The 57,671-nt window shown below is 59.9% G+C and carries 50 protein-coding genes and 1 tRNA gene (2 of these 51 running past the window's edge); 30 read left to right on the top strand and 21 right to left on the bottom strand.

All coding sequences use genetic code 11. From position 1 onward, the window contains the following. The 10 genes from trpE to BLU01_RS15805 form a co-directional block, all read right to left on the bottom strand. Positions 1-961, bottom strand: partial view of an anthranilate synthase component I gene (trpE, locus tag BLU01_RS15850; protein ID WP_092277331.1) — the 5' portion only. It extends 521 nt beyond the left edge of the window; only the first 961 of its 1,482 coding nucleotides appear in the window; it begins with the start codon at positions 959-961; its stop codon lies off the left edge, out of view. 71 nt (positions 962-1,032) lie between these two features. After that, positions 1,033-1,851, bottom strand: a complete 819-nt coding sequence (locus tag BLU01_RS15845) for a phosphoglycolate phosphatase (RefSeq protein WP_092277327.1) — start codon at positions 1,849-1,851, stop codon at positions 1,033-1,035. Then, the gene (gene rpe / locus BLU01_RS15840) at positions 1,848-2,522 is read right to left on the bottom strand and encodes a ribulose-phosphate 3-epimerase (protein WP_092277324.1); all 675 of its coding nucleotides are present in this window, start codon (positions 2,520-2,522) and stop codon (positions 1,848-1,850) included. Before rpe ends, BLU01_RS15845 begins: the two co-directional genes overlap by 4 nt. 90 nt (positions 2,523-2,612) lie before the next feature. After that, on the bottom strand, positions 2,613-3,761 hold the full coding sequence (locus BLU01_RS15835; RefSeq protein ID WP_092277321.1) for an iron-containing alcohol dehydrogenase: 1,149 nt from the start codon (positions 3,759-3,761) through the stop codon (positions 2,613-2,615). A 227-nt stretch (positions 3,762-3,988) separates the two neighbouring features. Then, positions 3,989-4,813 (bottom strand): ABC transporter permease, encoded by an 825-nt coding sequence (locus BLU01_RS15830; RefSeq protein WP_008084123.1) that lies wholly within the window; start codon positions 4,811-4,813, stop codon positions 3,989-3,991. A gap of 12 nt (positions 4,814-4,825) precedes the next feature. Continuing rightward, positions 4,826-6,073 (bottom strand): ABC transporter permease, encoded by a 1,248-nt coding sequence (locus BLU01_RS15825; protein ID WP_092277318.1) that lies wholly within the window; start codon positions 6,071-6,073, stop codon positions 4,826-4,828. 206 nt (positions 6,074-6,279) lie between these two features. Then, the gene (locus BLU01_RS15820) at positions 6,280-7,323 is read right to left on the bottom strand and encodes an ABC transporter substrate-binding protein (protein WP_092277315.1); all 1,044 of its coding nucleotides are present in this window, start codon (positions 7,321-7,323) and stop codon (positions 6,280-6,282) included. A gap of 43 nt (positions 7,324-7,366) precedes the next feature. Continuing rightward, a complete protein-coding gene (locus BLU01_RS15815; protein ID WP_092277312.1) occupies positions 7,367-8,491 on the bottom strand; it encodes an ABC transporter ATP-binding protein in 1,125 nt (374 codons plus the stop codon). A gap of 327 nt (positions 8,492-8,818) precedes the next feature. Next, positions 8,819-9,448, bottom strand: a complete 630-nt coding sequence (locus BLU01_RS15810; protein ID WP_003210977.1) for a response regulator — start codon at positions 9,446-9,448, stop codon at positions 8,819-8,821. A gap of 142 nt (positions 9,449-9,590) precedes the next feature. After that, positions 9,591-11,987, bottom strand: a complete 2,397-nt coding sequence (locus BLU01_RS15805; RefSeq protein ID WP_092277309.1) for a PAS domain-containing sensor histidine kinase — start codon at positions 11,985-11,987, stop codon at positions 9,591-9,593. Between the two features lie 73 nt (positions 11,988-12,060). Between BLU01_RS15805 and BLU01_RS15800 the strand changes: the two genes are divergently transcribed. Next, positions 12,061-13,074 (top strand): alpha/beta hydrolase family protein, encoded by a 1,014-nt coding sequence (locus BLU01_RS15800; protein WP_092277306.1) that lies wholly within the window; start codon positions 12,061-12,063, stop codon positions 13,072-13,074. Between the two features lie 145 nt (positions 13,075-13,219). Here BLU01_RS15800 and BLU01_RS15795 read toward each other — a convergent pair whose 3' ends face one another. The 3 genes from BLU01_RS15795 to BLU01_RS15785 are packed head-to-tail and all read right to left on the bottom strand — an operon-like array spanning position 13,220 to position 15,676. Next, positions 13,220-13,987, bottom strand: a complete 768-nt coding sequence (locus tag BLU01_RS15795; protein WP_092277303.1) for a DnaJ domain-containing protein — start codon at positions 13,985-13,987, stop codon at positions 13,220-13,222. A 1-nt stretch (position 13,988) separates the two neighbouring features. Continuing rightward, positions 13,989-14,660, bottom strand: a complete 672-nt coding sequence (gene murU, locus BLU01_RS15790) for an N-acetylmuramate alpha-1-phosphate uridylyltransferase MurU (RefSeq protein ID WP_092277300.1) — start codon at positions 14,658-14,660, stop codon at positions 13,989-13,991. Continuing rightward, entirely contained in the window at positions 14,657-15,676 is a 1,020-nt protein-coding gene (locus tag BLU01_RS15785; RefSeq protein ID WP_092277297.1) for an aminoglycoside phosphotransferase family protein, read from the bottom strand. The genes murU and BLU01_RS15785 overlap by 4 nt, the downstream gene beginning before the upstream one ends. 130 nt (positions 15,677-15,806) lie before the next feature. Here BLU01_RS15785 and BLU01_RS15780 point away from each other — a divergent pair, with 130 nt between their 5' ends. The 11 genes from BLU01_RS15780 (at position 15,807) to BLU01_RS15730 (ending at position 29,891) form a co-directional block, all read left to right on the top strand. Continuing rightward, complete coding sequence (locus BLU01_RS15780; RefSeq protein ID WP_092277294.1) at positions 15,807-18,584, top strand: LPS-assembly protein LptD; 2,778 nt, start codon at positions 15,807-15,809, stop codon at positions 18,582-18,584. Next, on the top strand, positions 18,565-19,881 hold the full coding sequence (gene surA / locus BLU01_RS15775) for a peptidylprolyl isomerase SurA (protein ID WP_145253366.1): 1,317 nt from the start codon (positions 18,565-18,567) through the stop codon (positions 19,879-19,881). Before BLU01_RS15780 ends, surA begins: the two co-directional genes overlap by 20 nt. Further along, positions 19,878-20,867 carry a 4-hydroxythreonine-4-phosphate dehydrogenase PdxA gene (pdxA, locus tag BLU01_RS15770; protein ID WP_092277288.1) on the top strand — a complete coding sequence of 330 codons (990 nt, stop codon included), beginning with the start codon at positions 19,878-19,880 and terminating at the stop codon, positions 20,865-20,867. Before surA ends, pdxA begins: the two co-directional genes overlap by 4 nt. Beyond that, a complete protein-coding gene (gene rsmA, locus BLU01_RS15765) occupies positions 20,864-21,682 on the top strand; it encodes a 16S rRNA (adenine(1518)-N(6)/adenine(1519)-N(6))-dimethyltransferase RsmA (protein ID WP_092277285.1) in 819 nt (272 codons plus the stop codon). The genes pdxA and rsmA overlap by 4 nt, the downstream gene beginning before the upstream one ends. 122 nt (positions 21,683-21,804) lie before the next feature. Further along, on the top strand, positions 21,805-22,185 hold the full coding sequence (gene apaG / locus BLU01_RS15760; protein WP_092277282.1) for a Co2+/Mg2+ efflux protein ApaG: 381 nt from the start codon (positions 21,805-21,807) through the stop codon (positions 22,183-22,185). Further along, positions 22,185-23,066, top strand: a complete 882-nt coding sequence (locus BLU01_RS15755) for a symmetrical bis(5'-nucleosyl)-tetraphosphatase (protein ID WP_092277279.1) — start codon at positions 22,185-22,187, stop codon at positions 23,064-23,066. Before apaG ends, BLU01_RS15755 begins: the two co-directional genes overlap by 1 nt. A 34-nt stretch (positions 23,067-23,100) precedes the next feature. Then, positions 23,101-23,430 carry a thiosulfate sulfurtransferase GlpE gene (gene glpE, locus BLU01_RS15750; protein ID WP_092277275.1) on the top strand — a complete coding sequence of 110 codons (330 nt, stop codon included), beginning with the start codon at positions 23,101-23,103 and terminating at the stop codon, positions 23,428-23,430. Between the two features lie 296 nt (positions 23,431-23,726). Beyond that, the gene (locus tag BLU01_RS15745; RefSeq protein WP_092277272.1) at positions 23,727-25,649 is read left to right on the top strand and encodes a PrkA family serine protein kinase; all 1,923 of its coding nucleotides are present in this window, start codon (positions 23,727-23,729) and stop codon (positions 25,647-25,649) included. Between the two features lie 118 nt (positions 25,650-25,767). Continuing rightward, entirely contained in the window at positions 25,768-27,039 is a 1,272-nt protein-coding gene (locus tag BLU01_RS15740; protein ID WP_092277269.1) for a YeaH/YhbH family protein, read from the top strand. Beyond that, the gene (locus BLU01_RS15735; RefSeq protein ID WP_092277266.1) at positions 27,036-28,598 is read left to right on the top strand and encodes a SpoVR family protein; all 1,563 of its coding nucleotides are present in this window, start codon (positions 27,036-27,038) and stop codon (positions 28,596-28,598) included. Before BLU01_RS15740 ends, BLU01_RS15735 begins: the two co-directional genes overlap by 4 nt. Positions 28,599-28,661: 63 nt before the next feature. Then, positions 28,662-29,891 carry a multifunctional CCA addition/repair protein gene (locus BLU01_RS15730; protein WP_092277264.1) on the top strand — a complete coding sequence of 410 codons (1,230 nt, stop codon included), beginning with the start codon at positions 28,662-28,664 and terminating at the stop codon, positions 29,889-29,891. 85 nt (positions 29,892-29,976) lie between these two features. On the opposite strand, the gene folK is transcribed toward BLU01_RS15730, so the two are convergent. Both folK and folB read right to left on the bottom strand, forming a co-directional pair. Further along, on the bottom strand, positions 29,977-30,495 hold the full coding sequence (gene folK / locus BLU01_RS15725; protein ID WP_092277261.1) for a 2-amino-4-hydroxy-6-hydroxymethyldihydropteridine diphosphokinase: 519 nt from the start codon (positions 30,493-30,495) through the stop codon (positions 29,977-29,979). Next, positions 30,486-30,842 (bottom strand): dihydroneopterin aldolase, encoded by a 357-nt coding sequence (folB, locus tag BLU01_RS15720; protein ID WP_092277258.1) that lies wholly within the window; start codon positions 30,840-30,842, stop codon positions 30,486-30,488. The genes folK and folB overlap by 10 nt, the downstream gene beginning before the upstream one ends. Positions 30,843-30,916: 74 nt before the next feature. On the opposite strand from folB, the gene plsY reads away from it, so the two are divergent. Then, complete coding sequence (plsY, locus tag BLU01_RS15715) at positions 30,917-31,486, top strand: glycerol-3-phosphate 1-O-acyltransferase PlsY (protein WP_092277255.1); 570 nt, start codon at positions 30,917-30,919, stop codon at positions 31,484-31,486. A 35-nt stretch (positions 31,487-31,521) separates the two neighbouring features. Here plsY and tsaD read toward each other — a convergent pair whose 3' ends face one another. Further along, complete coding sequence (gene tsaD / locus BLU01_RS15710) at positions 31,522-32,547, bottom strand: tRNA (adenosine(37)-N6)-threonylcarbamoyltransferase complex transferase subunit TsaD (protein ID WP_092277252.1); 1,026 nt, start codon at positions 32,545-32,547, stop codon at positions 31,522-31,524. A gap of 199 nt (positions 32,548-32,746) precedes the next feature. Between tsaD and rpsU the strand changes: the two genes are divergently transcribed. The 7 genes from rpsU (at position 32,747) to BLU01_RS15675 (ending at position 42,222) form a co-directional block, all read left to right on the top strand. Continuing rightward, a complete protein-coding gene (gene rpsU / locus BLU01_RS15705; RefSeq protein ID WP_002551877.1) occupies positions 32,747-32,962 on the top strand; it encodes a 30S ribosomal protein S21 in 216 nt (71 codons plus the stop codon). Between the two features lie 482 nt (positions 32,963-33,444). Next, positions 33,445-35,421 carry a DNA primase gene (gene dnaG, locus BLU01_RS15700; protein WP_092277249.1) on the top strand — a complete coding sequence of 659 codons (1,977 nt, stop codon included), beginning with the start codon at positions 33,445-33,447 and terminating at the stop codon, positions 35,419-35,421. A 67-nt stretch (positions 35,422-35,488) separates the two neighbouring features. Beyond that, on the top strand, positions 35,489-37,339 hold the full coding sequence (gene rpoD, locus BLU01_RS15695; protein WP_092277246.1) for an RNA polymerase sigma factor RpoD: 1,851 nt from the start codon (positions 35,489-35,491) through the stop codon (positions 37,337-37,339). Between the two features lie 122 nt (positions 37,340-37,461). Further along, positions 37,462-41,208 carry a bifunctional diguanylate cyclase/phosphodiesterase gene (locus tag BLU01_RS15690; RefSeq protein ID WP_092277243.1) on the top strand — a complete coding sequence of 1,249 codons (3,747 nt, stop codon included), beginning with the start codon at positions 37,462-37,464 and terminating at the stop codon, positions 41,206-41,208. A 15-nt stretch (positions 41,209-41,223) separates the two neighbouring features. Continuing rightward, positions 41,224-41,300 (top strand) — tRNA-Ile (locus BLU01_RS15685). A 153-nt stretch (positions 41,301-41,453) separates the two neighbouring features. Continuing rightward, on the top strand, positions 41,454-41,777 hold the full coding sequence (locus BLU01_RS15680) for a DUF4258 domain-containing protein (protein WP_092277240.1): 324 nt from the start codon (positions 41,454-41,456) through the stop codon (positions 41,775-41,777). Between the two features lie 4 nt (positions 41,778-41,781). Beyond that, complete coding sequence (locus BLU01_RS15675; protein WP_092277237.1) at positions 41,782-42,222, top strand: helix-turn-helix domain-containing protein; 441 nt, start codon at positions 41,782-41,784, stop codon at positions 42,220-42,222. Positions 42,223-42,376: 154 nt separating this feature from the next. On the opposite strand, the gene BLU01_RS15670 is transcribed toward BLU01_RS15675, so the two are convergent. Then, entirely contained in the window at positions 42,377-44,743 is a 2,367-nt protein-coding gene (locus tag BLU01_RS15670) for a glucose/quinate/shikimate family membrane-bound PQQ-dependent dehydrogenase (RefSeq protein ID WP_092277234.1), read from the bottom strand. Between the two features lie 183 nt (positions 44,744-44,926). Between BLU01_RS15670 and BLU01_RS15665 the strand changes: the two genes are divergently transcribed. The 10 genes from BLU01_RS15665 to BLU01_RS15620 all read left to right on the top strand — a co-directional run bounded on the left by BLU01_RS15665 (position 44,927) and on the right by BLU01_RS15620 (position 56,069). Then, positions 44,927-45,388, top strand: a complete 462-nt coding sequence (locus BLU01_RS15665; protein ID WP_008067391.1) for an Lrp/AsnC family transcriptional regulator — start codon at positions 44,927-44,929, stop codon at positions 45,386-45,388. 399 nt (positions 45,389-45,787) lie between these two features. Then, positions 45,788-47,470, top strand: a complete 1,683-nt coding sequence (locus BLU01_RS15660) for a flavin monoamine oxidase family protein (RefSeq protein WP_092277231.1) — start codon at positions 45,788-45,790, stop codon at positions 47,468-47,470. A gap of 12 nt (positions 47,471-47,482) precedes the next feature. Then, positions 47,483-48,277, top strand: coding sequence for a carbon-nitrogen hydrolase family protein (locus BLU01_RS15655; protein WP_092277228.1), 795 nt, complete (start codon positions 47,483-47,485; stop codon positions 48,275-48,277). A gap of 48 nt (positions 48,278-48,325) precedes the next feature. After that, positions 48,326-50,761: a pyrroloquinoline quinone biosynthesis protein PqqF gene (gene pqqF / locus BLU01_RS15650; protein WP_092277225.1), complete on the top strand. Its 2,436-nt coding sequence runs from the start codon at positions 48,326-48,328 to the stop codon at positions 50,759-50,761. 157 nt (positions 50,762-50,918) lie between these two features. Next, on the top strand, positions 50,919-50,993 hold the full coding sequence (pqqA, locus tag BLU01_RS15645; RefSeq protein ID WP_009045898.1) for a pyrroloquinoline quinone precursor peptide PqqA: 75 nt from the start codon (positions 50,919-50,921) through the stop codon (positions 50,991-50,993). 72 nt (positions 50,994-51,065) lie between these two features. Beyond that, on the top strand, positions 51,066-51,977 hold the full coding sequence (pqqB, locus tag BLU01_RS15640; RefSeq protein ID WP_092277222.1) for a pyrroloquinoline quinone biosynthesis protein PqqB: 912 nt from the start codon (positions 51,066-51,068) through the stop codon (positions 51,975-51,977). Positions 51,978-52,105: 128 nt separating this feature from the next. Continuing rightward, positions 52,106-52,858 (top strand): pyrroloquinoline-quinone synthase PqqC, encoded by a 753-nt coding sequence (gene pqqC, locus BLU01_RS15635; RefSeq protein WP_092277219.1) that lies wholly within the window; start codon positions 52,106-52,108, stop codon positions 52,856-52,858. Then, entirely contained in the window at positions 52,855-53,130 is a 276-nt protein-coding gene (gene pqqD / locus BLU01_RS15630) for a pyrroloquinoline quinone biosynthesis peptide chaperone PqqD (RefSeq protein ID WP_092277216.1), read from the top strand. Before pqqC ends, pqqD begins: the two co-directional genes overlap by 4 nt. 4 nt (positions 53,131-53,134) lie before the next feature. Beyond that, positions 53,135-54,277: a pyrroloquinoline quinone biosynthesis protein PqqE gene (gene pqqE, locus BLU01_RS15625; RefSeq protein WP_167370475.1), complete on the top strand. Its 1,143-nt coding sequence runs from the start codon at positions 53,135-53,137 to the stop codon at positions 54,275-54,277. After that, positions 54,243-56,069 carry a S9 family peptidase gene (locus tag BLU01_RS15620; RefSeq protein ID WP_092277210.1) on the top strand — a complete coding sequence of 609 codons (1,827 nt, stop codon included), beginning with the start codon at positions 54,243-54,245 and terminating at the stop codon, positions 56,067-56,069. Before pqqE ends, BLU01_RS15620 begins: the two co-directional genes overlap by 35 nt. A gap of 107 nt (positions 56,070-56,176) precedes the next feature. Here BLU01_RS15620 and BLU01_RS15615 read toward each other — a convergent pair whose 3' ends face one another. The 4 genes from BLU01_RS15615 to BLU01_RS15600 all read right to left on the bottom strand — a co-directional run. After that, positions 56,177-56,335 (bottom strand): YqaE/Pmp3 family membrane protein, encoded by a 159-nt coding sequence (locus tag BLU01_RS15615; protein ID WP_007904205.1) that lies wholly within the window; start codon positions 56,333-56,335, stop codon positions 56,177-56,179. Positions 56,336-56,417: 82 nt separating this feature from the next. Then, a complete protein-coding gene (locus BLU01_RS15610) occupies positions 56,418-56,738 on the bottom strand; it encodes a helix-turn-helix domain-containing protein (RefSeq protein WP_092277207.1) in 321 nt (106 codons plus the stop codon). Continuing rightward, on the bottom strand, positions 56,731-56,859 hold the full coding sequence (locus BLU01_RS28005) for a type II toxin-antitoxin system RelE/ParE family toxin (protein ID WP_231987089.1): 129 nt from the start codon (positions 56,857-56,859) through the stop codon (positions 56,731-56,733). Before BLU01_RS28005 ends, BLU01_RS15610 begins: the two co-directional genes overlap by 8 nt. A gap of 173 nt (positions 56,860-57,032) precedes the next feature. After that, a protein-coding gene (locus BLU01_RS15600) for an aspartate aminotransferase family protein (RefSeq protein WP_092277204.1) crosses the window boundary here: on the bottom strand, positions 57,033-57,671 show its final stretch. 654 nt of this gene lie beyond the right edge of the window; 639 of the gene's 1,293 nt are visible here — the last part of the coding sequence; its start codon lies off the right edge, out of view; its stop codon occupies positions 57,033-57,035.

Genomic DNA, 57,671 nt, shown 5'->3' with positions numbered 1-57,671 from the left:
CGACATCCGCCTCTTCGTTGGCCCCGCGTGGGCGGGTGCCGGCAATCGGGCGCACGGTGATCAGGTTGTCTTCGACCCGCACCAGCACTTCCGGCGAACTGCCGACGACGTGGAAGTCACCGAAGTTGAAGAAGTACATATAAGGCGTCGGGTTGAAGCAACGCAGCGCGCGGTACAGATCAATCGGCGCAGCCTTGAAGTCGATCGACATGCGCTGCGACGGCACAACCTGCATGCAGTCGCCGGCCAGAATGTATTCCTTGATGGTGTCGACGGCTTTTTCGTAATCGTCCTGGGTGAAACTCGAGCGGAACACCGGATCAGCCGACTGTTGTTTGCTGAAGTCCAGACCGCGACGCGGAGTGATCGGCTGGCGCAGTTTCTCCAGCAGTTCCTCCAGGCGTGCCTGACCCTGTTCGAAAGCATCGGCTTGCGCAGGATCAGCCAGAACGATCGCGTGCATCTTGCCGGCCAGGTTGTCGAACACCACGACTGCGTCAGAAACCATCAGCAGAATGTCCGGCACGCCCAGCGGGTCCGGGTTCGGGCACTTGCCCAGACGCTTCTCCACATAACGCACGCAGTCATAACCGAAGTAACCCACCAGACCGCCATTGAAGCGCGGCAGGCCGGGGATGGTCGGCACGTTGTAACGGGCTTTGAATTCTTCGACGAAGGCCAGCGGATCTTCGGCTTCGAGGCTTTCGATCTCGACGCCGTCGTGGGTCACGCTGATCTGATGATCGTGGACCCGCAACACCGTGCGGCACGGCAGGCCGATGATCGAATAACGGCCCCACTTTTCGCCGCCCTGCACCGATTCCAGCAGATAGGAATTCGGCTCGTCGGCCAGTTTCAGGTAGATCGACAGCGGTGTGTCGAAGTCGGCCAGGGTTTCGCAGGCCATCGGGATACGGTTATAGCCGGCAGCGGCCAAACGCAGGAATTCTTCGCGGATCATGGGGTAGCCTCGTGGCTTGAGGGTCTAACGGTCAGGTATGCAAACGCGCCGGGATACCGGCCAGGAACAAGTCAGGCGCGCCAACGCCAGCGGGCCAGGGCCTTGATGACTTTCATCCAGAGTTTGCGAGTGACCACCACGATGGCGTTTCCAGAAGGGGGTTGATCGGCGTCGGGCAACGTTATCCCAGCCGCCAGATCCAGGCAACCGGGAATTAGCTTGCGCAGATCGTCGATCACCAGCGCCGGCGACTCTTCGGCAATCGGCCGGCCGTGGTTGTAGCCGTAGCTCAGCGCCACGCACTTGACCCCCGCCGCTTTCGCCGCCAGCACATCGCTGCGCGAATCGCCGACAAACAACGATTTCGACGCGGGGATGTTGGCCATTTTCATCACGAAGAACAGCGCGGCCGGGTCAGGTTTTTTCTGCGGCAGGGTGTCGCCGCCGATGATCCATTTGAAGTAACGACCGATCTTCATCTGGTCCAGCAACGGCGCGACAAAGCGTTCCGGTTTGTTGGTGATCAGCGCCATCTCGACGCCTTGCTTGTGCAGCCATTTCAGGGTGTCGCGCACGCCGGGATAGACCACGGTCAGCTCATGGCTTTCGCTATAAGCCTGCATGAAAATCTCCAGCGCGCCCTCCGCCTCGCCATCATCGACCGCCGAATGCTCGATGCCACCGGCCAGCGCCCGGCGCACCAACACCGGCGCGCCGTTGCCGACCCATTGGCGCACCGACTCGAGACCGGCCGGTTCGCGGCCGAGTTTGAGCAGCATGTTATCCACGGCAACCGCGAGGTCGGGGACCGAATCGATCAGCGTGCCATCCAGATCGAACATCACCAGTCGCGGCAGACGCCCCGGGAACAGCTGCTCAAAGCCACTCATGGACGAGCCAGCGCCAGTTCGGAACGCATCTTCTCGATCACTTCCTGATAGTTCGGCGCATTGAAGATCGCCGAGCCGGCGACAAAGGTGTCGGCGCCCGCAGCGGCGATTTCACGGATGTTGTTGACGTTGACACCGCCGTCGATTTCCAGGCGAATGTCGCGGCCCGAAGCATCGATCAGCGCCCGCGCCTGACGCAGTTTGTCGAGGGTGCCGGGGATGAATTTCTGGCCACCGAAGCCTGGGTTGACGCTCATCAGCAAGATCATGTCGACCTTGTCCATGACGTATTCGAGCACGCTCAGCGGGGTCGCCGGGTTGAACACCAGGCCAGCCTTGCAGCCGCCCTCGCGGATCAGTTGCAGCGAGCGATCGACGTGTTGCGTGGCTTCCGGGTGGAAGGTGATGTAGGTCGCGCCGGCCTCGATGAAGTCACCGACGATGCGATCCACCGGGCTGACCATCAAGTGCGCGTCGATCGGCGCGGTCACGCCGTACTTGCGCAATGCCGCGCAGACCATCGGGCCGATGGTCAGGTTGGGCACGTAGTGGTTGTCCATGACGTCGAAGTGCACGAAGTCGGCGCCAGCGGCCAGGACGTTGTCCACTTCTTCGCCGAGGCGGGCGAAGTCGGCGGAGAGAATCGAAGGAGCAATTACGAAGGGCTGCATGACGCACCTTTTTTGAGCAGAATCACGATGGCGCGCATTGTATACCTCATGCTTTGACGCGCGCACCGTGGCCGCGATGATTGACCCGATCTAGTAGGCCGCTCGGTAAATCTTCTCGATATCGACGGCGCTCAGCTTGCGCGGATTGTTGCGCATCAGGCGCTCGATGCCTGCGGCTTCAACGGCCATGGCCGGGATCGCGTCTTCGGGCACGCCGAAGCTGCGCAAGCCTTGGGGGATTTCCACCGCCGTGCACAGCGCCGTCATCGCTTCCACGGCTAGGTCTGCGGCATCGGTTGCGCTCAGGTGCGCCGTCTTGACGCCCATGGCTTCGGCAATATCTTGCATGCGCTCGACGCAGGCGAGTTTGTTCCAGGTCATGACATACGGCAGCAGCAGAGCATTGCTGACGCCGTGCGCAATGTTGTAGCGCCCGCCCAGCGGATAGGCCAGCGCATGCACCGCGCCGACCCCGGCATTGCCGAACGCCATGCCGGCCATCAGGCTGGCGGTGGCCATGTCTTCACGCGCTTGCAGGTTGTTCGGGTTGGCGTAGGCCTTGGGCAGCGCCTGGGTGATCAACTTGATCGCGCCAATCGCCAAGGCATCGGTAATCGCCGAGGCATTCAGCGACAAATATGATTCGACGGCATGCACCAACGCATCGACGCCACTGGCGGCGGTGACACTGCGCGGGCAGGTCAGGGTCATTTGCGGGCTGACCAGCGCCACGTCCGGTAATAGATAGTCGCTGACGATGCCTTTCTTCAACTGCGCGACTTTGTCGGAGAGGATCGCCACGTTGGTGACTTCGGAACCGGTGCCGGCGGTGGTCGGGATGGCGATCAGCGGCGGGCCTTTGCGCGGCACTTGATCGACGCCGAACAGATCTTCCAGCGCACCGTGGTAACCGGCATACGCCGCAACACTTTTGGCGATGTCGATCGCACTGCCGCCGCCGAGGCCGATCAAGCCGTCATGCCCGCCCTCGCGGTAGACGCGCATGCAGTCTTCGACGATGGCGATTTCCGGGTCGGGCAATACGCGGTCGAAGATTTCGTAAGGGCGATCACCCAATTGCGCCAGCGCCAGTTCGACCGTGCCGGACTTGACCAGCGCGGCGTCGGTGACGATCAGCGGGTTATCGATGTCGAGACGTGTCAGCTCGGCCGCCAGTTGCTCGATGGCAGCCGCGCCGGTGATCAGTTTGTGGGCGATTTTGAAAGAGGAAAGACTCATCTGCGCAGCCTCTTATCGTTGGGGAAGCTGCGCACAATAGTAGCTGGGGATTGGGGTTTGTCGTTTATTCACGGCGCGAATGATTGAGGTGCAATTAAAACTGTAGGAGCGAGGCTTGCCCGCGAAGGCGTCAGCACATCAAACATCTATGTTGACTGACACGCCGTCTTCGCGGGCAAGCCTCGCTCCTACAGGTTCCGGCGAGTTTTCGATCGTTCCCACATTTTTCAGACCTGCGCGGTGCGCAGTTTTTCGCTGCGCCCGCGCAGCCATTCCAGGGTCAGCAGCAGGATCACCGAGAAGGCGATCAACAACGTCGCCGCCGCCGCAATGGTCGGGCTGAGGTTTTCGCGGATGCCGCTGAACATCTGCCGAGGCAAGGTGGCCTGCTCCGGCCCGGCGAGGAACAGCGTCACCACCACCTCATCGAACGAGGTCGCGAAGGCAAACAACGCCCCGGAGATCACCCCCGGCGCGATCAACGGCAAGGTCACCCGACGAAACGCCGTCAGCGGCGAAGCCCCGAGGCTAGCCGCCGCGCGCACCAGGTTATGGTTGAACCCCTGCAACGTCGCCGACACCGTAATGATCACAAACGGCACGCCCAACACCGCGTGCACCACGATCAGCGAGAAGAAGCTGTTGCCCAAGCCCAGCGGCGCAAAAAACAGATAACTCGCCACACCAATGATCACCACCGGCACCACCATCGGCGAAATCACCAGCGCCATCACTAGCGCCTTGCCGGGGAAGTCGCCACGCGTCAGGCCAATCGCCGCCAGCGTGCCGAAAATCATCGCCAGCACCGTTGCCGCCGGGGCGACGATGATGCTGTTCTTCAGCGCGCGCATCCATTCCGCCGAGGCGAAAAAGTCGTGATACCACTGCAGCGAAAAGCCTTGCAGCGGATACACGAGGAAACTCCCCGAGTTGAACGACAGCGGAATAATCACCAGCACCGGCAGAATCAGGAACAGCAGGATCAAGCCGCAGAGAATCCGCAAACTGTAGAACCACACCCGCTCAATGGGCGACATATAAGGACTCAGCATTTCGTTCTCCCCTTAGCTCAGGCGCAGGCGACTGGCGCCCACCAGCCAGCTGTAAATCAGATAAAGCACCACGGTCGCCAACAGCAGCAGGCCGCCGAGCGCAGTGGCCATGCCCCAGTTGATGCTGGTGTTGGTGTAGAACGCGACGAAGTAGCTGACCATCTGATCGTTCGGGCTGCCGAGCAATGCCGGGGTGATGTAGTAGCCGATCGCGAGGATGAACACCAACAGGCAACCGGCGCCGACACCGGCGTAAGTCTGCGGGAAATACACCCGCCAGAAACTCGCGAACGGGTGGCAGCCGAGGGAAATGGCGGCGCGCATGTAGGTTGGCGAGATGCCTTTCATCACGCTGTAGATCGGCAGAATCATGAACGGCAGCAGGATGTGCACCATCGAGATGTAGACGCCAGTGCGGTTGAACACCAGTTCCAGCGGTTTATCGATGATGCCCATGGCCATCAAACCGCTGTTGATCAATCCGCCAGATTGCAGCAAGACGATCCACGCGGCGACGCGGACCAGAATCGAGGTCCAGAACGGCAGCAGCACCAGAATCATCAGCAGGTTGCTTTGCCGCGACGGCAGGTTCGCCAGCAGATAGGCCAGCGGGTAGGCCAGCACCAGGCAGATCACGGTGATCACCAGGCCCATCCAGAAGGTGCGGGCGAAGATGTCGAGGTAGATCGCTTGATCGGGCGTCGCCGGGGCCACTTCGCCGAGGTCGTCGATGCGGTGATCGACCGCCGCCAGCAAGTAGTACGGGGTGATGCTGCTGGTGTTGCGGCGCACGGCTTGCCAATACGCCGGATCGCCCCAGCGTTCGTCGAGTGCTTCCAGCGCTTCTTTATAAGAGGCCGGTTCGCTGGCGAACGGCAAGGCGCGGGCGGTTTTGGTCAGCAGGCTGCGGTAGCCGGCCAGTTCCATGTTCAAGCGCTTGGACAGGTCGCCCAAGGTCTGGTTTTTTCGTGCTTCGGCGAGGTCTTCGCTGGCGGCTTTGTAGACCGGTTCGGCGGGCAAGCCGCGACCGTCCCAACCGGCAATGGCGCTGACGGTGCGCGGCATGCCGCCGACCACTTCAGGGTTGCCGACACTTTTGTAGAGCAGCGCCGCAATCGGCACCAGGAACACCAGCAACAGAAACAGCACCAGCGGCGCAATCAAGGCCTGAGCCTTCCAGCGATTGATCCGCTCGGCGTGCCTGAGCCGCTGCTTCAAGGTGGGGTCAGTGCCCGCGGTCACGGGAACGGCGATAGCCATGGCGTACTCCGAAAATCTTTGATCGTTGCAGAGGGTGCCCCCCAATAAAGCAGGTCACCTCTGTTCTTGTTAGCGACACATCGCCCCTGTAGGAGCATGGCTTGCCCGCGAAAGCGTCGGCACATTCAACATTAAATGTCGACTGACACACCGTCATCGCGGGCAAGCCTTGCTCCTACAGGAGTGGATAAGCCCACAGAGTGGGCTTATTTAGCAGCCCAGGAATTGAAGCGCTGCTCCAGTTGCTCGCCGTTGTCAGCCCAGAAGCTGACGTCGATCTGCACCTGGTTGGCGATGTTTTCCGGGGTGGTCGGCATGTCTTTCAGCACGTCTTTGTTCAGCAACGGGACGGCTTGGGTGTTGGCCGGGCCGTAAGCGATGTTTTCCGAATAGGTCTTCTGCTGCTGCGGCGCCACCGAGAACGCGATGAATTTCTTCGCCGCTTCGGCACGGGTTTTATCCAGGCCTTTTGGAATCGCCCACGCGTCAAAGTCGTAGATCCCGCCGTTCCACACCACTTTCAAATTGCTTTCTTTCTGTACCGCCGCGATCCGGCCGTTGTACGCCGAGCTCATGACCACGTCGCCGGAAGCGAGGTATTGCGGCGGTTGTGCGCCGGCCTCCCACCATTGAATGCTTGGCTTGAGTTCATCGAGTTTCTTGAACGCGCGGTCCTGGCCATCCTTGCCGGCCAGCACTTTGTAGACGTCTTTCGGCGCGACGCCGTCGGCCATCAAGGCGAATTCCAGGGTGTACTTGGCGCCCTTGCGCAAGCCGCGCTTGCCCGGGAAGGTCTTGGTGTCCCAGAAATCCACCCAGCTGGTCGGTGCGGTTTTCAGTTTGTCGGCGTTGTAGGCCAGCACCGTCGACCACACGAAGAAACCGACGCCGCACGGCTGGATCGCGCCTTTGACGTAGTCGTCGGCCTTGCCGAACAGCGCCGGGTCGAGTTGCTCGAACATGTCTTCGTCGCAACCGCGCGACAGCTCTGGCGATTCAACTTCTACCAAGTCCCACGACACGCTTTTGGTGTCGACCATGGCTTTGACCTTGGCCATCTCGCCGTTGTACTCGCCAGCGACGATCTTGCCGTTGCCCGCCGCTTCCCACGGCGCATAGAAGGCTTTGACCTGCGCAGCCTTGTTCGCCCCGCCAAAGGACACCACGGTCAGGTCCGGGCCCGCCGCCATCGCGTGTGCCGCACCGATCATGCCCATTACCAGGGCTGTGAATTTCAGGGATTTCAACATTTATATTGTTCTCCACGTGCAGGGTTGGTGTAGCAGGGGGCGATCAATGCGCCTCTAGAAGTGGGTCGAGCGCGCGAACGTGTTCGACTTGCCAGCCAAGCGGTACCACGTCGCCGACCGCGAGCGATGGATCGAGCTCGGCAATCGGTTGTTTCACAAAAAAATCGGTCTTGCCGCAGACTTCCAGGCGCACCCGCACGTGGTCGCCCAGGTAGATGAATTCCGCCACCCGCCCTGAGAAGCGGTTGACGCACGATTCGCTGGAGCCATTGAGGCTTACGCGTTCCGGGCGAATCGACAAAGTGACGGGTTCGCCGGTCTTGCCGACATTCACCGCCAGCGCTTCAACCTTCTCCCCGCGCGCCAACTCGACCACGCAACGGTCGCCGGTGTGGCTGTGCAAACGGCCATTGAGCCGATTGTTTTCGCCGATGAAGTTGGCGACGAAGGTGTTCTTCGGTTCTTCGTAGAGCGAACGCGGCGCGGCGATCTGCTGGATTTCGCCCTGATGAAACACCGCCACGCGGTCGGACATGGTCAGCGCTTCGCCCTGATCGTGGGTGACGTAAACCACGGTCACGCCGAGGCGCTGGTGCAGGTGTTTGATTTCCATCTGCATGTGTTCGCGCAGTTGCTTGTCGAGGGCGCCGAGCGGTTCGTCCATCAACACCAGTTGCGGCTCGAAGACCAAGGCGCGGGCCAGCGCTACACGTTGCTGCTGACCACCGGACAATTGCGCCGGGTAACGTTGGGCAAACGCATCGAGCTGAACCATGCTCAGGACTTTTTTGACTTTGTCGCTGACATCGCTCTTGTTCAAACCGCGCACGCTCAAGGGGAAAGCGAGGTTTTCGGCGACGGTCATGTGCGGAAACAAAGCGTAGTTCTGGAACACCATGCCGATGTCGCGTTTGTGCGGCGGCACGTTGTTGATCGAGCGCCCGGCCAACTGGATTTCGCCAGCGGTCGGCGTTTCAAAACCGGCGAGCATCATCAGGCTGGTGGTCTTGCCGGAACCGGACGGCCCGAGCAAGGTGAGGAATTCGCCTTTGCGAATCTCCAGGTTGAGGTCTTTGACGATCAGGTTTTCGCCGTCGTAGCTTTTTTGCACTCCACGAAAGCTGACCAGAATGTCATTGGCCCCTGTACTTGAATCGACCTGGCTCATACCCACACCTTCGTTAGTGATGACTGCTTGTGGGCTAAGCCTAGTGGACGCTGGAGACCACGCAAATCGGGGCGCAGGAGAGAATCGCCTCAGCCGGATGGAAGGTTGGGGGTAGGGATTGCCCTACAAGGATGGCGCGTTTGGATAAACGCAGCGGTAAGCGGCAAGCTACAAGCGGCAAGCACGGGCAAAGGCGGATTGGCGGGGGTGTCGCAAATGGATATGCCGACGAGATTCCTGTAGGAGCGATGCTTGCCCGCGAAGGCGTCCGCACTGGCGCCAAAAGCTTCGCGGGCAAGCCTCGCTCCTACAGGGGACGTGGTGCATTCAGAGCAGTTTGTGCTCCATCGCGTATTTCACCAGTTCCGCCAGGGAGGTGATGTTGAGCTTTTGCATCAGCCGCGCCTTGTGGGTGCTGATGGTTTTGCTGCTCAACGCCAGTTGCTGGGCGATGTCGTTGACGTTGGCGCCTTGGGCCAGGCGCTCGAACACCGAGAACTCGCGCTCGGACAATAACGAGTGCAGCGGCCGCGAATCGGTCAGGCCGACTTCGAAAACCATGCGATCAGCCAGGTCCGGGTCGATATACCGCCCGCCCGCCGCGACCTTGCGAATCGCCGTCAGCAGCAACGCCGGATCGCTGTCCTTGGTCGCATAACCCGCCGCGCCGACCTTCAACGCGCGCGCAGCCATTTGCGCCTCGTCGTGCATCGACAACACCAGAATCGCCGGCGGATTGTTCAGCGCGCGGATCCGCGGGATCGCTTCCAGGCCGTTGACCCCAGGCATGGAGATGTCCAGCAAGACCACCTCGCAGGGCACGTGACGCAAGGTTTCGAGCAACTGTTCGCCATTACTCGCCTCGCCGACCACCAGCAAATCCTTGGCCAGGCCGATCAATTGCTTGATGCCTTCACGGACGATGGTGTGGTCTTCGGCTACCAATACACGGATCACAAGCTTCTCCAGATTCAAGATCTATCGCGAGCAAGCTCGCTCCCACAGTGATTGGGGTATGGCAGAGATCTGCGCACTGACCCATATCCCCTGTGGGAGCGAGCTTGCTCGCGATGACGTCAGCCTAAACAGCAAAAAACCATCAGGCTTCATTCACCGGCACGCGCACACTCAACGTCGTGCCCTCCCCCGGTTCACTCTCGATCACCAACCGCCCGCCCATGATCAACACCCGCTCGCGCATGCCGACAATCCCGAACGACGTCGGCCGACCAGTGGCAGCGACAAATCCTGCGCCATCATCGCTCACGGTCAGGCACAACTCATCGCCCTCCAGCGCCAGCGTGAGCTCGACAGTATGCGCCTGGGCATGGCGCATCACATTGGTCAGCGCTTCCTGAAGGATGCGGAACAGCCCAATCGCCTTGGCATCGCTGAGCAGCGGGAGATTCTCCGGCACCTGCACCAGACACGGAATCTGCGTGCGCGCCTCAAAACGCCGGGCCTGCCACTCAATTGCCGAAGCGATCCCGGCATCAAGAATCGGTGGCCGCAGCGCCGTCGCGACATCGCGCACCAATTGGAACAACTGCGCGATCAGCCGCTTCATGCTGTTCAAGCGCTCATGCAACCCGGGGTCCAGTTGCGCGTAGGCCAATTCGCACATGGACGTTTCCAGTTTCAACACCGTCAACATCTGCCCCAGCTCATCGTGAACTTCCCGCGCGATCCGCGCCTTTTCCTCTTCACGCACGCTTTCAAGATGCGCCGACAATTCGCGCAGTTGTTCACGGGAACTGGCGAGTTCCAGCTCAATGCGTTTGCTCTCGCTGATGTCCCAGACAATCCCGTCCCAGACATACGCGCCATCCTCCAGCCGCCGGGTGATGGCTTTGATCTCGGCCCAGCGCTGTTCGCCGGAGCGCGTGAGGATGCGGCCCTGCCACGACCAGTCGCTGTCGGTGTCGAGCGCGTGGTCCTGAGTCTGGTGATAACTCGCCTTGTCGTCCGGATGCACCAGACTGCGCAGGCCTTTATCGCGATGCGCAAGGGTCGCCGGCGCGTAACCGACCAGGCTCTCGCTGCCCTCGCTGATGTAGGCAAAGTCGATCTGGCCTGTCACCGGCGCGCGCTCCAGACGAAAGACCAATCCCGGCACGTTGGCGGCAATCCCCTGCAACCGCGCCTCGCTTTCCTGCAGCGCGGCTAGCGCACGCCGGCGTTCGGTGACGTCGTTGAGGTAAACCACCAGGTATTCGCCCTCGCGGAAACGCAGGAAACTCAACGAAACATCTGCCGGCAAAATACTGCCGTCGGCGCGCAAGCAATTGGTTTCGAAACTTTGCGGCGGCTCTTCGCTGGCGCGGGCGCGTTTCCACAGGTTCAGCCAGCGGTCCATGTGCAAGCCCGGTTCGAAGTCGATCAGCGGACGGTCGATCAACGCCCCGGACTTGTAGCCGAGCATGCTTTCGGCGGCGCGATTGGCGTAGCGCACGTGGCTGTCCCAGTTGACCCAAAGGATGCCGACGGTGCTTTGATCGATGGAAAACTGGGTCAGGCGCAGTGCTTCTTCGCTGGCCGCGCGCAACGCAATGTCTGCGCGGGCGTCGCGCAAGCGCTGTTCCAGGCTGTGTTGCTGGCGGCGTTGCCAAAACACAATGGCCGCGGCGCTGAGCAGCAACACCGTCAGCAACATGCAGAGGTTTTGCCAGAACCCCGGCGACTCGGACAAGCGCGGATATTTCGGTTGCAGCCATTGATTGTGCAGTTGCTCCAGATCCTTGGCCGGGATCGCCCGCAGCGCACTTTCGACAATCCCCGCCAGTTCCGGCCAGTCGCGGCGCGTGGCCACTCGCAGCAACTGCGGCAAGCCGATATCGCCGACCACCACCAGCCCGGCGAATTCGGGCTCGACGGACAACCGCCCGAGTTGCGCCTCATCAACCACCGCGTAACCGGCTTGCTGACTCAGCAACAATTGCAGTGCCTGCCGTTCGATCGGCACGCCTTGCAGGTTCAGGTGCGGGAAGTTGCTGCGCAAATAATCGGCGGTGACGCTGGGCATGCGCACGGCGACGCGGGTCTGGCTGTCGAGTTTTTCCAGCTCCACCGCGCCGGTGCCTTTCTGCTCGCTGACCACCAGTTGCGGTACGCGCATGTACGGATCGGAAAACTGCCACAGTCGCAGCCCGCCCGGCGTTTGCGTCAGCCCTGGGGCAATGTCGACCTCGCCTTCGCGCACCGCCGCTTCGAGTTGTTCGATGTCGGGGAAATTGCGCCAACTGAGCTCGACCTTCAGCGCCTTTGCCAGCCATTTCATCAGCTCCACGTTGACCCCGGACAAGCGCTGCAAACGCCGGTCGTATTGCGCGTACGGCGCCTGCAACACCACGCCGACCCGCAATTCGCGGTGTTGCGCCAGCCATTGCTGCTGCGCCGCCGACAATTGCGCAAGGTGTGCCGGTGGCGCAGGCGCCGCCCAGCCCATCAAGGGAAACCACACCCAGCCGATAACCCACAGGCAGCAAAAACGCATCATTGAAGTCCTGCACACTGACAAATACTGATCAACCCATTAGGCTGCCGGAATAACTTCTGGCCTGGAATATCCGATGCCCCCTGTCTATCGCCTGGCATTGCCAGCATTCTGCCTGTCGCTGATCCTGCCCTGTGCCTTCGCCGAGGCCGCCGACCCTGCGCCCGCCGCTGCGGAGCAATCTGCGAAACAACCCGCAGAACAATCCACGGAACAGAAGCCGGCCGAACGTCAGCCATTGCTTGAGCGTAGTCAGGAAGAAGCGAGCGCACTTGAGCGAAAAATTCCCGCGCAGGAACAGCAACAGCTGCAGGCCGGCGACGCAACGTTCCTCGCTTTGTGGAAACCGGCCAACACGGCCGAGCCCAAAGGTGCGGTGATTATTATCCCCGGCGCCGGCGAAACGGTTGACTGGCCGCAAGCGATCAGCCCTTTGCGCAACAAATTGCCGGACGCCCAGTGGAGCAGCCTGAGTATCACCCTGCCCGACCTGCAAAGCGATGCCATTGCGCCACGCGTGGTCGAAGTCCCGCCAACGATCAAGTCCCCGGACACCGGCAGCAAGGACACGGCCACCGCCACGCCGATCGAACAAGCGGCCGGCGGTGAAGCCGACGCGGCCGATAAAGCCGTGGTGGAAACCGACGAAGTTCAAGCCAAGGATGATTCCGAACGCATCTTCGGCCGCATCGATGCGGCGATTGCTTTTGCCGAACAGCAAAGCGCTCGACGCATTGTTGTTCTGGGGCATGGCACCGGCGCTTATTGGGCGGCGCGTTACCTCAGCGAAAGACAGCCATCGCAAGTCGAGAAATTCGTGATGGTCGCGGCGCAGACGCCACCGTCGGGTAAACCGCCGCTCGCCGAACTGACCCCGACCTTGAAGCTGCCGACCGCTGATGTCTTCTATAAGGACAAACCACTGGACCGCAAAGCGGCGCTGGAACGGATGCAGGCGAGCAAACGCCTGAAGACTTCGGCATTTACTCAGGTGTCACTGAAAGCGTTGCCGGGTGATGTGAACGCCGAGCAGGAGCAATTGGTGCGACGCGTGCGTGGGTGGTTGAACCCAAAGCCTGTGACGGATTGATCAATTATTGGCGGCGCCTTCAATCGCGAGCAAGCTCGCTCCCACAGGGATCTTCGGTGTAACGCAGATCGCGAAAACACTGAAAAACCTGTGGGAGCGAGCTTGCTCGCGATGACGGCCTCACAGCCGCCACACAGTCATCCGCCTAACGAAAATCCCGCCGCGCCTTGATCACCGTGTAGGCGTTATGCAATTCCCGAGTCTTGTCCGTCGCCTCGCGTACCTGCAACGCCGACGCCCCCGAACCGGCAATCTTGTCCGGATGATGGCGACTGAGCAGGCGCCGATACGCGCGTTTGATCTGCGCCGGTTCGCTGGTGGCCGACACCCCCAATAAGCGCATCGCGTCCTGATACGTCAGCGCGCTGCTGACTTGCGGGCGTTTCTGCGGTTCGTAATCGTTAGCCAGCGCCAGCACCTGTTGTGGTGTCCAGCCCAGCCATTTGCCCCATTGCGCGAGCAATTCGCGCTCACTGTTGCCCGCACGCCCATCGGCCCAGACCATTCGCCAACAGGCGCGCAAGACACCTTCGGCGGCGTGCGGCTGATTGTTCAAACGGCGCAGATGACTGCGCAAACGGTCGTGCCCGGATTTGCCGCGATTGAACGCGGCAATCGCCCGGCGCTGCGCCGACGCGGTCATTTCCAGTGAACGCATTTCCTGCCGCGCTTGCTGGATATGACCGTCGACCACCCGTCCGTCGCTTTTCGCCAGACGTCCGAGCAGCAGAAACAACAGTTCGTCGTTACGCAGCGCCGGCCGGCCACCGAGTTTTTCGCGCAAGTGCGCCCAGCTGTGCAATTGCAAACGCCGGTCCAGCGCCTGTCCCAACAACGCGCCGAGCATGGCCCCCGGAATGCTGGCTATGGCAAAGCCTGCTCCGGCTCCAATCAGAGTCCCTGGCCACAGCATGTCAGCGGCTCGCTTCTATCAGGGCTTCGGCTTCGGCCAGGCGCTCGTAAGTGCCGACATCCACCCATTGCCCTTCGAGGCGCTCGCCCGTCACTTGCCCGTCGGCCATGGCTTTGCGAAACAGCGGCGCGAGTTTGAATGCACCGGCGGTGCAGCCCTCGAACAACTGCGGATGCAAAACCGCGATGCCGCTGTAGGTCAGGGTTTGCGCGTCTGCGTCGGCATCACGCACTTGGCCATCGACGAGGATGAAATCCCCGTTCGGGTGATGCGCCGGGTTGTCCGCCAGCACCAGATGCGCGAGGCCGGCAATCGGTTGGCGCAACGCGCGGAAGTCGTAGTCGGTCCAGATATCGCCGTTGACCACCACAAACGCCTCGTCACCGAGCAACGGCAAAGCGCGGAAAATCCCGCCGCCGGTTTCCAGTGGTTCACCTTCCGGCGAGTACTGAATGCTCAGGCCAAAACGCGAACCATCGCCCAGATAATCTTCAATCTGCTGACCGAGCCACGCGTGGTTGATTACCACTTCGGTGAATCCGCCAGCGGCCAAGGCTTGCAGGTGATATTCGATCAGCGGTACGCCGCCGGCGCGCACCAGCGGCTTGGGCGTGGTCAGGGTCAGCGGGCGCATGCGCTCGCCTTTGCCCGCAGCCAGAATCATTGCCTTCATGCCGGCACTCCAGCACGCAGACTGGCCAGCAACACGTCAAGTTCGGCCAGCTCCGGACGACGGGCAATCACCGCGTCTATATAAGCAAAGAAGCGCGGCACGTCGGCGAGGTAGCGCGGTTTGCCATCGCGGTGGCAGATACGCGCGAAGATGCCGATGACTTTCAAGTGACGCTGCACGCCCATCAGATCGCTGGCGCGGTGGAAGTCGTCGAAATCCGCCTGCACCGGAATGCCCAGCGCGGTGGCCTGTTGCCAATAATCCTGGAGCCAGGCGAACACGCGCTCTTCGGGCCAACTGAGGAAGGCATCTTTAAACAGACACGTCACGTCGTAGGTGACCGGGCCGTATACCGCGTCCTGGAAATCCAGCACGCCGGGGTTAGGCTCGCTGAGCATCAGGTTGCGCGGCATGTAGTCGCGGTGCACCAGCACTTTTGGCTGCGCCAGGGCGCTGTCGATCAGCAGATCGCTGGCCTGTTGCCAGAGCATTTGCTGGGCGGCGTCGAACTCGATGCCCAGTTCATGTTTCACGTACCAGTCGGGGAACAGCTCGAGTTCGCGGCGCAGCAGTGCGACGTCATAGCTCGGCAGCGGCGCGACCATCGGCAATTGCTGAAATGCCAGCAGCGCCTGCAAGGCATCCTTGAACAAATCGTCGGCATTTTCGCCATCGATCACGTCCAGATAGGTCTTGTTGCCCAGGTCATTGAGCAAAAGAAAGCCGCGTTCGAGGTCTTCGGCATAAATAATCGGCACATTTATTCCGGATTTCGCCAGCAAAAAGGCGATATCCACGAACGGTTTGCAGTTTTCCTGGGGTGGCGGGGCGTCCATCACGATGAAACTTCTGCCCTCGCCCTCCCAACGGAAGTAGCGCCGGAAACTCGCGTCGCTACTGGCCGCAGTCAACGTGGCCGGGGGCACGGCGCCCCAGCCTTGCGCTGCAAAGAGGGTTGCCAACTGTTCGTCGAGCCAAACTTTCAGGTGTTGCAAGCGTACATCTTGGTCAGGCATTACAAGGGTCTCCGACGGCGCTAGCCGTCAAGCGGGTCATGCTTTATTATCCAGCATCTTTTTCAGACCATCGAGAGGCGTGCGGCCCACACCGCGGGCAGATGGCACGCAGGAAGCCCGGACTAATAAGATGGCATTGAAATCCCCCGCGTTTCGTAAAAAATTTCCGTTGTTGGTTACCGGCAGTCTGCTGGCCCTGCAACCCCTAGCCACTTCCTACGTGGTCGCCGCGGAACAGTATGACTGCTCAGTCTCTGCTTCGGGTGCCTGGGACTGTGCGCCCAAGTCGCCGGCAGCTGCATTGCCGCCGCGACCCGTCCATGACGGCAGCGCCACAGCCACCACAAACGGCGAAGCTCCAGCCCGCAATGGCGCCGGTGAAGACACTGGCGCCAAGCCTGTGCTCGTTACCGAAGCCAAGGGCCGTGGCCTGAAGTCCCGTAGCGCAGACTACAGTCACCTCGACTGGGTTCCGCGCGAGAAGCTCACTGCTGCGCAGTTGGCCGAAACCGGTCCTTACTGCTCTGGTTCCTATATCGAACCGATTCGTCCTGGCATGAATGACAAGACGGATAAAAGTGACGCTCCGACCTTTATCGGCGCCAAAGCCTCGCGCTATAACACCGATGATCAGGTCGGTACGCTGGCCGGTGACGTTGTCATGCGTCAGGGCAGCATGCAGGTCGAGGCCGATGAGGCCAGCCTGTATCAGGCAGAAAGCCGTGGCGAACTGAGCGGCAACGTGCGCGTTCGCGACAATGGCGCGCTGATCGTCGGCGACCACGCCGATGTGCAGCTCGACACCGGTGAAGCCAAGGTCGACAACGCCGAATACGTGTTGCACAAGTCGCGCATTCGCGGCAGTGCGCTGTACGCCAAACGTGCCGAAAACGCGATCATCCGCCTCAAGGATGGTACGTACACCACGTGCGAACCGAACAGCAACGCCTGGCAGCTCAAGGGCAACAACATCACCTTGAACCCGGCCACCGGTTTCGGTACCGCGACCAACGTGACGCTGCTGGTCAAGGACATTCCGATCCTGTACACGCCGTACATTTACTTCCCGATCGATGACCGTCGCCAGTCAGGTTTCCTGCCGCCGACCATCGGCACCGGCACCGATACCGGCTTCATGCTGGTCACGCCGTACTACTTCAACCTGGCGCCGAACTACGACGCCACGTTGTATCCGCGTTACATGAGCAAGCGCGGCATGTTGGTGGAAGGCGAGTTCCGTTACCTGACCGAGTCCAGCGAAGGTCAGTTCGGCGCCGCGTACCTCAACGACGACGACACCGAGCGCAGCAAGCAGACCGATTACGAAAAAACCCGCTACATGTACAACTGGCAGCACAAGGGTGGCCTCGATTCGCGCGTCCTCACGCAAGTCGACTACACCAAGATCAGCGATCCTTATTACTTCCAGGATCTGCAGACTGACCAGATTGGCGTGAAGGGTGACGACTACGTCAACCAGCAGGGCTCCGTTACTTATCGTGGCGACAGCTATACCGCGCGTTTGAACGCCCAGGCTTATCAACTGGCGACCGTTTCCAACATCACGCCGTATGCGCGTCTGCCGCAGGTCACCTTCGATGGTGCGCTGCCGTATCACCCGGGCGGTCTGGATTTCGCGTACAACACGGAAATCGTGCGGTTTGATCGGGATCTGGAAACTGGCAACTTCTCCGACGAAGACGGCAACATTACGCGACGCCTGGATACCAACGTCGCCGGCCTTGCCCGTGCCAACGGTAACCGTCTGAACCTTGCACCATCGGTGAGCCTGCCGTTGAACGCGTCGTATGGCTACATCAAGCCGACGCTCAAATATCAGTACACCCAGTACGATCTGGATCTTGATCAGCAAGGTAAAAACACCCTGCTAGCCGGCGAAAGCTATAGCCGCAACCAGAACCGCGCTGTACCGATCGCCAGCATCGACAGCGGCCTGTACTTCGATCGCAATACTCAATGGTTCGGCAAGAACTACCGTCAGACTCTCGAACCGCGCCTGTTCTATCTCTACGTTCCTGAGAAAGACCAGTCCGACATTCCAGTGTTCGACACCGGTGAAAACACCTTTAACTACGCTTCGCTGTTCCGCGACAACCGCTTCTCCGGCACCGACCGCGTTGGTGACGAGAACAAACTGTCGCTGGGCGTAACTAACCGCTGGATCGAAGAGAACGGTTTTGAGCGTCAACGCATCAGCGTCGGCCAGGCCTTCTACTTCAAGGACCGCAAAGTCCAGTTGCCGGGCATTGCATTCAATGACCGTGACGACGCCAAGTCCGACGTTTCGCCTTATGCGCTCGAATACGAATACCGCTGGAACCGCGATTGGCGCACCACGGCCGACTACAACTGGGACCCGGACAGCCGCAGCCCGCGCTCGGGCAGCGCGATGTTCCACTACCAGCCTGAAGACAACCCGAACAAGGTCGTCAACGTCGGCTATCGCTATCGCAATGACCAGGTTCGTTACGACCAGAACACCGGTAAATGGACCGTGGGTGGTGGTGACTACGGCACTCCGGGCCAGCCTGGCTACGTGAAGGATTACTACAAGATCCAGCAGCACGACTTCTCGGTTATCTGGCCGATCGTGCCGCAATGGAACGCCATCAGCCGCTGGCAGTATGACTACAACCGTAACCGTACCCTGGAAGCCTTCGGTGGTTTCGAGTACGACAATTGCTGCTGGAAACTTCGTGTGATCAGCCGTTACTTTGTCGATTACGACGAAAACAGCCAAGACGCTCCGGAAAACGAAAAAGGCGACCATGGCGTCTTCCTCCAAATTGTTCTGAAGGGACTCGGCGGCCTCACCGGCGCCAAAGTAGAGAGCTTCCTCGACAAAGGCATTCAAGGTTATCGTGAACGTGAAGACCAAGCTTTCTGATTGTCTGCGCCCGCTGATGCTGGGCGCGCTGTTCCTGGGTACCGCGGCTAACGCCGCGGTGCAGTCCATCGATAAAGTGGTGGCGATCGTCGACAACGACGTGGTCATGCAGAGCCAACTGGACCAACGCGTCCATGAAGTTCAGCAAACCATCGCCAAGCGCGGCTCTGCCGTGCCGCCGGCCAACGTGCTGGACCAGCAGGTTCTGGAACGTCTGATCGTCGAAAACCTGCAGCTGCAGATCGGCGAACGTTCCGGCATCCGCATCACCGATGAAGAGCTGAACCAGGCTGTCGGCACCATCGCCCAGCGCAACAACATGTCGATCGAGCAGTTCCGTGCCGCTCTGGCCCACGACGGTTTGTCTTACGACGACGCGCGTGACCAGATTCGTCGCGAAATGATCATCAGCCGTGTCCGCCAGCGCCGTGTCGCCGAGCGCATCCAAGTCTCCGAGCAGGAAGTGAAGAACTTCCTCGCCTCCGACTTGGGCAAAATGCAGCTGTCCGAAGAATACCGTTTGGCCAACATCCTGATTCCTACGCCGGAAAGCGCTAATTCCGACGCAATTCAGGCAGCAGCCAAACAAGCGGACGCGGTTTATCAGCAACTCAAGCAAGGCGCGGACTTCGCTCAGTTGGCAATCGCCAAATCTGCCAGCGAAACCGCACTTGAAGGCGGCGACATGGGCTTCCGCAAAGCGGCCCAACTGCCACCTCCGTTCGATCGCATGCTGAGCACCATGGCTGTCGGCGACATCACCCAGCCAATGCGCACCCCGGGCGGCTTCATTATCCTGAAGGTCCTGGACAAGCGTGGCGGCGAGACGCAAACCCGTGATGAAGTGCACGTGCGCCACATCCTGGTCAAGCCAAGCCCGATCCGCGACGAAGCTAAAACCAAGGCGTTGGCCGAATCGCTCTACACCCGTATCGAAGCAGGTGAAGATTTCGGCGAACTGGCGAAAAGCTTCTCGGAAGATCCGGGTTCCGCGCTTAACGGCGGCGACCTCAACTGGATCGACCCGAACGCGCTGGTGCCTGAGTTCCGCGAAGTGATGGCCAATACTCCGCAAGGTCAGCTGTCCAAGCCGTTCCAGACTCAATACGGCTGGCACGTGTTGGAAGTCCTTGGCCGTCGCGCCACCGACAGCACCAGCCAGGCGCGTGAGCAGCAAGCGATGACCGTACTGCGTAACCGCAAATACGACGAAGAGCTGCAAACCTGGCTGCGTCAGATCCGTGACGAAGCGTACGTCGAGATCAAACTCCCTGGTGCAGACCAGGCAGCGCAGTGAAACCCAAGCGTTTTGCTCTCACACCCGGCGAGCCGGCCGGCATAGGTCCAGACCTGTGCCTGCTACTCGCCTCGCAACAACAGCCACATCCCCTGATTGCCATTACCAGCCGCGACCTGCTCACCGAGCGGGCCGCGCAGCTGGGCGTGGTTGTCGATTTGCTGGCGGTCACCCCGGATAACTGGCCGGACGCGCCCGCGCCCGCCAACAGCTTGTATGTCTGGGATACCCCGCTCAACGCCAAGGTCACCGCCGGGCAACTGGACAAGGCCAATGCGGCGTTCGTCCTGGAAACCCTGACCCGTGCCGGCCAGGGCTGCCTCGACGGGCATTTCGCCGGGATGATCACCGCGCCCGTGCACAAAGGCGTGATCAACGAATCCGGGATTGCCTTCTCCGGGCACACGGAATTCCTCGCTGACCTGACCCATACCGCACAAGTGGTAATGATGCTCGCCACGCGTGGATTGCGTGTCGCGCTGGTCACCACCCACCTGCCGCTGCGCGAGATTGCCGATGCAATCACCCCGCAGCGTCTGGAGCGGGTCACGCGGATTCTGCACGCCGACCTGCAAGAAAAATTCGGCATCGCCCAGCCACGCATTCTCGTCTGTGGACTCAACCCCCACGCCGGTGAAGGCGGACACTTGGGCCATGAAGAAATCGACATTATCGAACCCACATTAGAGCGCCTGCGCGGCGAAGGCATGGACCTTCGTGGTCCCCTGCCCGCCGACACTCTGTTTACCCCCAAATATCTGGAGCACTGCGACGCGGTGCTGGCGATGTACCACGACCAGGGCCTGCCGGTGCTGAAGTACAAAGGCTTCGGCGCGGCAGTCAACGTGACCCTCGGCTTGCCGATCATCCGCACATCGGTGGACCACGGCACAGCCCTGGACCTGGCCGGCAGCGGCAAGATCGACACCGGCAGCCTGCAGGTCGCCCTGGAAACCGCCTACCAGATGGCCGAGACCCGTTTATGACCGAGCATTACCAACACAAGGCGCGCAAACGCTTTGGCCAGAACTTCCTGCACGATGCCGGCGTTATCGACCGCATCCTGCGCGCTGTCCGCGCGAAACCCGAAGACCGCCTGCTGGAAATCGGTCCGGGCCAGGGCGCGCTCACCCAAGGCTTGCTCAACAGCGGCGCGCAACTGGACGTGGTGGAGCTGGACAAGGACCTGATCCCGATCCTCAACCAGCAATTCGCCGACAAAAGCAATTTCAACCTGCACCAGGGCGATGCGCTGAAGTTCGACTTCAACAGCCTCAACGCTGCGCCGAACAGCCTGCGGGTGGTCGGTAACCTGCCGTACAACATCTCGACGCCGCTTATTTTTCACCTGCTGAACAACGCCGGGATCATTCGCGACATGCACTTCATGCTGCAAAAGGAAGTGGTCGAGCGTCTGGCGGCGGGTCCTGGCGGTGGTGATTGGGGTCGTCTGTCGATCATGGTTCAGTACCATTGCCGCGTTGAGCACCTGTTCAACGTTGGCCCGGGCGCGTTCAATCCGCCGCCGAAAGTCGACTCGGCGATCGTTCGTCTGGTGCCGCACGATGTACTGCCGCACCCGGCCAAGGATCACAAACTGCTGGAGCGCGTCGTTCGCGAAGCCTTCAACCAGCGCCGCAAGACCCTGCGCAACACCCTCAAGTTGCTCCTGAGCAACGACGAAATCGAAGCCGCCGGTGTCGATGGCAGCCTGCGTCCCGAGCAACTCGACCTCGCCGCTTTCGTGCGCCTGGCGGACAAGCTCAGCGAACAAGTGCTGCAAGCCCGCGCGGTCGACTGACAGGCCTGAGCGTTATCGGGTAGGACGCCAGACGCGATGTCTGGTTTACTACCCGATACTTGGCCTAGACTGATGCCCTTCAGCTACGCCCCGCGTCCCGCATCGTTTTTAAGGCCTTTTGCATGTCCGATCCTCGTTATCAGGTCGACGTCAGCGTCGTCACTCGCTATCTGGCAGAACAATCGCAACCCGATCAAGCGCGCTTTGCCTTCGCCTACACCATCACCGTGCACAACAATGGCCAGCTCCCGGCCAAGCTGTTGTCGCGGCACTGGGTCATCACTGACGGTGACGGGCATGTCGAAGAAGTGCGCGGCGCTGGCGTCGTCGGTTTGCAGCCATTGATCAAGTCCGGTGAAAACCACACGTACAGCAGCGGCACGGTCATGACCACCAAGGTCGGCACCATGCAAGGCACTTACGAAATGGTCGCCGACGACGGCAAACACTTCGATGCCATCATTGCGCCTTTCCGTCTGGCGGTGCCCGGAGCCCTGCACTGATGGCAACCTATGCCGTCGGTGACCTGCAAGGCTGCCTCGAACCGCTGCAGTGTCTGCTCAAACAAGTGGCTTTCGATCCGGCGCAAGACAAGCTGTGGCTGGTCGGTGATCTGGTCAACCGAGGCCCGCACTCGCTGGAAACCCTGCGCTTTCTCTATGGCATTCGCGAATCGCTGGTCTGTGTGCTCGGTAATCATGACCTGCACTTGCTGGCCGCCGGCCGCAACATCGAACGCCTGAAGAAAGGCGACACCCTGCGCGAAATCCTCGAAGCGCCTGATTGCGCGGACCTGCTGGAGTGGTTGCGCCAGCAAAAACTCATGCATTACGACGAAGCGCGCGAGATCGCTCTGGTGCATGCGGGCATCCCGCCGCAATGGTCGCTGCGCAAAGCCTTGAAGTGCGCCGGCGAAGTCGAAGCAGCATTGCGTGATGACAATCTGTTGCCACCGTTTCTGGATGGCATGTACGGCAACGAGCCGGCCAAATGGAACAGCGACCTCACGGGCGTCGACCGCTTGCGGGTGATCACCAACTACTTCACCCGGATGCGTTTCTGCACCAGCGAAGGCAAGCTCGAACTCAAGGGCAAGGAAGGCGCCGACAGCGCGCCGCCGGGTTACGCGCCGTGGTTCCAGCACAAGGAACGCAAAACCAAAGGCCTGAAGATCATCTTCGGCCACTGGGCAGCGCTCGAAGGCAAATGCGCCGAGCCTGGCGTTTACGCCCTCGACACTGGTTGTGTCTGGGGCGGTGCGCTAACGCTGCTGAACGTCGATACGCTGCAGCGCATCAGTTGCAAATGCGACGAACGCGGCAACGCCGAGCCGTCAGTCGCCCCACTTATTTCCGAACAAACCAGCGCCGGCGCCCAGCGCTAAACTGCGCGTTCTGCCGAGCCACAGGAGCCCGCCCATGAGCGAATTCAAACGAATCCCCCCACAAGAAGCCCAGGCATTGCGCGAGAAAGGCGCGGTGGTCGTCGATGTCCGCGACGCAGCTACTTTTGCCGCGCTGCACATCGCCGGCTCGAAGCATCTGGACAACGTTTCCATCGCCGACTTCATCCGCGCCGCCGACCTCGACGCACCGATCGTGGTGGTCTGCTATCACGGCAATTCCAGCCAAAGCGCCGCAGGCTACCTGATCAGCCAGGGCTTCTCCGACGTCTACAGCATGGACGGTGGTTTTGAGCTGTGGCGCACGACTTATCCGGCGGAAACCGCGCAAGGCACCTCCGAATAATTTTTTTGTCACGCGCAAGCCCCGGTCCCCGCGGGCTGGCGCGGTGGCAGACGAACGGTCTGCCACAACTAATTACGTATCTCGCCTTTACCTCCTGAATTCCCAACTATCCTTAAGCGCAGGCCATCCAAAACAGGGGAGAGCCGGTACACCGGCGCGCGGATCATCGGGAGTAACTTTCGGGGTAGTCAGCTCTGAAAGAGTTCTGGGGGGTAAACAGCCACTGAGTATTCAGCGGCTGCCAGCATCGACTGAATGATTCGGCGTCGGCTCCACGTATCGAGCGAGGTGACGTCATGAGTATCTTTAGCCACTTCCAACAACGCTTCGAGTCCACACGCCAGGAAGAATTCTCGCTGCAAGAATATCTTGAGCTGTGCAAAAAGGACCGCAGCGCCTACGTTTCCGCCGCCGAGCGTCTGCTGCTGGCCATCGGAGAACCGGAGCTGCTCGACACCTCGGCCAACTCGAGATTGTCGCGAATCTTTTCCAACAAGGTGATCCGCCGCTATCCGGCCTTTGAAGACTTCCACGGGATGGAAGAATGCATCGACCAGATCGTCTCGTATTTCCGCCATGCCGCTCAGGGCCTCGAGGAAAAGAAACAAATCCTCTACCTGCTCGGTCCCGTCGGTGGCGGTAAATCGTCGCTGGCCGAGAAGCTCAAACAGCTGATCGAGAAGGTGCCCTTCTACGCCATCAAGGGCTCGCCGGTATTCGAATCGCCTCTGGGTCTGTTCAACGCCACTGAAGATGGCGCGATCCTCGAGGAAGACTTCGGCATCCCGCGGCGCTACGTCAACACCATCATGTCGCCATGGGCGACCAAACGCCTGGCCGAATTCGGCGGTGACATCAGCCAGTTCCGGGTGGTGAAACTGTATCCGTCGATCCTTAACCAGATCGCCGTGGCCAAGACTGAACCTGGCGATGAAAACAACCAGGACATCTCGGCGCTGGTCGGCAAGGTCGATATCCGCAAACTCGAGGAATACCCGCAGAACGACGCCGACGCTTACAGCTACTCGGGCGCGCTGTGCCGGGCCAACCAGGGCCTGATGGAATTCGTCGAAATGTTCAAGGCGCCAATCAAGGTGCTGCACCCATTGCTGACTGCCACGCAGGAAGGCAACTACAACAGTACCGAAGGCCTGGGGGCGATTCCGTTTACCGGGATCCTGCTCGCCCACTCCAACGAATCGGAGTGGCACACCTTCCGCAACAACAAGAACAACGAAGCGTTCATCGACCGGATCTACATCGTCAAAGTCCCGTACTGCCTGCGCGTCAGCGACGAAGTGAAGATCTACGACAAGCTGCTGTTCAACAGTTCGCTGGCCAAAGCGCATTGCGCGCCCGACACTTTGAAAATGCTTGCCCAGTTCACCGTGCTCTCGCGCCTCAAAGAGCCGGAAAACTCCAACATCTATTCGAAGATGCGCGTGTACGACGGCGAGAACCTCAAGGATACCGATCCGAAAGCCAAGTCGATCCAGGAATACCGCGACAACGCCGGTGTCGACGAAGGCATGAACGGCCTGTCGACCCGCTTTGCGTTCAAGATCCTGTCGAAGGTCTTCAACTTCGATCCGCACGAAATCGCCGCCAACCCGGTGCACTTGCTCTACGTGCTGGAACAGCAGATCGAACAGGAACAATTCCAGGCTGAAACCCGCGAACGTTATCTGCGCTTCCTCAAGGAATACCTGGCGCCGCGCTACATCGAGTTCATCGGCAAGGAGATCCAGACCGCCTACCTCGAGTCTTACAGCGAGTACGGCCAGAACATTTTCGACCGCTACGTGCTGTACGCCGATTTCTGGATTCAGGACCAGGAATACCGCGATCCGGAAACCGGCGAAATCCTCAATCGCGTCGCACTGAACGAAGAACTGGAGAAAATCGAGAAACCGGCCGGCATCAGCAATCCGAAGGATTTCCGCAACGAAATCGTCAACTTCGTGCTGCGCGCCCGCGCCAACAACAACGGCAAAAATCCAACCTGGCTCAGCTACGAAAAACTGCGTGTGGTCATCGAGAAGAAAATGTTCTCGAACACCGAGGACCTGCTGCCGGTCATCAGCTTCAATGCCAAGGCCAGCAAAGAGGACCAGCAGAAGCACAACGACTTCGTCACCAGGATGGTCGAGCGCGGCTACACCGACAAACAGGTACGTCTGCTGTCCGAATGGTACCTACGGGTCCGGAAATCGCAGTGACGCAGCAACAAGCTGCAAGCCACAAGCTGCAAGGAACAAGCGCCTAAGCCCTGTTATCCGGGCGACTGCTTCGACTTGCAGCTTGCAGCTCACAACTTGAAGCTGCCCGGAGGGCCCTATGAGCTATGTGATCGACCGACGTCTCAATGGCAAAAACAAGAGCACGGTGAACCGCCAGCGGTTTCTGCGGCGCTACCGTGATCACATCAAAAAGGCTGTCGAAGAGGCGGTCAGCCGCCGCTCCATTACGGACATGGAGCATGGCGAACAAATCAGCATCCCCGGTCGCGACATCGACGAACCGGTGCTGCACCACGGGCGCGGCGGCAAACAGACCGTCGTGCACCCCGGCAACAAGGAATTCACCAGCGGCGAACACATCGCCCGGCCTCCGGGGGGCGGCGGCGGCAGAGGTCCAGGCAAGGCCGGCAACTCTGGCGAAGGTATGGACGAGTTTGTCTTCCAGATAACCCAGGAAGAATTCCTCGAATTCATGTTCGAGGACTTGGAGCTGCCGAATCTGGTCAAGCGCAACCTGACCGGCACCGACACCTTCAAAACCGTTCGCGCGGGCATCAGCAACGAGGGCAATCCGTCGCGGATCAACATCATCCGCACCTTGCGTTCCGCCCACGCGCGGCGTATCGCCCTGTCCGGCAGCAGCCGCAAGCGCTTGCGCGATGCCAAAGAAGAACTGGCCCGGCTCAAAAGAGAGGAGCCGGACAACTTCGGTGATATCCAGGAAATCGAAGCCGAAATCGAAAAACTCAGCGCGCGCATTCACCGCGTGCCGTTTCTCGACACCTTCGACCTCAAATACAACTTGCTGATCAAGCAGCCCAATCCGAGCTCGAAAGCGGTGATGTTCTGCCTGATGGACGTATCCGGCTCGATGACGCAGGCGACCAAGGACATCGCCAAACGCTTCTTCATCCTGCTGTACCTGTTCCTCAAGCGTAACTACGACAAAATCGACGTGGTATTCATTCGCCACCACACCAGTGCGCGCGAAGTCGACGAAGAGGAGTTTTTCTACTCACGGGAAACCGGCGGCACCATCGTTTCCAGCGCATTGAAACTGATGCAGGAAATCATGGCCGAACGTTATCCGAGCAATGAGTGGAATATTTACGCCGCCCAGGCTTCCGACGGCGACAACTGGAACGACGACTCGCCAATCTGCCGCGACATCCTGATCAACCAGATCATGCCGTTTGTGCAGTACTACACTTACGTCGAAATCACCCCACGCGAACATCAGGCCTTGTGGTTCGAGTACGAACGCATTGCCGACGCCTTTTCTGACACTTTTGCCCAGCAGCAACTGGTCTCGGCCGGGGATATCTATCCGGTCTTCCGTGAACTCTTCCAGCGCAGGTTAGTGACATGACCGCCAAAGAGCAGAAGCGCCAACCCATTTCCACCGGCTCCGAGTGGACGTTTGAGCTGATCCAGGCCTACGACAAGGAAATCAGTCGTCTGGCGGCTCGTTACGCCCTGGATACCTATCCCAACCAGATTGAAGTGATCACCGCTGAACAGATGATGGACGCTTACGCTTCTGTCGGCATGCCGCTGGGCTATCACCATTGGTCCTACGGCAAACACTTCCTCAGCACCGAAAAATCCTACAGTCGCGGTCAGATGGGCCTCGCCTACGAGATCGTGATCAACTCCGATCCATGCATCGCCTACTTGATGGAAGAAAACACCATCTGCATGCAGGCGCTGGTCGTGGCGCATGCCTGCTATGGCCATAACAGCTTCTTCAAGGGCAATTACCTGTTCCGCACCTGGACCGACGCCAGCTCGATCATCGATTACCTGGTGTTTGCCAAGCAGTACATCATGCAGTGCGAGGAGCGCCACGGCATCGACGCGGTGGAAGACTTGCTCGATTCTTGCCACGCCTTGATGAACTACGGCGTCGACCGTTACAAACGTCCTTATCCGATTTCCGCCGAGGAAGAGCGGCGGCGGCAGAAGGATCGTGAAGAGCATCTGCAGAAACAGATCAACGACCTGTGGCGCACGATTCCCAAAGGCGCGGACAAGTACAGCGACAAGGACAACGCGCGCTTCCCCGCCGAACCTCAGGAAAACATCCTGTACTTCATCGAAAAACACGCGCCGCTGCTGGAGCCGTGGCAGCGGGAAATTGTGCGGATCGTGCGCAAGATCGCGCAGTATTTCTACCCGCAACGCCAGACACAGGTAATGAACGAAGGCTGGGCGACGTTCTGGCACTACACGCTGATGAACGACCTGTACGACGAAGGCCTGGTGACTGACGGCTTCATGATGGAATTCCTCACCTCGCACACCAGCGTGGTGATGCAGCCCGGTTTCGACAGTCCCTACTACAGCGGCATCAACCCCTACGCACTGGGTTTTGCCATGTACCGCGACATCCGGCGTATGTGCGAGCACCCGACCGAAGAGGATTACCGCTGGTTCCCGGACATTGCCGGCACCGATTGGCTGTCGACCATCAAGTTCGCCATGAGCAGCTTCAAGGATGAGAGTTTCATCCTGCAATACCTGTCGCCCCAGGTGATCCGCGACCTCAAGCTGTTCAGCATTCTCGATGATGACCAGAAGGATGATCTGCTGGTCCCGGCCATTCACGATGAACCCGGTTACCGGACCATCCGCGAAACCCTGGCCGCGCAATACAATTTGGGCAATCGCGAACCTAACGTGCAGATCTACAGCATCGACCGGCGTGGTGATCGCTCGCTGACCCTGCGCCACCAGCAACACGACCGCAAACCGCTAGGCGAGTCCACCGAAGAAGTGCTCAAACACTTGCATCGCTTGTGGGGCTTCGACATTCATCTGGAAACCCTGCAAGGCGACCAAGTGACGAAAACCCACCATGTTCCGCCCAGAAGCGAACACGCCGAGGGCGATTACGGTCGGCTGGACTTGGCTGTCATTCATCTTTGATTGGTTTTGTACCTCCGAAAGCGCGATGCAACGGTTATTCTGTCGCGCTAACGGAGGTTTTTTATGCAGATTTATAAAGTCGGCGGCGCCGTACGCGATCGCCTGCTGGGCATCCCGGTCACCGACATTGACCGAGTGGTGGTCGGCGCTACCGCCGAAGAAATGCTCGCGTTGGGCTATCGCCCGGTCGGGTCGGATTTCCCGGTGTTCCTTGACCCGAAAACCGGCGACGAATACGCCCTCGCCCGCACCGAACGCAAGAGCGGTCGCGGTTACGGCGGCTTCGTTTTTCACGCCAGCCCTGAAGTCACCCTCGAAGAAGACCTGATTCGCCGCGACCTGACAATCAATGCCATGGCCGAAGATGATCAGCTGAATCTGACCGATCCGTACCATGGCCAGCGCGATCTCGCCGCGCGCGTGCTTCGTCACGTTTCCCCCGCGTTCGCCGAAGATCCGCTCAGAGTACTGCGCGTTGCACGCTTCGCTGCGCGTTATGCCGGGCTCGGTTTTAAAGTCGCGCCAGAGACATTGGAGTTGATGCGCCAGCTCAGTGATTCCGGCGAATTGGAGGCACTGACTGCGGAACGCAGCTGGAAAGAAATCTCCCGCGCGCTGATGGAAGATCAGCCACAGGTGTTTATCCAAGTCTTGCGTGAATGCGGTGCGCTGAAGGTGCTGCTGCCGGAAGTCGATGCGCTGTTCGGCGTGCCGCAACCCGAAGCGCACCACCCGGAAATCGATACCGGCGTGCACACTTTGAGCGTGCTGGAGCAAGCGGCACTGCACAAGCAACCGCTGACCGTGCGCTGGGCCTGCCTGCTGCACGATCTCGGCAAAGGCCTGACCCCGGAAAAAGACTGGCCTCGGCATATTGCCCATGAACACACGGGGCTGAAGCTGATCAAAGCGGTCAACGAACGCTTCAAGGCGCCGAAGGATTGTCAGGAATTGGCTTTGCTGGTTGGCCAATATCACACCCACGGCCACCGCGCGCTGGAGCTGAAAGCGTCAACGTTGCTGGAGTTGCTGCAGAGTTTTGATGTGTACCGGCGGCCACAGCGGTTTGAAGAGTTTGTGGTCGCCTGTGAGATGGATGCGCGCGGGCGCAAAGGTCTGGAACAGAGAAGTTATCCACAAGCGGATTATTTGCGCGGCGCGGCGAGTGCTGCGCGCGGCGTGGCGGTTCAGCCATTGCTGGAGAAGGGTTTCAAGGGACCGGAATTGGGTGAGGCGATCAAGCGCGAGCGGTTGAAGGTGCTGAAGGCCTACAAGGACGCGGCGTCTGTTTGAAAAGCTTCGCGGGCAAGCCTTGCTCCTACAGGTTCTGCGCTAAACCCTGTAGGAGCGAGGCTTGCCCGCGAAAGCGTCACCCGCCTCACAACAAATCTGAAGGCGTCAGCTGCTGCCCACGCCACTCAAACGCCACCGGCGCCAACACCTGATCAATCTGCGCCTCGGCCCACAACGTCGCGAAGCTTTTGCCTACACCCGGATGCACTCGGTCCGGCGCAATCAGCGACAACGGCCACAGCACAAAGGCGTTTTTCAGAATTTCGGCTCGGGGCAGGATCAAACCGTCGAAGTTGCCCACCTGATCGCCGAACAACAACACGTCGATATCCAGCGGCAAACCCTTGCGGTCCGGCGCATAACGGCCGTTGTCCGCTTCGATGAATTTGAGTCGGCGGTCCAACTCCATCAGCGGCAAATCGGTGTAAGCCGAGACCACGAAGTTGAAGAACGGACCGCTTTTGATTCCCACCGGCTGGCTTTCAAACACCGCCGAGCAGCGGATATCCACCAGAAAACCCGCGAGCGCTTCCAGGCCTGCCTGCAAATGGGCTTCGCGCTCGATATTGCTCCCGAGCCCGAGGTAAACCTGAGTCAGCGACATCCGCGCTCGATCTCCACGCCCACGCCACCCGTGGCCGCCGGCACCGCGCCGGGCTTGGTCAGCTTGAGGCGCACCCAGGTGATCTTGAATTCGCTCATCAACACTTCCACCAAACGTTCGGCAAAGGTCTCGACCAACTGAAATCGCGCCTGCTCGGCGAACGCCTGGATCCGCGAGGAAACGCTCGCGTAATCGAGCGCCAGGGTCAGGTCATCACCCGCGGCTGCCGGGCGATTGTCCCAAGCGAAGCTCAGATCAAGTCGCAGGCACTGGCGGATGCCGCGCTCCCAGTCGTAGGCACCGATTACGGTGTCGACTTCCAGGCCCTCGATAAACACTCTGTCCAAGCACTTTTCTCCGCTGCACGACAAGGGCGCATTGCGCCGTTAGAATCAGGGCGTCCTCGCCCGGAATAGTTAGCATGTTTTGGTTATTGGCGACCTTCGCCTACCTGCTCGGCTCGCTGTCCTTCGCCATTTTGCTCAGCCGCCTGACCGGTAATCCGGATCCGCGAATGAGTGGCTCGGGCAATGCCGGCGCCACCAACATGTTGCGTCTGGCCGGCAAAAAACTCGCCGTCCTGACCTTGCTCGGCGACCTGTGCAAAGGCTTGGTGCCGGTGCTGATCGCCGCTGCTGCCGGCCTCTCAGTGCAAGAACAGGCCTGGATTGGCGTGTGCGCCGTGATCGGTCACCTGTTCCCGCTGTACTTCCGCTTTCGCGGCGGCAAAGGTGTCGCCACCGCCGCCGGCATGCTGCTGGGCCTCTACCCGCCCGCCGCACTGTTGGCGGTGTGCGCGTGGCTGCTGACGTTCTACCTGACCCGCACCAGCTCACTGGCGGCGCTGATTGCCACGCCGCTGACCCTGCCGCTGCTGGCCTGGCAGGAACCGGCGGCGCTGCTGCCGATGAGCGCACTCACGGCGCTGATCGTCTGGCGTCATCGCGGCAATCTACGCGACCTGTTTGCCGGGCGCGAACGGCATTTTTAAATACCGCCCATGAGCCCCGCTCATCTCGCCCGCCGTTACAGCGCCGACAATTGCTCCATCGGCCAGCGTGCCTGCACGCTGATCGCCAGGCTTTCGTGCTGACCGGCCTGCAAACGCTGGCAACCGGCAAACGCAATCATCGCGCCGTTGTCGGTGCAGAATTCGGGACGCGCGTAAAACACGTCACCCTGCATATCGCCGAGCATTTTCTCCAGCGACGTGCGCAATGCCTTGTTGGCGCTGACGCCGCCGGCAATCACCAGACGACGCATGCCCGCCGCTTTCAGGGCGCGCTTGCACTTGATGGTCAAAGTCTCCACCACGGCCTGCTGGAACGCCAGCGAGATGTCGCAACGGGCTTGCTCGCTGTCGTCCCCGGCGCTGACGCATTGCTGCCAGGTGTTCAGCGCAAAGGTTTTCAAACCGCTGAAACTGAAGGCCAGCCCCGGCCGATCGCACATTGGTCGCGGAAATGTGAAACGTCCGGCCACGCCCTGTTCAGCCAGACGCGCGATTTCCGGACCGCCCGGATAATTCAGGCCCATCATCTTCGCAGTCTTGTCGAACGCTTCGCCGGCGGCATCGTCGAGGGTCTCGCCCAACAACGTGTATTGGCCAATGCCGTCGACCTGAACCAGCTGCGTATGTCCGCCCGACACCAACAAAGCGACGAACGGGAATTGCGGCGGTTGCGACTCCAACATCGGCGCCAGCAAATGGCCTTCCATGTGGTGCACGCCGAGGGCCGGAATGCCCCAGGCAAACGCCAGCGCCTGAGCACAGGACGCGCCGACCAGCAGCGCCCCGACCAGGCCCGGACCCGCGGTATAAGCGATGGCGTCGATCTCGGTCGGCACGCAGTCAGCCTCGGCCAACACCTGACGAATCAAGGGCAGCATGCGCTTGACGTGGTCACGCGAGGCCAGCTCCGGCACTACGCCACCATAGGCGCGGTGCAGGTCAATCTGGCTGAACAGCGCGTCGGCGAGCAGCCCGCGCTCACTGTCATATAATGCGACACCGGTTTCATCGCAGGAGGTTTCTAATCCCAGTACTAGCATGGGTTTGCGCCTTGTTTAGGCTGAATTCGAAGGCGCGCATAATAGTCGCCATGGGATGCCCCGACTAGCGGTTTTCGATCAGAGGCTTTGCATTCCGGTCGATGAGGAGTTAACATCCGCAACCCTTAAAAACCGACGTCTTCAAGTGCTCTTTTGCCGCGAGGATGTTGACCCCGGTAATGAATGAAGGTAGCTCTGGATGCCAGCCGTCAAAGTAAAAGAGAACGAACCCTTCGACGTAGCTCTGCGTCGTTTCAAGCGCTCCTGCGAAAAAGCCGGTGTACTGGCTGAAGTTCGTAGCCGCGAATTTTACGAGAAGCCAACTTCTGAGCGTAAGCGCAAAGCAGCAGCCGCTGTTAAGCGTCACGCCAAGAAAGTACAGCGCGAACAGCGCCGCGCCGTTCGTCTGTACTAATACACAGACGTTCGTAGCAAGCTTCTGCCAAGCCCGGCCCTCAGCCGGGCTAATGGCATTTGCGGAAATCGCTTGATGCTTCACCGTCAAAGTCGCAGACGCGACCAAGACAAATCTGCTTCACAGCGTCAGACCTGGCTCTTTTGCCAGCGGTGCACGTCTTTTCTGACGAGCCTTCCAAGGCTACTGACGAGCACACCCACTGATTCCTCTCACGACGATCAGCCCAAGGCACCTTCTTGCGTGCCCGCTTATGAGCGATCCGAGGGCCATCAACTGGCCACAGCGGATTTCAGCGCAATACTTTCAAACAGTCGAATACTGATTGGTACTAACGTCAGTGGATTTTCGGCAGATACACTTCCCGACAGCGATTACGCAGACGACACTGGTCGAGCCACATTCCTGTGTGCCTCATCCAATGACCCGCGTTTGTTCGCCGTTCGTTTTGGATCCGTTTCAGCGCAGATGACGAGAACGCCATGGCCGGGCTAATTCCCCAGAGCTTCATTGACGACCTTCTGAACCGTACCGACATCGTCGACGTGGTCAGCTCTCGCCTGCAAATGAAAAAAGCCGGCAAGAACTACACCGCCTGCTGCCCGTTTCACAAAGAGAAAACCCCGTCCTTCAGCGTAAGCCCCGACAAACAGTTCTATTACTGCTTTGGTTGCGGCGCTGGCGGCAACGCCCTCGGCTTCATGATGGACCACGACAACCTGGATTTCGTCCAGGCCGTCGAAGAACTGGCCAAAGCCGCCGGCATGGAAATACCTCGCGAAGAGAGCGGCCGCCCGCATAAACCGCGGCAACCGACCGATTCGCCGCTGTACCCGCTGCTCACCGCCGCCGCTGATTTTTACCGGCAGGCGCTGAAAAGCCATCCCTCGCGCAAAGCCGCCGTGGACTATTTGAAGGGCCGCGGCCTGACTGGTGAAATCGCCCGCGACTTCGGCCTCGGCTTCGCCCCGCCGGGCTGGGACAATCTGTTCAAGCACTTGAGCAGCGACACCCTGCAACAAAAAGCCATGGTCGACGCCGGACTGCTGATTGAGAACGCCGAAACCGGCAAACGCTATGACCGCTTCCGCGATCGCGTGATGTTCCCGATCCGCGACAGTCGCGGGCGCATCATCGCTTTCGGCGGTCGCGTACTGGGCGACGACAAACCGAAATACCTCAATTCGCCGGAAACCCCGGTATTCCATAAAGGCCAGGAGCTTTACGGCCTCTATGAAGCGCGCAAGAACAATCGCAACCTCGACGAAATCATCGTCGTCGAAGGCTACATGGACGTTATCGCCCTCGCCCAGCAAGGCTTGCGCAACGCCGTGGCGACCCTGGGCACCGCGACCAGCGAAGAGCACTTGAAGCGACTGTTTCGCGTCGTGCCCAACGTGCTGTTCTGTTTCGACGGCGACCAGGCAGGCCGCAATGCCGCATGGCGAGCCCTCGAAGCCACACTGCCGTGCCTGCAGGACGGGCGACGCGCACGCTTTCTGTTTCTGCCCGAGGGCGAAGACCCGGATACGCTGGTTCGCTCGGAAGGCACTGACGCTTTTCGCGCGCGGATCAATCAACACGCGCAACCGCTGGCAGATTATTTTTTCCAGCAACTGACCGAGGAATCGGACCCGCGCTCGCTTGAAGGCAAGGCCCACATGGCCACCCTCGCGGCGCCGCTGATCGATAAAGTCCCGGGCGCCAACCTGCGCATCCTGATGCGTCAGCGTCTGACCGAAATCACCGGCCTGACCGGCGAAGCGATGAGCCAACTGGTGCACAGCGCTCCGCAGGACGCGCCGCCCGCGTACGATCCGGGCATCGATTACGACGCGATGCCGGATTACAGCGACTACCATCAGCCGCAAGCGCAAGACGCCTACGCGCCGCAGCAGGAATGGACGCCAAAGAAACCCGGCGCTGGCGGCAAGAAATGGGACAAAAAGCCTTGGGATAAGAACGGCAAGCGCGGTGATCGCGATCAACCAAGTGCCCCGCGCACGCCGATCGCCGTCGAAGCACCAACACTGATCGCTTTACGTACGCTGATTCATCATCCAGACCTGGCCGGCCGGGTAGAAACCGCCGACCACTTCGCCAATGAAAGCAATACGTATGCGCAGTTGCTGGTAGCCCTGATCGGGGCCGTGCAAAAAAATCCTAAGCTAAACTCAATTCAGCTGATGGCCCGATGGCACGGGACCGAACAGGGCAAATTGCTCAAGGCTCTGGCGGAAAAGGAATGGTTGATTGACGGCAACAACCTTGAACAACAGTTTTTAGACACCATTACTAGGTTATCAGCCGCTCAACACACGGATAGCCTGGAAGCACTAATCAGAAAAGCAAGGCAGCCAGGACTGACCGCGGAGGAAGCAAATCAGATCGCAAATCAGATGCGCGACCTATTAAAACGCAATATGGCTGTATCAACCCCGACCTCAACTGGCGCGTGAGGTCATAGCTCAGGTATAATCCTCGGCTTGTTTTTTGCCCGCCAAGACCTTCAGTGGATAGGGTGTTATGTCCGGAAAAGCGCAACAGCAGTCTCGTATCAAAGAGTTGATCACACTTGGTCGTGAGCAGGGTTACCTGACTTACGCGGAGGTCAACGACCACCTGCCGGAGGATATTTCAGATCCGGAACAGGTGGAAGACATCATCCGCATGATCAACGACATGGGGATCAACGTATTCGAGGTTGCGCCAGATAAGGATTCCCTTATGCTGGCCGACGCCGATACCGACGAAGCCGCGGCCGAAGAGGCAGCAGCAGCGTTGGCAGCGGTCGAGACCGACATTGGTCGCACCACCGACCCAGTGCGCATGTACATGCGTGAAATGGGTACGGTAGAGCTCCTCACTCGTGAAGGCGAAATTGAAATCGCCAAGCGTATTGAAGAGGGCATCCGCGAAGTGATGGGCGCAATTGCGCACTTCCCTGGCACGGTTGACCACATTCTGTCCGAATACACTCGCGTCACCACCGAAGGTGGTCGCCTGTCCGACGTTCTGAGCGGTTATATCGACCCGGACGACGGCATTGCGCCGCCTGCAGCCGAAGTGCCGCCGCCAGTCGATCCGAAAGCCGTGAAAGCGGAAGACGATACCGACGAAGACGAAGCTGAAGCCAGCACCGACGACGAAGAAGAAGTCGAAAGCGGTCCCGATCCTGTTATCGCCGCACAGCGTTTTGGCGCTGTCTCCGATCAGATGGAAGTGACCCGCAAGGCGCTGAAAAAGCACGGTCGCGGCAACAAGGCGGCAATTGCCGAACTGGTGCTGCTGGCTGAGCTGTTCATGCCGATCAAACTGGTGCCGAAGCAATTCGAAGGCCTGGTCGAGCGTGTTCGCAGTGCCCTGGATCGTCTGCGTCAGCAAGAGCGCGCGATCATGCAGCTTTGCGTTCGTGATGCGCGCATGCCGCGTGCCGACTTCCTGCGCCAGTTCCCCGGCAATGAAGTTGACGAAAGCTGGTCCGATGGCCTGGCCAAAGGCAAAGGCAAATACGCCGAAGCGATTGGTCGCCTGCAACCGGACATCCTGCGTTGCCAGCAGAAGCTGATCGCGCTGCAAACCGAAACCGGTTTGACGATCGCCGAGATCAAGGACATCAACCGTCGCATGTCGATCGGTGAGGCCAAGGCCCGCCGCGCGAAGAAAGAGATGGTCGAAGCGAACTTGCGTCTGGTGATCTCCATCGCCAAGAAGTACACCAACCGTGGCCTGCAATTCCTCGATCTGATCCAGGAAGGCAACATTGGTTTGATGAAAGCGGTAGACAAGTTCGAATACCGCCGCGGCTACAAATTCTCGACTTATGCCACCTGGTGGATCCGTCAGGCGATCACTCGCTCGATCGCCGACCAGGCCCGCACCATCCGTATTCCGGTGCACATGATCGAGACGATCAACAAGCTCAACCGTATTTCCCGGCAGATGTTGCAGGAAATGGGTCGCGAACCGACCCCCGAAGAGCTGGGCGAACGCATGGAAATGCCTGAGGACAAGATCCGCAAGGTATTGAAGATCGCTAAAGAGCCGATCTCCATGGAAACCCCGATCGGTGATGACGAAGACTCCCACCTGGGTGACTTCATCGAAGACTCGACCATGCAGTCGCCAATCGATGTTGCAACCGTTGAGAGCCTTAAAGAAGCGACTCGCGAAGTTCTCTCCGGCCTCACAGCACGTGAAGCCAAGGTTCTGCGCATGCGCTTCGGTATCGACATGAATACCGACCACACCCTCGAGGAGGTTGGTAAGCAGTTCGACGTTACCCGTGAACGGATTCGTCAGATCGAAGCCAAGGCGTTGCGCAAACTGCGCCACCCGACGAGAAGCGAGCATTTGCGCTCATTCCTCGACGAGTGATCACAGAACCCCCGGCCCAGGCCGGGGGTTTTGCTTTCTACAGATTAAATCCCCCGCACCACCCTCCTGCCGAATTGCCCGTCTACACTCGAAACATTCCCCCGAGCCATAACGAGACCGTTATGCCCAGATTGCCGACCGTGCTTTTTTTGCTGTCGCTGATGACCTGGACCGCAACGGCTGGCGCGCTGACTCTGACCGACGAAGAACGTAGCTGGCTAGCGGCTCACCCGGACTTGCGCCTGGGTGTCGATGCGTCGTGGCCGCCGTTCGAATTCCGCGACGAACACAACCGTTATCAGGGCTTGGCGGCCGACTACATCAACGTCATTCGCCAGCGCCTGGACATCAAACTCACACCGATCGAACCGGTCAGTTGGACCGTGGTTCTGGAACAAGTCAAACAGGGCAAACTGGACCTGCTGCCGGGCATCATGTCGACGCCCGAACGCCAGAGTTACCTGTCATTTACCCGCCCCTACCTGGATTTCCCGATTGTCATCCTCGCCCACGTCGGCGGCCCTCAACCGCGCAAGATCGAGGAACTGTACGGGCTGAAAATCGCCGTGGTGGAAAACTATGCGCCGCACGAACTGCTGCGCACGCATCACCCGGACCTGAATCTGGTGGCGATGCCCAACGTCAGTTCGGCGCTGCAAGCGCTGGCCACCGATGAAGTCGACGCGGTGGTCGGAGACCTTGCCTCCAGCGTCTGGAGCCTGCGCCAACTCAAGCTTGATGGCCTCTACGTCAGCGGCGAAACGCCCTATCGCTATCAACTGGCGATGGCCGTGCCGGCCAACAACAAAATCCTCGTGGGCATTCTCGACAAAGTGCTGGCGGACATGAGCGCCAGCGAAATCAGCGCGATTCAGGAACATTGGGTCGGCAACGTCCTCGATCACCGGACGTTCTGGTCGGATTTGCTGGTCTATGGGCTGCCGGGTCTGCTGATTTTGTTCACCGTGTTGGCGGTGGTGATTCGGATCAATCGGCGCTTGAGCTCGGAAATTGCCCGGCGCATCGATCTGGAACAGGAACTGCGCAGCAGCGAATATCACTATCGCGGATTGGTCGAGAGCCTGTCGGCGATTGCCTGGGAAGCGCGGATCAGCGATTTCACCTACAGCTATGTGTCGCCGCACGCCGAAGATTTGCTCGGCTATCCCCTCTCCCATTGGTTGATTCCGGGTTTCTGGCGCAACATCATTCACCCCGCCGACCTGACCCGTGCGCAGAATTTTTGCGATCACGAAGTCCTCTCCGGCCGCGATCACAGCGTCGATTATCGGGTCATCACCGCCGATGGCCGCTGCCTGTGGGTGCGCGACATCGTCAGCCTGATCGAGCACGGCCACGAACCGGTGCTGCGCGGGTTGATGATCGACATCAGCGACGCCAAACGCACCGAAGAAGCGCTGCGCCTGTCGGAACAGAAGTTCGCCTCGGTGTTCCAGCAGTGCCCGGACATCCTGGTGATTGCGCGGTTGTCCGACGGCTGTTTGCTGGAGGTCAACGAGGCGTTCGAAGAGCAGATCGGCCTCAAGGCCAGCGATGTCATCGGCCAGACCGCCACCAATTTAAACATTTGGGGCATTCCCGGCGTCGGCCCCGGCCTGCTGCAACGCTTGCAGGCCGGCAGCATTCGTAACCTGGAAATGCCTTTTCGGCGCAACAATGGCCAGGTGTTCACCGGGCTGATTTCCGCTGAACCGTTCGACCTCGATGAAACACCGGCGCTGGTGGTGGTGGTGCGCGACATCAGTCAGCTCAAGGAAACCCAGCAACAACTGCAAACCTCCGAAGAGAAGTTCGCCAAAGCCTTCCACGCCTCGCCTGACGGCTTGCTGCTGTCGCGGCAGAGCGACGGCATGCTGCTGGAGGTCAACGAGGGGTTCAGCCGCATTACCGGCTTCAACAGCGCAATGTCAGTGGACCGCTCGACGCTGGACTTGGGCATCTGGGTCAATCTCAACGAACGCAAACATATGCTCGACTTGCTGCACCGCGATGGTTTCGTCCGCGATTTCAGTTGCCACATCCGCCGCAACGACGGGCAGATTCGCCTCTGCGAAGTGTCGAGCCGGCCGCTGCCGATTGGCGACGAAGATTGCATGCTGACCATCGCCCGCGACATTACCGAACGCCACTTGATGCAGGAAAAACTGCAACAGGCGGCCACTGTGTTCGAGAGCACCGCGGAAGGCGTGTTGATCACTGACACTCAGCAGCACATCAGCGCGGTCAACCGCGCCTTCACCGAAATCACCGGTTACAGCGAAAGCGAAGCGTTGGGCCACACCCCTCGCCTGCTTGCTTCCGGGCTGCACGACAGCGCGTTTTACGCGGCGATGTGGCATCAGTTGACTGACGAAGGTCACTGGCAAGGCGAGATTTCCAATCGGCGCAAGAACGGCGAGCTGTACCCGAGCTGGCTGACCATCAGCGCCGTGCGCAATCGCGAGCAGTTCATCACGCACTTTGTCGCGGTGTTCGCCGACATCTCCAGCCTCAAACACGCGCAGGCCAAACTCGACTATCAGGCGCACCACGACCCGCTGACCGGTCTGCCGAATCGCACATTGTTCGAAAGCCGACTGCTCACCGCGCTGAACAATCAGCAGGAAAACGGCGGCCAGGGCGCCGTGCTGTTCCTCGACCTCGACCGCTTCAAACACATCAACGACAGCCTCGGCCACCCGGTCGGCGACCTGTTGCTCAAAGGCATCGCCGTGCGCCTCAAGGAGCAACTGCGCGACATCGACACGGTTGCGCGGCTCGGTGGCGATGAGTTCATCATTCTGCTGCCGGGCCTGCAGCAAGCCACCGACGCCGACCACATCGCGAACAAACTGCTCAACTGTTTTGCCGCGCCGTTCCAGGCCGGCGAGCACGAGTTTTTCATCAGCGCGAGCATCGGCAGCAGCCTGTACCCCAAGGACGGTTGCGACGTTGCGACGCTGGTGAAAAACGCCGACGCGGCGATGTACCGCTCCAAAGCCAAGGGCCGCAACCGCGTCGAGAGCTACACCCGCGACCTGACGGCCCAGGCCAGCGAACGCGTGGCGCTGGAACACGAACTGCGCCGCGCCATCGAGCGCAACGAATTGCACCTGTATTACCAACCGAAAATCAGCCTCGACGACCATCGTCTGGTCGGCGCCGAAGCGCTGATTCGCTGGCGTCACCCGACGTTCGGCGACGTGCCGCCGGAACACTTCATTCCGCTGGCCGAAGAAAACGGCATGATTCTGCAGATCGGCGATTGGGTGCTTGAGACCGCGTGCCGACAGATGTTCGAGTGGAATCAGGTCTATGAAAGCCTCGGCCCACTGTCGGTCAACCTCGCCGGCGCACAATTGCGCCAGCCGAATCTGCTCGGCCGCATCGAACAACTGCTCCGGGACAACCGCCTCAAGCCCGGTTTTCTGCAACTGGAAATTACCGAAAACTTCATCATGAGCCAGGCCGAAGAGGCGCTCGCGGTGTTGCATCAACTCAAACATCTGGGCGTGCAACTGGCGATCGACGACTTCGGCACCGGCTATTCGTCCCTCAGCTACCTCAAGCGCCTGCCGCTGGACATCCTCAAGATCGACCAGTCTTTCGTCCGCGGATTACCGGATGATCCCCACGACGCGGCGATCGTGCGGGCGATCATCGCGCTCGGCCGCAGCATGCAATTCACCATCATCGCCGAGGGCGTCGAAACCCAGGCCCAACAGCAATTCCTCGCCGCCGAAGGATGCGAACAGATCCAGGGCTACATCGTCAGCCTGCCCCTGCCGCCCGAGGAATTCGCCGCGACGTTTCTTCGTATCGCAGTTTCAGACTTTTCGGATAGCACAGCAGAGAAACCGTCGTTATAATCCGCGGCCTACTGAGGGCCTATAGCTCAGTTGGTCAGAGCAGAGGACTCATAATCCTTTGGTCCACGGTTCAAGTCCGTGTGGGCCCACCAAACAAAAAAGCCGCGTGATTACGCGGCTTTTTCGTGTCTGGGGTTTGGGTTTTCCGGGCGCCGCTGAGTAGTAATCTGCAGAAACACTCATGAAATTGACAATCCAGCCTTGAACTCTAGGATGGCTCGACCTATAAATACTATAGAAAACCAATGAGCCTCCTTCTTCCTTTTCCACTGACCAAGAAGAAAGCACTCGAGATCATACGAGCGCTTTCGCAAGTGTCGGAACGCATCTTTTATTCCCCGCATGCCAAGGCACGGATGATCGAAAGAGGTGTGAGCATGCCGGATGTCATGGACTGTCTGGGTAAAGGCCTTATCAGAGAGGGGCCATATCAGCAGCCGGGAGGTGATTGGAGATTTACGATTTCCTGGTTCAGAGCAGGCTCACCACTCGAGATTGTTGGCGCAATCGATGTCGACGACGAAGGGACATTCCTTGTCATAGTGACCACGATAAAAAAGAAGGGGTGAAATTATGTACCACTACGTGGAAAGCGGGCTGCCAAATGTATGGCTCAGCAACGGCTTCGTGGTGAAAGAGACCGCCTATGGCGAGTCCATCGCAATCACTGATGTAAAGGGCTTACACGACGTTATCGGCAAGGTTATTGCGGCAAAATCTTCGGTGCTGACAGGCGCTGAATTCAGGTTTTTGAGGAAAGAGCTTGGACTGTCTCAGGAAAGTCTCGCTGAGATTGTTGGTTTGACCAGCCAGGCCGTTGCGATTTGGGAGAAAACCGACAAAATTCCGTTGGTGAACGACCGCTACTTGCGAGGGCTTTATCTGGAGTCAAAAACTGGCGGAGCGGATTTGATGGCAGCTATCAATACCATCAACAAGCTTGACCATGATCTGTACAAATTGAACCTGGAATTCGAAGGCGAATGGCACAACCACGACCGCTCATGCGCGTAGTGCCTGGTGCTTTCGAATTGACGCCCGGCCAATGCCGGGCTTTTTTATGGTCGTGTGTTGGCATAAGTACGTGATCGGCGGCTGAAAACCTGAACTGGAAAGCCATAAAAAAGCCGCGCAATTGCGCGGCTTTTTCACCCCTGCGTATCAGCCCTTACTCAGGCAACGCATACGCAATCACGTAGTCCCCGCGGTCCGGCGACTGGCGTGCGCCGCCCACGGTCAGCAGGATGTATTGCTTGCCGGTCTTCGGCGAAACGTAGGTCATTGGCCCGGACTGACTGCCCACTGGCAAACGCGATTTCCAGATTTCGTTGCCGTTGCCGGTATCGAACGCACGCAGGTAGAAATCCTGCGTCCCGGCGAAGAACAGCAACCCGGACTGCGTTGCCAGCGAAGCACCGAGTGTCGGCATGCCGATCGGGATCTGCAAATGCATGCGGATACCCAGCGGGCCGGTGTCTTGCACGGTGCCGACCGGGACTTGCCACATCAGTTTGTGGGTCTTCAGGTCGATGGCCGACATGGTCCCGAACGGTGGTTTCTGGCAAGGGATGCCGGCCGCCGAAAGGAAGCGTTCGCGCATCGCACCGAACGGCGTGCCTTCCTGCGGCACGACGCCCATTTCGATGCCGCTGGCGCCGGCGGCAATTTTGTCGCGCGGGATCATGTAGTTGGCCAGGCCCAGGCGCATGTCGTTGACGAACATATAGTTAGTGTTCGGATCGACCGACACGCTGCCCCAGTTCATCCCGCCCAACGAGCCCGGGAATTGCAGCGCGCGGTCCAGGCCCGGCGGCGTGTAGACGCCTTCGTGGCGCATGCCTTTGAACTGGATGCGGCACATCAATTGGTCAAACGGCGTGGCGCCCCACATGTCGGATTCGGTCAGGGTTTTGTTGCCGATGGACGGCATGTCGACCGAGAACGGCTGGGTTGGCGAATAGCGTTCGCCGGGCACGTTGCCCTGTGGCACCGGGCGTTCTTCAACCTTGGCGATCGGCACACCGGTTTCGCGATTCAGCAGGAAGATTTCGCCCTGCTTGGTCACTTGCGCCAAGGCTGGCTGGGTGCCGCCCTTGTCGTCCGGCACGTCGTAAAGCAGCGGTTGCGCCGGCAGATCGAAGTCCCAGAGGTCGTGGTGAGTGGTCTGGAAGTGCCAGCGCACCTGACCGGTTTTCACGTCGATGGCGACGATGGACGAGTTCCACTTGTCGTCGAATTCGGTACGTTGGCCGCCGAAAAAGTCCGGCGTCGCGTTGCCGGTTGGCAAGTAAACGAGGCCGAGTTTGGCGTCGTAGGACATCGCCGACCAAACGTTCGGCGTGCCTCGGGTATACGTCTCACCGGGCGGCGGGCGTTTGCTGATGTTCGGATTGCCCGGATCCCAGGCCCAGACCAGTTCACCGCTGCGCACGTCATACGCGCGGACGACGCCTGGCGGTTCGCCGGTCGAGTAGTTGTCCGCGACGCGCCCACCCACGATCACTACGTCGCCCGCCACCAGCGGCGTCGAGGTTTGCTGGAAGTAACCGGGTTTGACTTCGCCCATGTCGGTTTTCAGATCGACCGTGCCTTTGTCGCCAAAGTCTTCGCACGGCTTGCCGGTGTCGGCATTGATCGCGATCAGACGCGCATCGCCGGTCGGCAGAAACAGACGTTTCGCACAGGCTGTGGGTTGAGCTTCCGACGAGGTCGGCGTCGGCGTCGGCGTCTCGGAATAACCCAGACCACGGCAGCGCTGCCAGTTTGGCGCGGTGCCTTGCGGGTCGAATTTCCAGCGCTGGGCGCCGGTATCGGCGTCGAGCGCGAAGACTTTGCCGCACGCGGTGCAGGTGTAGACCGTGTCGCCGATTTGCAGCGGCGTGTTCTGGTCTTCAGCGCCAGCGCCGGTGCTTTGCGGAATGTCGCCGGTCTGGAAAGTCCACGCGACCTGCAATTTGTCGATGTTGCCTTTGTTGATCTGGTCCAGCGCTGCAAAGCGGTTGCCGGCCGTGGTGTTGCCCCAATGCGCCCAATCCTTTTGCTCGGTGCCCGGTTTTACCGGAGTCACCGCAGGTTCGCTGCTGTTCTTGACCACGTGGGTCGGCACGAACATGTAGGCCAGCGTCGCGACTACGCCGATGCCCAGAATGCCCGCCAAACCATATGCACCGCGCCCTGCGGTGGCGCCGGAAGCGCGAACCAGCGTCGGATAAATCAGCGCAACGACCAGGCCGATCACCGCGAAAGTCAGTACCCGTGACACCAGAGGCCAATAATCCAAACCGCTGTCCCACACCGCCCAGATCGCCGTCAGGATCAGCGCCACGCCGTACAGCCAGGCGCCTTGCGGCTGGCGCCGAGCGATCAGCACCCCGGAAACGAGCATCGCCAGGCCCATCAGCAGGAAGTACCAACTGCCGCCCAACGTCGCCAGGTAAGCACCGCCACCGGCCAGGCCCAGCCCGATCAACGCGATCAGGACACCGAGCCCCAACAGCAACCATTTGCTGCCGGCGGCAGCCCCAGAATTACTCATCTCGAAAGTTTTCCAATGTGTGACAAGCGCAAAATTATGTACTACCTAGTTACTTATGACAATTTGTCGCAGGCAAAATGTTCTGAACGGTACAAAAGATGATCGATCAACCGTCGCGAGCGCACTGCAGGATGTGGCTGTAACATGCTGACCACTGATTTTCATGCCGCTGGAGCCGCCCCTTTGCCCGACACTCGCCCGCCCGTGCTAGACGAAATTGACCGCCAGTTGATCGCCGCCCTGCAAATCAACGCCCGCGAAAGTGTCGCCATGCTGGCGCGGCAACTGGGCATCGCGCGCACCACTGTCACGTCGCGATTGGCGCGGTTGGAAAAAGCGCGGGTGATTACCGGATACGGCGTGCGCCTGGGGCAACGCGTGGTCGATGGCGGGCTGCAGGCGTATGTCGGGATTACCGTGCAACCGCGATCCGGCAAAGAAGTGCTGCGGCGTTTGAGCGCGATGGCGCAGGTGCAGCAACTGTGTGCGGTGAGTGGCGAATTTGATTATGTGGCGTGGTTGCGCACTGATTCGCCGGAGCAGCTGGATCAGTTGCTGGATCAGATCGGCAGCGTGGATGGGGTCGAAAAGACCACGACGTCGATAATCTTGAGCAGCAAGATTGATCGGGGGCAGCCGGTTTAGCTTTGGCTCTGAGGTTTTGCAGGGTCTGGGCGGGCCTCATCGCGAGCAAGCTCGGCTCCCACAGGGTTATATGATCAGCCCTTGTGGAGTAAGCCTGCTTGGCTCCCACACGGTTATGCGATCAGCCCTTGTAGAGGTGAGCCTGCTCTGCTGCCACAGGGATATGTGGATCAGCCCTTGTAGGAGTGAGACTGCTCGCGATAGCGGATTGTCCGCAAACGATGATGTTGAAGACCATTTACTTACAGATCGCAGGAATCGCTCGTCATAAAGCACAGCTGATTATCAAAACGACGACACATTGCGTCTTATTAACGTGTTCTGCGCTCTCTAGAATGGCTGGCATCTTTTCCTATACTCAGACGCGCATTCCGCGTCGGGTCGCCAGCAAGGTCAGCCATGAACAAGAACAATCGCCATCCTGCAGACGGTAAGAAACCGATCACCATTTTCGGCCCCGACTTTCCGTTCGCGTTCGACGACTGGATCGAGCACCCGGCCGGCCTCGGCAGCATTCCCGAGCATAACCACGGCGCCGAAGTGGCAATTGTCGGTGGCGGGATCGCCGGTCTGGTGGCGGCTTATGAGCTGATGAAACTGGGGCTGAAACCGGTCGTCTACGAGGCCTCGAAAATGGGCGGGCGCCTGCGTTCGCAAGCGTTCAATGGCGCGGAAGGCATCGTTGCCGAGCTCGGCGGCATGCGTTTCCCGGTGTCCTCCACGGCGTTTTATCACTACGTCGACAAACTCGGCCTCGAAACCAAACCGTTCCCCAACCCACTGACCCCGGCGTCGGGCAGCACGGTGATCGACCTCGAAGGCAAGACTCATTACGCCCAAAGCCTGGCGGATCTTCCTGCACTGTTTCAGGAAGTGGCTGACGCCTGGGCGGACGCGCTGGAGGACGGCTCGCGCTACAAAGAGATCCAGCAAGCGATCCGCGACCGTGACGTGCCACGCCTCAAAGAACTGTGGAACACCTTGGTGCCGTTGTGGGATGACCGCACGTTCTACGACTTTGTCGCGACCTCGAAAGCCTTCGCCAAGTTGTCGTTCCATCACCGAGAAGTGTTTGGCCAAGTCGGTTTCGGCACCGGCGGCTGGGATTCGGACTTCCCCAACTCGATGCTGGAAATCTTCCGCGTGGTGATGACCAACTGCGACGACCACCAGCATCTGGTCGTCGGTGGCGTCGAGCAAGTGCCGCTGGGCATCTGGCGCCACGTGCCGGAACGCTGCGTGCATTGGCCACAAGGCACCAGCCTCAGCTCGCTGCACCGAGGCGCGCCGCGCTCGGGCGTGAAGAAAATCGCCCACGCCGAGAACGGCCGTTTCACCGTCACCGACAACTATGGCGACAGCCGCGAATACGCTGCGGTACTGACTACTTGCCAGAGCTGGTTGCTGACCACGCAGATCGAATGCGATGAAACCCTGTTCTCGCAAAAGATGTGGATGGCCCTCGACCGCACCCGTTACATGCAGTCGTCAAAAACCTTCGTGATGGTCGACCGCCCATTCTGGAAAGACAAAGATCCGGAAACCGGCCGCGACCTGATGAGCATGACCCTCACCGATCGCCTGACCCGTGGCACTTATCTGTTCGACAACGGCGACGATAAGCCCGGCGTGATTTGCCTGTCGTACTCGTGGATGAGTGATGCGCTGAAGATGCTGCCGCACCCGGTGGAAAAACGCGTGAGATTGGCGCTGGACTCGTTGAAGAAGATCTACCCGAAAGTCGATATCGCCGCGCGGATCATTGGCGACCCGATCACCGTTTCCTGGGAATCCGATCCGCACTTCCTCGGCGCGTTCAAAGGCGCCCTGCCCGGTCATTACCGCTACAACCAGCGCATGTACGCGCACTTCATGCAGGACGACATGCCCGCCGAGCAGCGCGGGATTTTCATTGCCGGCGACGACGTTTCGTGGACCCCGGCGTGGGTCGAAGGCGCGGTGCAGACTTCGCTCAACGCGGTGTGGGGCATCATGAAACACTTCGGCGGTGAAACTCACGCCGAGAACCCGGGTCCAGGAGATGTGTTCAACGAAATTGGGCCAATCGCCCTGCCCGAGTAAGAGGAATCCGACATGCGCGTAGCCCTTTACCAATGTCCACCGTTGCCGCTGGACGTCGCCGGCAATCTGCATCGCCTGCATCAACTGGCGCTGGAGGCCCGAGGCGCGGACTTGCTGGTGTTGCCGGAGATGTTCCTGACCGGCTACAACATCGGCGTGGATGCCGTCAGCGTCCTCGCCGAGGTGCACAACGGTGAGTCGGCACAGCAAATTGCGCGCATTGCGAAAACCGCCGGCATCGCCATCCTTTATGGTTATCCCGAGCGCACCGAGGACGGCCAGATCTACAACTCGGTGCAATTGATCGACGCCCACGGCGAACGCGTGTGCAATTACCGCAAGACGCATTTGTTCGGCGACCTCGATCACTCAATGTTCAGCGCTGGCGGCGATGATTTCCCGGTGGTCGAGCTCAATGGCTGGAAAATCGGCTTCCTGATCTGCTACGACATGGAGTTCCCGGAAAACGCCCGACGCCTGGCGTTGGCCGGTGCCGAGCTGATTCTGGTGCCGACCGCGAACATGATTCCTTACGACTTCGTCGCTGACGTCACCGTCCGCTCGCGCGCCTTCGAAAACCAGTGTTATGTGGCTTACGCCAACTATTGTGGCAACGAGGGCGACATCCATTACTGCGGGCAAAGCAGCATCGCCGCGCCGGATGGCAGCCGTATCGCCCAGGCCGGGTTGGACGAAGCGTTGATCGTCGGCGAGCTGGATCGGCAATTGATGCTCGATTCGCGCGCGGCCAATCGCTATTTGATCGATCGCCGTCCTGAACTTTACGGCGAGCTGAACAAGCGCTGAGCCCCGGTTATCCGCTAGCATTAGCGCTTCTCTGTACTGGAAGTGCTCATGCCTGCGCCGAATCATCCCCGCCCTCACACTGAAACCCTGGCCAATGGGCTGCGGGTGACGCTGCGTCACGCGCCCGATTTGACGCGCGCCGCAGCCGCTTTGCGGGTCGCCGCTGGCAGCCATGACGTGCCGTTGGCATGGCCCGGGTTGGCGCATTTTCTTGAGCATTTGCTGTTTCTGGGCACTGAGCGTTTTCCTACGGACGAGGCGCTGATGGCCTACGTCCAGCGGCATGGCGGCCAGGTGAATGCGCGGACCAATGAACGCACCACCGAGTTCTTTTTCGAGTTGTCGCTGCAGGCGTTTGCCGGTGGATTGCAGCGTCTGTCAGACATGCTCGCCCACCCGCGTATGAATCTGGACGATCAGGCGCGGGAACGGGAGGTTTTACACGCGGAATTCGTCGCTTGGTCCCAGGACGCCACCGCGCAACAGCAACTTTCGCTGTTCGACGCGCTGTCGCCGAGTCATCCATTGCGCGGTTTTCATGCCGGCAACCGCGACAGCCTGCCGGTGCCGCAGCCTGAGTTTCAGCAGGCTTTAAGGGATTTTTATCAGCAGTTTTACCGCACCGGGCAGATGACCTTGAGTCTGGTAGGTCCGCAGAGTCTTGAACAGTTGCGAGCGATGGCGCAGGCGTTCGACGCGGCTATCGCACCGGGGGATAAAGTCCAGCAACAGGCGCCAGCACCGCTGATGGCTGCTGCGGATAAAAGTTATCAACAGGTCGGCGAACGTCGAGTGGATCTGCTGTTCGCCCTCGACGGGTTGCCGGAATCGTCTGCCGAGGCATTGGCGTTTTTGTGTCATTGGCTGAACAGCGCGAAACCCGGCGGATTGCTCGCCGAACTGCAAAAACAAGGCTTGGCTGACCGTCTGAAAGCCGCGCCGCTGTATCAATTCGCCGGACAGGCTTTGTTGCACATCGAGTTCATCAGCACTGCGACGCCAAGTGCGCCAAGTGCGCTGCGCGAGCAACTGATGGATTGGCTGGGGTTTTTCGCGTCTCAGCAAAACAGCAGCGAACTGCGCGAAGAATACGCGGCCCTGCTGCAGCGCCAGCAACAAGTCAGCAGCGCTTTGCAACAAGCGCAGCGGGACAGTCAGCAGCTTGAAAGCGGTTTATCCGAACAAGGTGTTGCAGCGCTCCAGAGCATCCTCCAACAAATCGGCGCTGTGGATAACTTCACCGGCCAGTGGCATCTGCCCGCTGCGAACCCGTTCCTGCGCTCGGACTCAGCACCGGCCAACGCCGGACTGATTCGCGGCCAGACCAGCGCCCACCGTGGTTTGCGCACGTTCGCCCAGGATCGCTCGCGCGGTCGCCGTGAACGCTCGCCGATGCAATTCAGCCAGGCATTGCCCGGCAATACCGATGCAGGCGCGATTTATCTGCGCTGGCGGTTGGCGCCGGCAGCGGACAGCGGCCTGCAATCGAGTCTCGAAAATAGCCTGCAACCACTGCGTGAAGACGCGCGTCAGGCGGGTGTCGAGGTTTCTTTCGACGCGTCGGGCAACCAATGGTTGCTGAAGATGACCGGTTTGCAGGAGCCGATGCCGAAAATCCTTGAGTACGCGCTGACGCTACTGACGAAACCTGACGCCGATTTCCCACGCCTCGCAACGACCAGTCCTGCGTTGATGCCGATTCGGCAACTGCTCAAAGCGCTGCCGGCGTGCGGACTGGAACCGGCGAATGTCTCAGATAATCTGCAACAACTCTGGTCGAACGCACGCTGGGATGGCTTGGCGGTCGGTTTGTCGACGCAGACGCAAGCGGCGATGGGCGTTGCGCTGAGCCGTATTCCGGGGATCGCCGACGCGCAACTGACGGCGCAGCCATCGCTCGATTCGCAGCACGTGTGGCATTGCATCGAAACCCAATCCAGCGAAGCGGCGCTGCTGCTGTTTTGCCCTACAGCCACTCAGGAAATTACTGACGAAGCCGCTTGGCGTTTGCTCGCGCATTTGAGCCAAACCGCGTTTTACCAACGCCTGCGCGTCGAGCTGCAACTGGGTTACGCGGTGTTCAGCGGATTGCGCCAGATGAATGGCCAGACCGGTTTGCTGTTTGGCGTGCAGTCGCCGACGGTCGCGGTGGGCGAATTGCTCGGGCACATCGAACATTTCCTCAGCGGACTGACAGAACTGATCAGTGGCCTCGACGATCACTCCTGGCTCGCGCAACGCCAGGCACTCGCGGATCAATTCGACATCGATGCGCTGCCGAGCGTGCAGGCGGCCGAACTGCTTTGGCAGGCAAAACTGGCCGGCCACTCGTCGGATTACCTCTCGCAACTTGGTGAAACCATTTTGTCCATCGACCGAGCCGAATTGTTCGCCGCCGCCCAGCGTCTGAATAACGCGGCAGCCGGTTGGCGCTGTATCGCCAACACGCCGTGCCCCGGCGGTCTTTGGCAAGTGGCGAAATGATCATTACGGGCGCTGCAATTAGCTTTCTCAAACTTTCACGGGCAAGCGCTCGGTAATTTTGAGTAACATAGCCGCCTAACTATCTGAACATCTCCGGCTGGAGGTGGACTATATGTATAGGTCTCAGCTGTCCCATCCACCTGAAAGGAGCACTTTTATGTCCTGGTCCAAACCTGCTTACACCGACCTGCGTATCGGCTTTGAAGTCACCATGTACTTCGCAAGCCGCTAAGTTTGTCCTGTGTCACAGCGCCTCGGTTTGCCGAGGCGTTTTTATTTTCGGTTTTCAAATGATGGAGCGGCCATGTTTGTCCAGATTCTAGGTTCCGCCGCCGGCGGTGGTTTCCCGCAGTGGAATTGCAACTGCGTGAACTGCGCCGGTTTTCGCGACGGCAGCCTGAACGCCAAGGCGCGTACCCAATCGTCCATCGCGATTTCCGATGACGGCGTGAATTGGGTGCTGTGCAATGCGTCGCCGGACATCCGCGCCCAGCTCCAGAGCTTCGCCCCGATGCAACCGGGCCGTGCGCTGCGCGATACCGGGATCAGCGCGATCATCCTGATGGACAGCCAGATCGACCACACCACCGGTCTGCTCAGCCTGCGCGAAGGTTGCCCGCATCAGGTCTGGTGCACCGACATGGTCCACGAAGACCTGAGCAGCGGTTTCCCGTTGTTCACCATGCTGACCCATTGGAACGGCGGGCTGAACTGGAACCGCATCGAGCTCGACCAGAGCTTCAGCGTCCCGGCGTGCCCGAACCTGCGTTTCACCCCGCTGCCCTTGCGCAGCGCCGCCCCGCCCTACTCGCCGCACCGTTTCGACCCGCACCCGGGCGACAACATCGGCCTGATCGTGGAAGACCTGAGCACCGGCGGCAAACTGTTTTACGCGCCGGGGCTGGGCAAAGTCGACGCGTCGCTGCTGGACATCATGGCCGGCAGCGATTGCCTGCTGGTGGACGGCACGATGTGGGATGACGACGAAATGCAGCGTCGCGGCGTCGGCACCCGTACCGGTCGGGAAATGGGCCATTTGGCGCAGAACGGCCCCGGCGGCATGCTGGAAGTGCTCGAACAACTGCCCAAGCAGCGCAAAGTGCTTATCCACATCAACAACACCAACCCGATCCTCGACGAAGATTCACCGGAGCGCGCGGAACTGGCGCGGCGTGAGGTTGAAGTGGCGTATGACGGGATGAGTATTGTGTTGTAGCTGACGGCCCTTCGCGGGCAAGCCTCGCTCCTACAGGGCATAGCGAAGAACCTGTAGGAGCGAGGCTCGCCCGCGAAAGCGTCCGACCCGACACCAAAGAATCCACCGGTCCTACCCGGAGAACCGAAATGACTGACACCGCAATGTCCCCCACCGAGTTCGAAGCCGCCCTGCGCGCCAAGGGCGCCTATTACCACATCTATCACCCGTATCACGTGGCGATGTATGAAGGTCGGGCGACGCGTGAACAAATTCAGGGCTGGGTGGCGAACCGCTTCTACTATCAGGTGAACATCCCCCTGAAGGACGCGGCGATCCTCGCCAATTGCCCGGACCGCGAGATCCGCCGCGAGTGGATTCAGCGCCTGCTCGACCATGACGGCGCGCCCGGTGAAGACGGCGGCATCGAAGCGTGGCTGCGCCTCGGCCAGGCGGTTGGCCTAGATCCGGACCAGTTGCGCTCGCAGGAACTGGTGCTGCCCGGCGTGCGTTTCGCTGTCGATGCCTACGTCAATTTCGCCCGTCGGGCCAGTTGGCAGGAAGCCGCCAGCAGCTCGTTGACCGAACTGTTCGCGCCGCAGATCCACCAATCGCGCCTCGACAGCTGGCCGCAGCATTACCCGTGGATCGACCCGACCGGCTACGAATATTTCCGCACTCGCCTGGGTCAGGCGCGGCGCGATGTCGAGCACGGTCTGGCGATCACTTTGCAGCACTACACCACCCGGGCCGGCCAGGAGCGCATGCTGGAAATTCTCCAGTTCAAACTGGACATTCTTTGGAGCATGCTCGATGCCATGACCATGGCGTATGAGCTCAATCGCCCGCCGTATCACAGCGTGACCGAGCAACGGGTCTGGCATAAAGGAATCATCTTATGAGTTTCGATCGCAGCAGAGTCCCCACCTGGCGTCAGGGTTACCGCTACCAATACGAACCGGCGCAGAAGGGCCACGTGCTGCTGTACCCGGAAGGCATGATCAAACTCAATGAAAGCGCCGCGTTGATCGGCGGCTTGATCGACGGCGAACGTGATGTCGCGGCGATCATCGTCGAACTGGAGGCTAAATTCCCCGGTGTGCCCGAGCTCGGTGAAGACATCGAGCAATTCATGGAGGTCGCCCGTGCTGAGCACTGGATCGAACTTGCCTGACACCGTGTCGGACAAGTTACCGCCCAAACCGGAAATCGGCCTGCCACTGTGGCTGCTGGCCGAGCTGACGTATCGCTGCCCGCTGCAATGCCCGTACTGCTCCAATCCGCTGGATTTCGCCGAGCAGGGCAAAGAGCTGAGCACCGAACAGTGGATCAAGGTGTTTCGCGAAGCGCGGGAAATGGGCGCGGCGCAACTGGGTTTCTCCGGCGGCGAACCGCTGGTGCGCCAGGACTTGGCCGAACTGATCGCCGAGGCGCGCAAGTTGGGTTTCTACACCAACTTGATCACCTCGGGCATTGGCCTCACCGAGCAGAAAATCAGCGACTTCAAGAAGGCCGGCCTGGACCATATCCAGATCAGTTTTCAGGCCAGCGACGAGCAGGTGAACAACCTCCTGGCCGGCTCGAAAAAAGCCTTCGCGCAGAAACTCGAAATGGCCCGCGCGGTGAAGGCGCACGGTTATCCGATGGTGCTGAACTTCGTCACTCATCGACACAATATCGACAAGATCGACCGGATCATCGAGCTGTGCATTGCGCTGGAAGCCGACTTCGTCGAGCTCGCGACTTGCCAGTTCTACGGTTGGGCGCAGCTCAATCGTGTCGGTTTGTTGCCGACCAAGGAACAACTGGTCCGCGCCGAACGCATCACCAACGAATACCGCGCCAAACTGGAAGCAGAAGGGCATCCGTGCAAACTGATTTTTGTCACGCCGGATTACTACGAAGAACGCCCGAAAGCCTGCATGAATGGCTGGGGCAGTATTTTTCTCACCGTCACGCCGGACGGCACCGCGCTGCCCTGTCACGGTGCCCGACAGATGCCGGTGCAATTTCCCAACGTGCGCGATCACACCATGCAACACATCTGGTACGACTCGTTCGGCTTCAACCGCTTTCGCGGTTACGACTGGATGCCCGAGCCGTGCCGCTCCTGCGACGAGAAAGAAAAGGACTTCGGTGGCTGTCGCTGCCAGGCGTTCATGCTCACGGGCGATGCAAGCAATGCCGACCCGGTGTGCAGCAAATCGGAACATCACGGCGTGATTCTCAAGGCCCGCGAAGAAGCCGAGCACGCGACTCAAACCATTGAACAACTGGCCTTTCGCAATGAACGAAACTCACGACTCATCGCTAAAGGCTGAGCCTTTCAGCGCGCTCAAGGCTGTCGCTGCCGGCATCGATTTTGCTGAAGTGCAACTCGGTCGCCATGGCTTGTTCTGGAACGAATACCGTCCCGAGGACGGCACTTGCCGGATCTGGCACTGGCGCGACGGGCAAGCCCACTGCATGACGCCGCCAGGTTTCAGCGTGCGCAGCCGCGTGTACGAATATGGCGGCGGCGCGTTTTGTCTGACTGATGACGGGGTAGTTTTCGTCAACGAGGCCGACCAGCAGCTGTATCGCCAGTCGCTGAACAGCGAAACCCCGCAGGCGCTGACCTCGAATGAGTGCCGATATGGCGATCTGCAATTCGCTGATGGCCAAGTGTTGGCGGTTGAAGAAAACCACGATCAGCATCGGTTGGTCGCCATCGACCTCGCGGATGGCACGCGTCATCTGCTGGCCGAAGGTGCGGATTTCTATGCGGCACCGACGCTGAGCCCGGACGCCCGGCGCCTGGCGTGGATCGAGTGGAGCCGGCCCGACCAACCGTGGACCGCAACGCGTCTGATGGTTGCCGAGCGTGAGGATCAGGCCAGTTTCGGCGCGCCGCGCTGTGTGGCGGGCGATGCTGGCGAAGAGTCGTTGCAGCAGCCGCGTTTTGATCAGGGCGGTCGTTTGTATTGCCTGACCGATCGCAACGGGTTTTGGCAGCCATGGGCGGAGTCGGCTGATGGCTTGAGCGCGTTGGCGAGCGCCGCTGCCGATCACGGACCGGCGCCGTGGCAATTGGGCGGCAGCACTTGGTTGCCGCTCGGTGGCGAGAATTATCTGGCGAGCTGGACCGAGGGCGGCTTTGGCCGATTGGAGATTCGCGGTGATGTCACTGAAGATTTCACCGGGGATTACACGCGTTTTCGCAGTCTCGCGATGGATGCACAGTGCATTTACTGCATCGCCGCCTCGCCGATCAGTTCTGCCGCAGTGATCGCGATTGACCGCAGCACCGGCGCGGTCAAAACCTTGGCCGGCGGTATCGCCCCGCTGCCTGCCGAACAGGTCAGCCGTCCACAAACCCTGCGTTACCCAAGCGGTTCGGGCGAGGCGCATGGCTTCTTCTACCCGGCCATGACTGCCGAAGCGAAACCGCCGCTGGTGGTGTTTATCCACGGCGGCCCGACGTCAGCCTGCTACCCGATGCTCGACCCGCGCATTCAATATTGGGCACAACGCGGCTTTGCCGTGGCCGACCTCAACTATCGCGGCAGCAGCGGTTATGGCCGCGAATACCGCCAGGCGCTGCACTTGAGTTGGGGCGATGTCGATGTCGAGGATGCTTGCGCGGTGGTGACCTATCTCGCTGAACGCGGAATGATCGACGGCGAAAAAGCCTTCATCCGCGGCGGCAGTGCCGGCGGTTACACGACGCTGTGCGCTCTGGCGTTCCACCAGGTTTTCCGCGCTGGCGCCAGCCTTTATGGCGTCAGCGATCCGGTCGCGCTGGCGAGGGCGACGCACAAGTTCGAAGGCGATTATCTCGACTGGCTGATCGGCGATCCGCAGCTAGACGCCGAACGCTACGCCGCGCGCACACCGCTATTGCACGCGAAAAACATCAGTGTGCCGGTGATTTTCTTTCAGGGAGAACTGGACGCGGTGGTGGTTCCGCAGCAGACCCGCGACATGGTCACGGCGCTGGAGGACAACGGCATTCTGGTGGCGGCGCATTATTACGCGGACGAGCGACATGGCTTCCGCAAGGCCGGGAACCAGGCACATGCGCTGGAACAGGAATGGTTGTTTTATAGGCGGGTGATTGAATCAACCGATTGAGAGCGACTCGCGCCATTCGCGGGCAAGCCTCGCTCCTACAGGGATGGCGCAAAGCCTTGTAGGAGCGAGGCTTGCCCGCGAAAGCAATCTACTTCATGCCACAGGACTCAACGCTTGGCGATGATGTAAACCGCGTGCACGATCCCAGGAATATAACCGCACAACGTCAGCAGAATGTTCAGCCAGAACGCACCCGCGAAACCGACTTGCAGAAACACACCCAGGGGCGGCAACAGAATGGCGATGATGATTCGAATAAAGTCCATGGGGCAGCTCCTGAATTAAGTTGGCTCGTGTGAGCCACACACCCAATCGACCTGCGCCGTTCGTCAGGGTTCAGTGCTTTTTTCAGGCCAGAATCTCAAGACCGTATTTTTGAACGATGCTCAGCAACTTCAGCGCCATGCCACTAGGGTGTTTAGCCCCCGCCTCCCATTGCTTGACTGTCGAGGCGCTCGTGTTCAAATATCGCGCGAATACCGGTTGGCTGACGTTGTTGCTCTCGCGCAGCGCCTTGATTTGCTCCGCCGGTATCGCGTCCGGCACCTTTGCCAGGCACGAGTCGTCGAATTCGCGCATGGTTGCTTTGCTGATTGCACCGATGACGAACAAGGCGCTGGCTGATTCGTGAATTGATTCTGACAATTCGCTATTGAATTTTTTACTCATGAGATATCTCCACAAATTCCTGCATATCCAGCAAGCGCTGGATTTCCATCTCAGTCAGCCCTCCGTATGCCTTGGCTAACTCGCGCAAATCGACTAACTGTCTCGGAGTGATATTGGGCATCGGCATTCCCTGCCGAAGCTCGCTAAAAGGCCATCGATCCAATCACGACTCAAGCGCCAATCGCATTTGGCAAAACGCAGAGACAAAAAAACGCCCCACGCCAAAAGAATCAGGCATGGGGCGATGCGTTATTACCGCGAGACGGTTCGGAAATTCGTGTAGGGCGGTTCTGATCAGACGGCAATCCCTTTGCGGCATTGCAGTTGCGCGGTGCGCACGCGGGAGAAGGCGCGGGCCAGGCGCAGGAGCATTTCGTCGATGTTGGCTTTGCTGACGGTGAGCGCCGGGGTGAAGCGCAGGCAGTCGGGTTGCGCGGCGTTAAGCAGCAAACCTTCGTAGAGCGCCGCTTTGACTACGGCGTCCGCTGAATCTTCTGACAAGGTCAGTCCCCAGAGCAGACCTTGTCCACGCAGTTCGCCGTGAGCATAGCGATGGGATAAACGCCGCAGACCTTCACTCAGGTGCTGGCCGGCTTCCTCGACGTGCTGGAGGAAGCCTTTGTCGTCCACGGTTTCGAGCACTGCCAGGCCGGCAGCGGTCATCAGCGCATTGCCGTGGTGGGTGCCGGTCATTTCGCCGAGGTCGAAACAGCACGCTTTGCCGCGCGCCAGGAGTGCCGCCAGCGGTACGTCGCCGCCCAGCCCTTTGCCGAGCACAACGATGTCGGCGCGTACGTCGCAGGAGTGTTCCGCGAGCAAGCTGCCGCAGCGGCCGATACCGGTTTGCACTTCATCAAGGATCAGCAGAATTCCGAGCTCGCGACAGAGGCGCTCGACGCCTTTGAGGTAATGCGGGTCGGCGGGAATCACGCC

It is taken from the genome of Pseudomonas prosekii (genome assembly GCF_900105155.1).
Classification (GTDB): domain Bacteria; phylum Pseudomonadota; class Gammaproteobacteria; order Pseudomonadales; family Pseudomonadaceae; genus Aquipseudomonas; species Aquipseudomonas prosekii.
Note: the sequence above shows the minus strand (reverse complement) of the source record. Positions and strands in the feature narration are given on the sequence as shown.

Excerpts from the sequence above, each read along its gene's own strand:
- rpoD (WP_092277246.1), top strand. The coding sequence starts at position 35,489 with ATGTCCGGAAAAGCGCAACAGCAGTCTCGTATCAAAGAGTTGATCACA.
- BLU01_RS15735 (WP_092277266.1), top strand. The coding sequence starts at position 27,036 with ATGACCGCCAAAGAGCAGAAGCGCCAACCCATTTCCACCGGCTCCGAG.
- BLU01_RS15655 (WP_092277228.1), top strand. The coding sequence starts at position 47,483 with ATGCGCGTAGCCCTTTACCAATGTCCACCGTTGCCGCTGGACGTCGCC.
- BLU01_RS15845 (WP_092277327.1), bottom strand. The coding sequence starts at position 1,851 with ATGAGTGGCTTTGAGCAGCTGTTCCCGGGGCGTCTGCCGCGACTGGTG.
- BLU01_RS15680 (WP_092277240.1), top strand. The coding sequence starts at position 41,454 with ATGAGCCTCCTTCTTCCTTTTCCACTGACCAAGAAGAAAGCACTCGAG.
- BLU01_RS15780 (WP_092277294.1), top strand. The coding sequence starts at position 15,807 with ATGGCATTGAAATCCCCCGCGTTTCGTAAAAAATTTCCGTTGTTGGTT.
- BLU01_RS15820 (WP_092277315.1), bottom strand. The coding sequence starts at position 7,323 with ATGTTGAAATCCCTGAAATTCACAGCCCTGGTAATGGGCATGATCGGT.
- folK (WP_092277261.1), bottom strand. The coding sequence starts at position 30,495 with ATGTCGCTGACTCAGGTTTACCTCGGGCTCGGGAGCAATATCGAGCGC.
- BLU01_RS15690 (WP_092277243.1), top strand. The coding sequence starts at position 37,462 with ATGCCCAGATTGCCGACCGTGCTTTTTTTGCTGTCGCTGATGACCTGG.
- BLU01_RS15805 (WP_092277309.1), bottom strand. The coding sequence starts at position 11,987 with ATGATGCGTTTTTGCTGCCTGTGGGTTATCGGCTGGGTGTGGTTTCCC.
- BLU01_RS15785 (WP_092277297.1), bottom strand. The coding sequence starts at position 15,676 with ATGCCTGACCAAGATGTACGCTTGCAACACCTGAAAGTTTGGCTCGAC.
- BLU01_RS15745 (WP_092277272.1), top strand. The coding sequence starts at position 23,727 with ATGAGTATCTTTAGCCACTTCCAACAACGCTTCGAGTCCACACGCCAG.
- BLU01_RS15815 (WP_092277312.1), bottom strand. The coding sequence starts at position 8,491 with ATGAGCCAGGTCGATTCAAGTACAGGGGCCAATGACATTCTGGTCAGC.
- BLU01_RS15825 (WP_092277318.1), bottom strand. The coding sequence starts at position 6,073 with ATGGCTATCGCCGTTCCCGTGACCGCGGGCACTGACCCCACCTTGAAG.
- rpe (WP_092277324.1), bottom strand. The coding sequence starts at position 2,522 with ATGCAGCCCTTCGTAATTGCTCCTTCGATTCTCTCCGCCGACTTCGCC.
- BLU01_RS15755 (WP_092277279.1), top strand. The coding sequence starts at position 22,185 with ATGGCAACCTATGCCGTCGGTGACCTGCAAGGCTGCCTCGAACCGCTG.
- tsaD (WP_092277252.1), bottom strand. The coding sequence starts at position 32,547 with ATGCTAGTACTGGGATTAGAAACCTCCTGCGATGAAACCGGTGTCGCA.
- BLU01_RS28005 (WP_231987089.1), bottom strand. The coding sequence starts at position 56,859 with ATGCCCAATATCACTCCGAGACAGTTAGTCGATTTGCGCGAGTTAGCC.
- BLU01_RS15675 (WP_092277237.1), top strand. The coding sequence starts at position 41,782 with ATGTACCACTACGTGGAAAGCGGGCTGCCAAATGTATGGCTCAGCAAC.
- murU (WP_092277300.1), bottom strand. The coding sequence starts at position 14,660 with ATGAAGGCAATGATTCTGGCTGCGGGCAAAGGCGAGCGCATGCGCCCG.
- BLU01_RS15615 (WP_007904205.1), bottom strand. The coding sequence starts at position 56,335 with ATGGACTTTATTCGAATCATCATCGCCATTCTGTTGCCGCCCCTGGGT.
- rsmA (WP_092277285.1), top strand. The coding sequence starts at position 20,864 with ATGACCGAGCATTACCAACACAAGGCGCGCAAACGCTTTGGCCAGAAC.
- pqqB (WP_092277222.1), top strand. The coding sequence starts at position 51,066 with ATGTTTGTCCAGATTCTAGGTTCCGCCGCCGGCGGTGGTTTCCCGCAG.
- BLU01_RS15835 (WP_092277321.1), bottom strand. The coding sequence starts at position 3,761 with ATGAGTCTTTCCTCTTTCAAAATCGCCCACAAACTGATCACCGGCGCG.
- BLU01_RS15740 (WP_092277269.1), top strand. The coding sequence starts at position 25,768 with ATGAGCTATGTGATCGACCGACGTCTCAATGGCAAAAACAAGAGCACG.
- BLU01_RS15620 (WP_092277210.1), top strand. The coding sequence starts at position 54,243 with ATGAACGAAACTCACGACTCATCGCTAAAGGCTGAGCCTTTCAGCGCG.
- BLU01_RS15610 (WP_092277207.1), bottom strand. The coding sequence starts at position 56,738 with ATGAGTAAAAAATTCAATAGCGAATTGTCAGAATCAATTCACGAATCA.
- pqqC (WP_092277219.1), top strand. The coding sequence starts at position 52,106 with ATGACTGACACCGCAATGTCCCCCACCGAGTTCGAAGCCGCCCTGCGC.
- rpsU (WP_002551877.1), top strand. The coding sequence starts at position 32,747 with ATGCCAGCCGTCAAAGTAAAAGAGAACGAACCCTTCGACGTAGCTCTG.
- glpE (WP_092277275.1), top strand. The coding sequence starts at position 23,101 with ATGAGCGAATTCAAACGAATCCCCCCACAAGAAGCCCAGGCATTGCGC.
- dnaG (WP_092277249.1), top strand. The coding sequence starts at position 33,445 with ATGGCCGGGCTAATTCCCCAGAGCTTCATTGACGACCTTCTGAACCGT.
- BLU01_RS15730 (WP_092277264.1), top strand. The coding sequence starts at position 28,662 with ATGCAGATTTATAAAGTCGGCGGCGCCGTACGCGATCGCCTGCTGGGC.
- BLU01_RS15800 (WP_092277306.1), top strand. The coding sequence starts at position 12,061 with ATGCCCCCTGTCTATCGCCTGGCATTGCCAGCATTCTGCCTGTCGCTG.
- BLU01_RS15795 (WP_092277303.1), bottom strand. The coding sequence starts at position 13,987 with ATGCTGTGGCCAGGGACTCTGATTGGAGCCGGAGCAGGCTTTGCCATA.
- BLU01_RS15660 (WP_092277231.1), top strand. The coding sequence starts at position 45,788 with ATGAACAAGAACAATCGCCATCCTGCAGACGGTAAGAAACCGATCACC.
- apaG (WP_092277282.1), top strand. The coding sequence starts at position 21,805 with ATGTCCGATCCTCGTTATCAGGTCGACGTCAGCGTCGTCACTCGCTAT.
- pqqD (WP_092277216.1), top strand. The coding sequence starts at position 52,855 with ATGAGTTTCGATCGCAGCAGAGTCCCCACCTGGCGTCAGGGTTACCGC.
- BLU01_RS15670 (WP_092277234.1), bottom strand. The coding sequence starts at position 44,743 with ATGAGTAATTCTGGGGCTGCCGCCGGCAGCAAATGGTTGCTGTTGGGG.
- BLU01_RS15830 (WP_008084123.1), bottom strand. The coding sequence starts at position 4,813 with ATGCTGAGTCCTTATATGTCGCCCATTGAGCGGGTGTGGTTCTACAGT.
- pqqF (WP_092277225.1), top strand. The coding sequence starts at position 48,326 with ATGCCTGCGCCGAATCATCCCCGCCCTCACACTGAAACCCTGGCCAAT.
- plsY (WP_092277255.1), top strand. The coding sequence starts at position 30,917 with ATGTTTTGGTTATTGGCGACCTTCGCCTACCTGCTCGGCTCGCTGTCC.